This is a genomic window from Streptomyces incanus (assembly GCF_042656345.1).
Lineage (GTDB): Bacteria > Actinomycetota > Actinomycetes > Streptomycetales > Streptomycetaceae > Streptomyces > Streptomyces incanus.
Map to the genome: position 1 here is coordinate 1 of NZ_JBHSPC010000067.1, position 56,131 is coordinate 56,131.

A 56,131-nucleotide genomic window follows, 5' to 3' on the forward strand; every position below is an offset into this window, starting at 1 on the left:
CACGGCCCTCACCACCGTGGCCGGCCGACTGGGCATCCCCGTCGACGACGAGTTGACGGCCTGAATGAGGCGGTGACAACGGCGGGAACGTCGCGGACTCCTCGAGTCCGCTCTGCGGTCCGGTGCGTGACCGGTACTTCCCGTGGCCTGGGTCTGGACCTGGTCAGGCGGCTGCTGGAACGTGGTGACAGGGGCGCGGCGACGACGCGTTCGTCCGAGCGGCTGCTCACCGCGCCCGGGACGGCGCCGACACCTCGTGTCTTCTCCCGCTCACCGGCGACCTGCGTGACGAGGCGCAGGTGAAGCAGACCGTCCACAGGACCATCGAGCGTTTCGGCGGCCTGGACGTGGTCATGAACAACGCCGGCCACGACTTCCTGGCCGCGGTGGCGGAACCCGGCGACCGCGACGTCCGCGACATGCTCGACGACCATCTCAAGCTCCAGGGCAGCCATCCCGGCGACCCGGCCAAGGGCGCCGAAGCGATCGCCAACCGGGGCGTGACCGGCCAGGGCCCGCTGCGCCGAATCCTCGGCTCGGACTCCCACGCCTGCGCCACCCCCAAGGTCCAGGTTCGCCAGGCCGACCTGGACGCCACCGCGGACACCGCGCCCACCACCGACTTCCCGGCCACCGCCTGATCCCCACCACTCGCCCTTCCACCGCACCACCACGGAGAGGAACTGCCCCATGAGCAAGGTCTTGATCATCATGTCGGCTGCCGACGTCTGGGAGCGCACGGACGGCTCGGCGTACCCGACCGGCTATTGGGCCGAGGAGCCGGCTGCTCCGCACGAGAAGTTCGTCCGGAGCGGCTACACGGTCGACTTCGCCTCGCCGGGCGGAGTGCTGCAGCCACTCGACCAGCACAGCGCCGACCCAGAGATCGCCGGGGCGGACTGCGCCCGGCACGTGGAGTACGCGGAGAAGGTCCTGCGGGAGTTCGGCCCTCTGCTGAAGCTCGACGAGGTCGACGTCAACGACTACGTCGCGGTCGTCCTGCCTGGCGGCCACGGCCCTCGTCGACCTCTACCAGGACACCGGCCTCGGCCGTCTGCTGACCGCCGCGGACGCGTCCGGGAAGGTGATCGGAGCCGTCTGCCACAGCCCGGTCGCCCTGCTCAGCGCCGTGGACACGGAGGGCAAGTGGCTGTTTGCCGACCGGAGGATGACGGCCTTCACCGACGAGGAGGAACAACTTTTTGGAACGGCCGAAGGTGCTCCGCGGCTGCTCGCCGCCCGACTGCGGGAGAGGGGCGCTGACCACATCGGCGGGCCGGCCTACCAGCAGCACAACGTGCAGGACGGCAACCTGTTCACCGGGCAGAACCCGGCGTCCAGCGCCCACATGGCCGAGGACATGATCGCCGCCCTCGGCTGAACGCACACGCCCGGGGCACCATGCCCCGAGTAGTGCGTCGGTGTGCTGCCGTTCCCTGTCTCGCGCGAGCGTTCCGAGGACGGCAGCTCCCGCTTCTGGTCTCTTCTACGGCCCTCGTGATCCCGCGGAGGCCGGAAGACGGGCCGGCCCGCGCTGATCGAACCACGCCTGGCCGGCCTCCACGAGCATGAGGGAATCCTCTCGGCGTCACCAGAATTCTCTGACCAACATCAGAGGATGAATGCGGCGCAACCCGCCCGGCCACGCTAGGGCGAGGGCGTCACCGGTGACGCGCTGGGCACCGCGGTGGGCCGGGGCGTCGAGACGTCGGGGCCGTCGGTCCGGGCCTGTTCGCTGGGACGAGGGCTGATGGGTTGGGGTATTGCCGACGGAGCGGGCCCGGGCGGGGGGCTGCTCACGGGAGGCGGGGCGAGGGGGATGGTAGGGGACACGGGCTTGTCGGATACCGCCGGCTGGAGCGGCAGGACGACAAGGGCGACGAGGGCTGCGACGGCGCATGACACCCCGGCTCCGACCGCGGCGCGGACCAGCCGACGCCGCGCCGCGGCGCGGCGGATCTCCTCGTACCGGCCGGCGGGCGGGCCGAGGTAGTCGGAGGCTGGCCGCAGGATGACGGCGAGGGGGTCGTCGGGTTCGAAGTCCGGACCATCGTCAGAGTGTGTGATCAAGGCTTCTCCTCAGGTGGGCGCGGAGCAGTTCGCGGGCCGCGTGGAGGTCGGCCTTGATAGTTCCTTCCTTGCGCCCGGTCACCACGGAGACCTCCCGGATCGGCATGTCGGCGTAGTAGTGCAGCAGGATCGGGACGCGCAGTCGTTCCGGCAGCGACTGCACGAGCAAGCGTACGGACGGGTCGGCGGGTTCGCTGTGCGGACGGACGGCGGCTTCCGCGGTGACACGGTGTACCGCCCTGCGTTCGCGCTCCAGTTTGCGCCAGTGGTCCCGGACGAGGTTGGCCGCTGTGACGTAGAGGAAACCCCGCGGTTCCGTTACGGAGGTCCAGCGGGCCCACAGCCGGGTGAACGCCTCCGAGGCGATCTCGTGGGCGGTCTCGTCGTCGTCGACCAGCCGGCGGCACCAGCCGGCGAGACGCGGATAGAGGGCGGCGAACAGCTCGGACGCTGCCTTCTCGCGGGACCGTTTCAATGCTCTCCATGGTCGGGGTGACACCGGTGACGCGGTGCCACTCGCGGGGGAGGGTCCCGGGCCGGCCGGCGCACAGCCCACCGGCCCGGAACTCCCGTGGCGGATCAGGGACTCGCCGGGCTCAGCTCGGCGAAGACGATCACGTTGTCGCGGTACTCCTCACCGGTAAGCGGACCGCCGCACGTGATGAGCCGCAGTTCCGGACGGTCCACGTGCCCGTAGACCGCGTCCGTCGGGAAGTCCGTCTTGGCGACTGTCCGGATCGAGTCGACGACGAACACCGCCGCCGTGCCGTTCTCCAGGCGTGCCACGATCCGGTCGCCGCGGCGCAGCCGCGCGAGGTGGCGGAAGACACCGTCCCCGTGGACGCCGACCGTGACGTGTCCGAGGATCACCGACGGGCCGATCCGTCCGGGTGTCGGCGAGTGCCGGTACCAGCCCGCCACGTCGTCGGCCGTGAGCGGGGGAACCTGCACGGTGCGGTCCCGGGCCAACCCCAGTTGTATGACCGGGGTGTCGACCCCGATGGCCGGGATCTCCAGACCGACCGGGACCGAACGCCCGAGGACGTGCGTCGTCCTGCCGGAGGGCCGCGAAGACGGTGACGTGCTTTCCGGGTGTTCGGCCCTGGCCGGGCCGGTCCGGTCGCCGCTGCAGCCGACGAGCAACGAGGCTGTCGCCGCGGTGACGAACGCACGCCTGGAGAGCGACGTCATGCCGCGGTCGCCCGCCGGCGGCGTACGAGGAACACCGCCGCGCCCCCGGCGGCGAGCAGGGCGGTGGCACCCCCGCCGATCAGCTCGCCGTCGGCTCCGGACTGTGCCGACTGCGGTGCCACACCGGTGTCGGGCGCTCCGCTCGGTACGACGGAGACCTCGCCTGTGTTCCCCTCCTCGGCCGGAGCCGGCTCCGGGGTGGCGGTCGGCTCCGGGGACACGCTCGGGGTCGCTGTGGTGTCGGCGACGGGAGTCGACTCGTCGGCGAACGCGGGCACCGCGCTCGCCAACAGGGCGGTGCACGCGAGTGCCGCGGCGCTGAAAACAGTTCGGCGCATGGAACGCTCTCTTTCATCGGTTCGCCCGCACGTTGACCCGGCGGGCTCAGTCATGAATCGTGCGGAGAGACGAGGCGGCGGCAGCACGGGTTGCAAAGAGAAGGCAAAGCCCTGCTGGTGTGATGCGACCGCGCGGCGTCCGCCGGTGGGTTCTGCGGGTCCGGCAGACCTGAAGGCCTGTCCCCGTGCGAGCTCCATGCAGGTGCCCACTGTGCGGTGACGGTTTTCGGCCGTCGGATCGATAGCGTCGGATCCGCCGCGGTGCGCCTGCCGCGGACGTGTGGAAGGAGTTTTCGTGAGACTGGTTCGGCAGCTCGTCGCTGTGCTGGTGGTCAGCTCGATCAGCGGCCGGAGTGTCGTCGCGGTGGAAGGAAATCCCTGGCCGGCGCTCCTCCTCGCTGCCCTGACGGCCGCGCTGGTCTACAGGTGGGTGGTGCAGCGGACCGAGCACCGCCCGGTCACGGGGTTCGACCGGCAGGGAGCCGGGGCGGCGCCCGCCGCGAGCTGGAGGTCCTCCTCCTCGTCTCGGACGGCCTCTCCAACACCGAGATCGCCGCAGCTCTCCTGATAGGCCAGGGGACCGTCAAGACCTTCGTGTCACGCGTCCTCGCCGGACTCGGGCTTCGCGACCGTGTTCAGGTCGTCGTCTGCGCCTACCGTCGAGGGCTGGTGACCTGACGCGCCACTGCGCGAGACGGGCAACGGAGTCGCGGACCGCCGGGGCGCAGTGGGTAGCCGGGGCGCAGTGGGTAAGGGGGTGTGGGGGCCGTTGTCTTCCACACGCGAAGCCTCGCCGCCGAGAGGCCCGGGACCGCCCGGGCCCGATCACGGCCCCCGCAGGCACCGGTCACTCAACCGGTGCCGCTTCCGTCACGCCAACCGGTCTGTCGCAGTCATCGCCATGCCCCGCACAGGAGCGCCTGCGAAGCGGTAGTCGTTCTCCTTCAGTCCTGGGGCGCCAGCACACAGAACTCATGGCCGTCGGGATCGGCCATCACCGCCCGACCGGCCTCGCCCTGACCGATGCCGATGCCGATGCGCGTCGCCCCGAGGGAGACGAGACGGTCGACCTCTGCCTGCTGATCACCGTGGGCAGGTGGGGCAAGCTCGAAGTGCATCCGGTTCTTCCCGGTCTTCGGCATCAGCGGTGGACCACCCCAGGTGATCTTCGGGCCGCCTCGCGGCGAGCGGATCGCGGTCTCCTGGTCCTGGTCCCAGACCAACGGCCAGCCCAGGGCCCGGCTCCAGAAGTACCCGACCTCCTGCGATCCGTCGCACGCGAGTGCTCCGATGAATCCGCAGTCGGCGAGGAAGTTGTTGCCCGGCTCGATGACACAGAACTCGTTGCCTTCGGGGTCGGCGAGCACCACATGCCCCTCCTCGGGGCGTTGACCGATGTCGATGTGGCGGGCGCCGATTCCGAGCGCCCTCGCCACCACCTGCTGCTGGTCGTCGAGGGACGTGCTCGTCAGGTCGAAGTGCATCTGGTTCTGGCCCGACTTCTGTTCCCGGGTCAGGAGGAACCGGATCCGGAACCCGGTGTTGTCGTTCGGCAGGAGAGTGGGCACGCCGTGGGAGTCGTCGACCGCCTCCCGACCCAGGACGCCGGCCCAGAAGCGCGAGAGGCGGAGGGGATCGTGCGCATCGAAGCAGAGCGCGTGAAGCTGAGACGTCATTTCCCGCACATCCGATCCGCCGACTCGCCGCCCCACCCGCCGATCGCGTGGGGCAGCCCGCCGGCAACAGGGCCTCGTCCAAGCCGTGGAGGGGAGCCTGCCCATGGGGCGCCACCCGGTCAACTCGTTTTCGCTCACTCGCTGCCGTCGTCGCAGCCCTCCGGCACCCACCCGTCACACGCTCGGGAGGAGATCGCCGGTCGGGGCCAGTGCCACCTCGCCGACGACGGCCATGCCCCGGCCGGGAGGCCGAACGCCGGGGACCGTGGGTGAGGCGGGGGCGCTACGCGGCGGTGTCCGCGGACAGGAGTCGGGCGAGCCGGTTCGGCGGGCCGTGGCCGAGATGTGTGCCTGCGGGCACAGGGCACCGAATCCGCGGAAGCCACCTGCCCAGACGTGGAGTTCGGCCGGGCCGCCGGCGGCCCGGATGCGGGAGGCGCGGTCTTCTTCGACAGCACTGTGTGAGCGCCGGTTGAGCACTGGCTGGCCTCCCGCCCCACTCCCCCGCCGGTACGACGGACGGCCCGGTACCGCGAGCGCGGTACCGGGCCGTCCGGTGGGCGGAAGTGGCTCGTCAGCCCTGGCGGGCCTTGAAACGCGGATCCTTCTTGTTGATCACGAACGTCACGCCCCGCCGGCGCACCACCTGGGCACCCGGCTTGGCCTTCAACGAGCGCAAGGACTTGCGTACCTTCATCACGGTCTCCTTCCGCGGGGTCGAACGAGGGGGGTCGCCATGGCTCTCCCCCCTCGGGGCCTCCGCCGCGGGGCGACGGAGGCAGATGTCATCGTTCTTCGCGGAAGAGGACGTGCTCACCGGCGACCGGGTCGTACTTCCGCAGGACCAGCCGGTCGGGGTCGTTCAGACGGTTCTTGCGGGTCACGTAGGTGACTCCCGTACCTACTGTCGACTTCAGCTTGACGACCGGCCGCGCAGTGCTGCGTGCCATGAGGTGCTCCTTTCGCCACCGCCCGAGCTCATTGACTCGAACATGCCAGACATAATGGACAACGGCGTCGGCGGGCGCCGTATTCCGCATCCCACGTTCAGCGGGTCGGGACCCCGCCGCCCACTCCGCGCCCGGCACCTCGCCGGGCGGACCGAAGCCACGGGCAAGCGATCGTGGAGGGCGGTCGCCTACGCGGCGAAAGACTCTGCGGGGCTTCAGCCGGACGATCGTCCCTGCAGGCTGCGGGTGAGGCCCGGGGACACTGTCCCCTCCACGACCACGGTGCCGTCAACATGTGCCCCCTCACGTTTGTTCCCGGGCGCGCCGAGCTCAGAAGGCTCCATGACCGCGTGACGGGCGCGCACCCGCCCCGGTTCTGGGAACTGTTCCCGGGAAGGAGGCTCCCCGGCACGGCGAGGTCATTCGAACCCGTCCGCAACGCCGTGGAGAAGCAGTGGCGCCGAGGCGTGGCTGTCCCTGGTCGTCGAGGTGGACGGCCCGGCCCCGGGCGGAGCCCGGGGCCGGGCGGGCACAGTGCGAACGGCTGTGCCGGACGTGACCGGCTGCGCGCCCTCTCCTGCCGTCGTCGCCGAACAGGATCAGGTGGCGGGACGGGCAGTGTGGTCGGGGTGGTGCCGGGTACGGCGGGCCTCCTTCATCTCCGCCTCGTACAGGTGGTCGCGTCCCTCGGCCAGCTCCTGCCGGATCTCCTGCTCGATCTGCTGGAAGGGCCGGTAGTACGTGGCGTTGTACGCCTCGACGATCTGGAAGGTCCAGTGCCCCGGAATCACATTGCGGCCGAGGATCTCTCGCTCCACCCGGCCGGCCTGCTCTTCGTGGCCGGCTTCACGGAGCAGGCGCACCGCGTCGTCGAGGGCGAGGTCGGCGCTGCCGGTCAGCTGATGGAATGTGTAGAGCGCACCACGGGCCCGCTCGGCCGTCTCCAGCGCCTTCGACAGCCCGCCCAGGGCTTCGACCGTCGTGTCGGACACACCGTCCGGGCGCCGGTGCTCGGGGGCGGGGTGTTGCTGCGCATCGATGTTCATACAAAGACGGGTTCCCCGGGGAGGGCCGGGGAAGGCTGCGGCGTTTGGGGCAAGTCGTGTGCGGGACAGGTGTGAACAGGGGTGGGTCCTGGCAGCCGGACACATGGCCGCCGGCCCTGGGCACGTGCCGTGATGCCGGGAGGGGCGGGCCGGGCTGAACCGCTCCGTGAAAATTTCCCTTGATCGTGGACACCTGGAGCGCGCCCATCCACGCCACAGCGGAGCCGCAGCCGCACGTTGCCGTACCGTTCGGGTCCGTGCCAGGCCTGTCGGCGGTGCCGGGCCGACTCGTGGACCTGAAGAGCCGGTGGTTGTCGGGCACAGCGGACATGTCGCCGACCTGGCTGTGGGGGCCGGGCGCGCCTCAGGACCCGACCACGAGGCACTGACGGAGTTGCGCGGCGCTGCCGCACGGCCTCGGCCGCGTGGCCGTTCCGGCCGGCGTCCGGGCCAGGGCGGGAAGCCTCACGGTGGCCGAGACGGAACAGATCCGCATGCATACGTACTGGCCCCCATCGGATCCTTCAGCGAGTACCGGCACCGGCCACGCTCGCACCGATCGCTTCGGCTCACCGCGAACGCGCCGACGGCGGCGGGTAGCACCGCGGCGATCCGGGGCGCGGACTGCCGCTGGCGGCCCGCATCCTGACGGCTGTCGACACGCTCACCACGCTTACCGAGCCACGTGCACACCGGTCTGCGTATTCACTCGCGGATGCCGCGGAGTTGCTTGTCCGCGACGCCGATGAAGGCGGCGCGGGCAAGCGGGCGTGTGCTCCGGTCCTCGGGGCGGCAGGTATCGAGGCACCGCGGCAGCCGCCGCCGGACGGGCTGACGGACCGGGGGGTCCAGGTGCTCCGGCTTGCGGCGCGAGGGCCGGCGAACCGGCAGATCGGCATGGAACCGTCGCTCTCCCCGCGCACAGTGGACCATCATCCGGCTCACGTCTACGACAGGACGGGGCGGCGGACCCGGGCAGGCGTCGCGCTGTACGCGACGGGACACTCGTTGTTTCCCTGAAACGGCTCGTTTCCCGCCCCACGCCCCGCGATGGCGCCCGGTGTCATGACCGGGACCCACGTGCGGGCTGGTGGTGGACTCGCGCATCCGGCCGCCGGAGATCGGTGACGCCGAGGGGGGCGAACGCCCTCGACGGCGCGGTGAAGCGTATTCAACTCCTTGCTTGTGAAGCCCTGTCGGGCCAAGAGGGCAACCCTCCTCCCACCCCCGCCCGCCCGGAACCACTGTTCGGGTGGCGCGATCGCCTCAGCCTGTTCGCGTTTTCTTCGTTCCACCGCCCTGCGGTCGCGCCCTCGACGGAGGGATCAGCGGCTCCGCGATCTCATGGCCCGGCTTGCCGGATTCCGGCGGCGGCACCGTCATCCGCTCCCACCGGCTCGCCAAGAAGGTGATCACTTGCAAGAACTTCGCGGTTCGCCTGAACCAGCCACGCCGCGTACGCGTAGGGAGAGCGGGGAGACACCAACACCCGGAATCCGCAAGGCCCGAAGCACCCGGCACACAGCGACATCTTCAAGGAGTGCCCGATGAGCACCGCACACCTCAGCGACTGGCTGACCGCCCGCCGGCCCCTCGTACTGGGCCTGTTCCGTATGGTCCTGGGCATCCTGTTCACCAGCGAGGGCGCTGCTACGGTCTTCGGGGTGCTGGACCGGACGGCCAGCCCCATGGGTGACTGGCCGTTCTGGTACGCCGGGGTGATCGAGCTGGCATGCGGTGTCTTCGTCCTCCTTGGAGTCACGACGCGCAGCGCGGCCTTCATCAGCTCGGGCATCATGGCGTTCGCCTACTTCACCGAGCACCAGAAGGACGGCCTGTTCCCGCTGCAGAACGGCGGCCTCGCCCCTGCGCTCTTCTGCTGGGGATTCCTGCTCATCGTGTTCTTCGGACCGGGCGCCCTGTCCCTGTCGGGCCTTGTAGGCCGCGAGGAAACCGATGTCCGGCCGACTGCTCGCCCGGAGCCCGAGCAGCGGGTGGGCGAGTAGGCGGCGCCGGGACGGGGACGTCCGGCATGGGATCTCCGCGCCGCATCTGATCCGGCTGTCCCTCCAGCGCACCGACGACCGGATCGAGGCCGCTCCGCGGCATCCACGCGTGGTGGGTGCCGCACGCCACCCTGTCCGGGCGGAACCATCTCGCCGAGCTCCCTGCGGCGAGTTCCACCCGACGGCCCCCTCCCGCACGCACGGACGGCTGCAGTCGCTCGTCTCCACGAGGGGGGCGGCCCATGTGATCCGCGGCGATCCGCGCCACAGCGAGGCGGCGGAGTCGTGGCCCTGGGAACGCGCGTACCTGGTCATGCCTGATCAGTCCGGATGAGAAGTGATGTCACCGGGCCGCCGGGCCGGCCTGCCACCGGCCATGCTCACCGCCCCGGTGGTATCCGAGGCCCTTGGCGCTGGTCCCCGCTGTGCCGGCGGAGCCGGTCGGTGTGGCGGGCGACGTCATCGACACGCGCCGCGAGGCCGGGGTGGTCGGACGCCAGATGCGCGTGCGTCGCCGTCAGCGGGCCGACGAGGGTGGCAGCGTCGTTGTCGGCGAGGGCTGCGGTGAGTTCGGCGAGAGGGGTGCGGGCGGCGGCGGGGAGATCGGTGAGCGCGGTGATCTGGCCGGCGAGCCGGCGCAGGTCCGCGGCGTTGGCGCGGGCCCACGCGGTGACGGTGCGGTCGGCGGCGCGGCGGTCACGGGTGGCCCGTACCCGCTGCTCGCCCGTGGACCCCGGGTTTCCAGGGCGTACGCGCAGATAGCGGCGTTCGGCGGCCTGACGGCTGGAGACGCCCAGGGGATGGGCGAGGTCGGCCCAGCTGGCGCCCGCCTCCCGGGCCTCTTCGATCAGGCCCGGTTCCCACCCGGCGAGCTGATCGCGGACTTCGCGGAGCAGCAGGAGGGCGGCGAGTGCCTGCTCCGAGCCGGTCTGGACGGGCTCGGGGCGCACCCCGTCCTGCGATGTCCGGGCGGTGCGCAGGGCTTCGTGGATCGTGTTCAGCGCGGCGGCGGCGAGGAAGGACGTGGGGGTGAGACCGCGGGCGCGCGGGGTGGGCCGATCGTCACTGATCATGGAGTCTCCATCAGATTTTGTCGTCATCTCGGCGACACTCAACTTGTCATCACTTGGATGACATGCTACAACGAAGGCAGGTGAACCGCATTGGCAGCAAAGTGCCTGACCTGAACACTGGAGGTGTTTCACGATGTTGATGCGCACCGATCCGTTCCGTGAGCTCGATCGAATCACCCAGCAGCTCCTCAACACGACCGGCACCTGGTCGCGGCCGTCGGCGATGCCCATGGACGCCTACCGTGAGGGCGAGGAGTACGTGATCGCCCTCGACCTGCCCGGCGTCTCCACGGACGCGATCGAGATCGACGTCGAGCGGAACATGCTGACCGTCAAGGCCGAGCGGCGGCCCGTCACCAAGGCGGACGACGTACAGATGGAGCTCTCCGAGCGGCCTCTGGGGGTCTTCTCCCGCCAGGTCGTGCTGGCCGACACCCTGGACACCGAACGCATCGAGGCGGACTACGACGCGGGGGTACTGACCCTGCGTATCCCGATCGCCGAGCGCGCCAAGCCCCGCAAGATCGCCATCGGCGGCGGCTCCGTCCACAAGGAGATCAGCGGCTGATCCCCCTCCCAGCCGCGCGGAGACGGGGGAGACGGCCTGCCCTGCGGCCGCCCCCCGTGCTCCGTCTCCTCCGCTCGCCGCCCTGCGCGCAAGAACGCAACGATGGCCGTGCGACGGGAGGCGTTCCCGGGCCAGGTCAAGGAACTCGGCGCATACGCAGCCACCGGGAAAGCCGAAGCGGGCGGCCCGCACGGTGCCTGCGCACTGTGCTCGGCGTGGTCTCGGACACCGTGGGCGAAGAACTCACCCACCGGATCCTGCTCCAGCTCCCGGTGGGCTACGGCCTGCCGTTCGGCCGCCCCGGCGCGTACGGCCCAGAGACAGCGGCATTCCCTCCCCTGACCGAGCGATATCGGTGGTCGGCGGGAGCCCCCCACCACACACATCACCTCGCACGAGAAAGGCAACCGCGTCAGCGATGATTCCCCAGCAGGAAGCGTGCCGGCCCACCGTCAGCATGACCTTCGAGCAGATGCTGGAAAGAGTGCGGTACGAAGGCGCCTACCCCACCCGCGCACGGGCCGAGGAGGCCGTGCGCGCCGTGCTGGCCTCCCTCGGGCGGCAGCTGACGGGTGACGAGCGCGTGGAACTCGCGGTCAGGCTGCCGCACGAGGCCGCCGTCGTCCTCACCTCGGAGATACCCGCCACCGAACCCCTCACCGGCTGGGGCTTCGTCGAGGACCTCTCGTGCCGCACCGGCGGCACGACAGCCACCACCCGCTGGGACACCGGTACCGTCCTTCGCGTCGTGGCCCAGTTCGCCGGCGAGGAGCTCCTCGGCCGTATCCTCACCCAGCTCCCCACCGGCTACGCCCTGCTGTTCGGCCGCGCCGAACTCACCCGGGCGGCCTGACGCGGGGAAGGGGGCACAGCTGTGGAACGGGGCTGGGCCGCCCGCGGCTGAACGAGCGGACTGCGCTCCCCTGGCGCGTCCGGCGGCCCGAAGCGGAGAGCAGCGCTTCGCGCAACCGCGTTCCGTCGGACGCGTGTCGTACGCCGTCCTTGAGATGACCGGACCGATCAGGTCTTGCGGGTCATGACACCGTCCCCCGATACGGAGGCCGCCCTCGGCGGCCGGGCCGCACCACTGGCAGCGGGTCCAACGATGCCGTGGACGACGAGACAGGTTTCCGCCGGGTGCCGGACCGGCCGGCCGAGGTTGAGGATGTACTTGTACTGGTGGCCCGAGTCCTCACCACGTCAGTGTCAGCGGACCCCCGACCGGCAGCGTGTGCCATCCGACGGCCTCGGGCCGCCGTCGGCGGCCAAGGATGCCTAGGCCTTCGCCATCCTGGGGTTCCTCACCGCGCACGGGCCGACCGGTACGGTCCCCACGTGCGCCGGCGCCCGCCGCCCCGGGGTCGATCACGCCCGGCCGCCGGGGTCTGCGCCTGCCGGAACCCTCCGTCGTCACTCCCGTGCGCCTGCGTCTGGCACCGGTCTGACGTCCGTGGTCCGGGCGGCGGACGCCCGTGGAAGCGGGAGGCGGACGTCGGTGGGCCGGACGGCATCCGGACATCGCGGACCACGGTGACATGCTCCGCGTCGGCCGGGAGCATGTCACCGTGGTCCGCCGGGTCCGGTCCGGGTCTTGGCCGCGACCGTGTTCCTGCCGGCCTCAGCGATGCGGAACCGGTCCCGGATGGCGATGCGACAGGCCCTGTGGCAGTGTTCGCGCCGGTGCGCGGAGAGCGCCACGACAGAGGGCGCGACCGCGCCGGAGAACGACGAGGGAGACAGGATGATCTTCATCACCGCCAAGTTTCGGGTGCGCCCCGAGTATGCCGACGACTGGCCGAAGATCGCCGCGGACTTCACCTCGGCCACCCGAAACGAACCCGGCTGTCTGTGGTTCGACTGGTCCCGCAGCGTCGAGGACCCGACGGAGTACGTCCTGGTCGAGGCCTTCCGCGACGACGAGGCGGGGGCGGCCCATGTGCACTCCGAGCATTTCAGGGCCGCGCAGCGGACCCTGCCGCCCCACCTGGCCGAGACGCCCCGCATCGTGAACGCGACGGTTCCGCAGGACGACTGGTCGCTGCTGGGCGAGATGAGCGTTCCCGAGCAGAACTGACGCATCGTCTCGGGGCAGACCTCCGTCGAGGTTCCGCGATCGCCGGGGCGGGCCACCGGGGACGGCTCCGGTGCGGTGCCGCCCCCGGTTCCGGGTTGTTCAGCGGCCGCGCCGGCGGACCTTCAGATCCGTGACCACGGGACGGTGGTCCGACGCCTCCGTCGCCACCGCTTCGCCACCGCTTCGGCACCGGCCACGGTGATGTCCGCAGAGACGGCCACCAAGTCGACGCGCTTGACCGGGTCGACCGCCGGACAGGTCCCACCGCCGTCCGGGTCTGCGTTCCGCAGCCGTCGCCTCGGCGTTGAAGTCGCCGACCAGGATCTTCGGTCCGCGGTCGGCGGCCAGCACGTCGAGCATGTCCGCCACCTGGGCCTCACGGACCGACGGGTCGGCCCGGTGGTCCAGGTGCGTGCTGTGGACGTGCGCAGGTGCGCCCTTGACGTTGACCGTGACCTCGGCGAATCCGGGCATCGGGGCATGCACCGGGTCGGGTGTCCGGGTGGAGAGCCGGGTGATCTCGTGGTTCTCGGCATCGATCACCGGGTAACGGCTCAGGACGGCGACACACACGAGCTCGCCCAGCGGCTCGCCCCCGAGTCCCGTGTCGTCTACGGTCCGACAGTCCTGGCCCATGCCGCGGCTCTGCTGACCAGTTCGCCCGAGGGCCGTACGTCCTACCTCGACGAGGACCTGCGCAATGCCGACACGATCCTGGCGCAGGCCGGGAAACTGCTCGACCTCAACCGTCCCGTGGCGCTGGTCCTGCTGGGAGCCGTCATGTTCGTCGAGGACGACGAGGAAGCCCGTGGGATCGTGCGGCGTCTGCCGGCCGCCCTTCCGATGGGCAGTCACCTCGTGCTGTCGCACACCATCACCCGGCCGGACCTGCCCGACGTCGACGCGGCGGTGGCCTTCTGGAACGAGCACGGCACCCCGCGGCTGACCCAGCGGCCCCCCGGCATCGTCGCCGGTCTCTTCGAAGGGCTCCAGCTCCTCGGACCCGGTGTGGTCTCCTGCAACCGCTGGCACCCCGCCCCGGCCCCCGGCGGCGCACCCGCCGGGGAGGTCGCCATGTTCGGCGGCGCGGGGCGCAAGCAGTGACCCCGCGCATCCGGGGCGGCGACGCCGCTGCCGGAGTAGCCCGTCAGGCTGTCGGTGGCGCCGGAGGGGACAGCGGGGGCGGAGGGGACGTGAGGGCGGCGAGCAGGACGTCCGCGGGAAGGACCGGCACCGTACGGCCACCCGGGCCGGTGACCTTCGTCGCGGCGAGCAACGAGTTGAGCACCGCTTCCTCCACGCCGTCGAGAACCGCTTCGAACAGCGGCCCCAGATCGGCATCCGCCACGGGAGCACCCCCGCCCGGCCGCGTGCCGAAGGCCACGGCGTAGTCACCGCTGCCATGGCTGTAGGCCGCGCCCGTACGGGCCAGGGCGAAGACCGCACGCCGTGCGACACGGGTGAGCCGGCGCGCGTCCAGAGGGGCGTCGGTGGCCACCACGATCATGCAGGAGCCGGTCTCCGCGACCGGCGCCCCATCGTCGGTGTCACGGCCATCGGTGTCACGGCCCGTGGATCGCGGTGTGACGGTGCGGCCGAGCACCCGCAGTGTGCCGCCGAAGTTCGCCTGCACCAGGACGCCCGCGGTGAAGCACCGGCCTGCCAGATCCAGCGTGCGGGAAGCGGTCCCGATACCGGCCTTGAATCCCAGAGCGACCGTGCCGGTCCCCGCGCCGACACAGCCCTCGGCCACCGGCCCGCCCGATGCCCCGTCGAGGGCCGCCCTCACATGCTCCTCGTGGACGGGCCGGGTTCGGATGTCGGACAGGAAACCGTCGTTGCACTCCCCCACGACGGGGTTGAGGCTTTGCACCTCGTCGCAGCCGGGCCGTTCGAGCATCCAGCCGACGAGGGCGTCGGCGACGCGGAAGGCGGACAGGGTGGAGGTGAGCAGCACCGGTGTCTCCAGTGTGCCGAGTTCGGTGAGCTGGGTCGTGCCGATGAGCTTGCCGTAGCCGTTGCCGGTGAAGACGCCCGCGGGCAGCGGTGTGTGGGGGCCGACGGTGTCGGGCACGACGGCGGTGACTCCACTGTGCACGTCCGGGGGCCGTCGGACGGTGGTGTGGCCGACACGGACGCCCGGCACATCGGTGATCGCGTTGGAGGGGCCGGGAGCGGCCCCTCCGATGACGATGCCGAGGTCACGGGCGCGGCGCCGGGTGCCGGCGGCGGACTGCGGGCGAGCCGGTGGTTCCATACGGCCGCACGCTACCTGCCCACCCCGCCCGACGTCCGCCGGCTCATGGCCCTCCATGGGGACGGCTCACGGAGCCTCGGCGTTGGCGGTGGAGCGGTCCTCGCGGTCAGGGAACGGGCGAGCGGCAGTCTCGAGAGCATCGGCACACCCGCCACGACCAGGGTGACGCCCGGCAGTCGGGGCAGGAGCCACCGGCCCGATCGCCCGGACTCGGAGCAGATCGTGGTCCCGAGGATCAGGCTCACGCTCGCGTCGCCGAGGGTGAGGTCGGGCTGGGACGCGACCAGTGGGCCCGCCTGCATCGCGTTCTCCGGGAGGAACAGCGCCGACGCGCCGAACAGGGCGAAACCGCAGGTCTGCCAGGCCGTGAGGAACGCGGTGACACCGCCGTCGTCGAGTGTGCGCATCGACGCCTTCATCAGTGCCGCCGTCACCGCGTACGCGACAGCGGTGGCCGGCTCGAAGCAGGCTGCGCGGGTGCGGCCCCCGGGCCCGCGGAGCCCGGCGAGCACGAGGCAGACGATCGCGGTGGCGCAGACGGCACGTGCCCGGATCCAGCGATCCATCGGCGCGTGCGTGCGGTTTCCCGCGGGCGAGGCGGCGGTCAGGGCGACGGCGAGCCCTGCCACCACGGCGAAGGCGGCCGCCCAGCCGGTACGGGACAGCCGCCCCGCAACAGCGCCGTGGCGATGACCAGAGCGAGCGGCAGCTCCAGCACGAACAAGGGCTGAACGATCGTCAACGGTCCCGTCGCAAGCGACACGGCCTGGCAGACCGTCGCGGTGATCATGGTGATGATGCCGGCGAGCCAGACGGGCTGCCGCAGCAGGTCGAGCATTAGCCCGACCCTCAGTTCGTCGGACCGGGGCACGCCGAGGGCCGTCTTGCGCTGGAGGACGGTGGCGAGCGCGTTGCTGAACGCGGCGCCCAGGGCGAACAGGACCGGCAGCAGCATGTCCACGGCGCGGGTCTTCCGGGATGACGAAACGGCCCACCCCAGGCCCTGCCATGATGCCCCGCGTTCCCCCTCCCACGCGAACACGCAGGGTGCGTGTCGCAGCCCGTACGGTGGCGGCCGCATGCTCGGCAGCCGGGCCGGGGCACGACGGGTACCGAGGCAGGACGGGTACCGGGGCAGGGCGGGGGCGGATGTCACCGCGGTCCCCGCGCTCCCGTCCCCGACGGTACCGGCCGCCGGAGGAGGTAGACGGCCGCGGTCACGACCAGGACGGCCATGCACACGATGAACATCAGTCCCGCGTCCTTCAGGCCGACCGGACCCGTCAGTACGCCCACTCCGATCACCGGCACCGAGATGCCCGCGTAGGCCACCACGAACAGCATGGAGATCACCCCCGCCCGCTCGCCCGCCGGAGACACCTCGGCCAGCGCGGACAGCGCCCCGCGGAACGACAGCCCCTGGCCGGCACCGCCGACAATCGCGCTCAGCACCACCAGTGCGAGCAGGTCCCAGTGCAGCGCGCCGGCGAGCAGCGCCAGCCCGGCGAGAAGGCCTGCGCAGCCCCATGGCAGTGATCGTGTCGCCCCGACCCGGCCGACAGCCAGTTGCCCGGCGGTCGAGGCGAAGAAGGCCAGCGCGACGACCAGACCGCTCAGGGCGCGGTTGTGCACGTTCAGGTACTGCGCGAGGAACGCCGGGCTGACCGAGGTGAACACCCCGAACAGTGCGAAGCCCACGAACGAGGCGATCGCCGCCGGCCCGAACACCGCCCGCACCTGCGGGGGCAGGCCGGGCCGTCGTGGCCGTACGGTGCTCAGCGAGCGTCTCTCCCGTACGGTCTCCGGAAGCCGCAGCAGGACAACGGCCGAGCCGGCCACCAGGGCCAGGTGCACGGCGAACGGCAGGTACAGCGGCCCGGCCGCGTACTGGGACAGGACTCCCGCGAGCAACGGTCCGCATCCCAGCCCGCCCATGTTGGCGGCGGTCGCGACGAAGGTGGCGCGAGGGGCGCCACCGGGCGGTGCCAGCTCCATCACGAACGCCGTCGCGGCCCCGGTGAACAGCCCGGCGGACACTCCCGACAGCAGCCGTCCCGCGTACAGCCATCCCAGGTCGGCGGCGCTGAGGAAGCAGATGGCGCTCAGGGCCGCGAACCCGAGGCCGCACAGCAGCACCGGGCGCCTGCCCACCGCGTCCGAGACGTTCCCCGCCAGCAACAGGACACCGATGACACCGAAGGCGTACACGGCGTACACGACGGTGACCGTCAGCTCGGAGAACTCGAACTTCTCCTGGTAGAGACCGTAGAGAGGGGTCGGCAGCGTGGTACCGACCATGCACACGGCGAACACCGCACCGCTGAGCACACACGCGCGCCACCCGGGGCGATCACCGGCCATGCCGCCGACGGTAACCCCGTATGCGCCGCGGTCCCGTACGGCACGCCAACCGGCCGGGAGAACCCGGAAGCGCCGGGCGCCGTCCTCGGCCGTGTCATGGGGAGAGCCACCCGGTACCCATGGGTGCGGATACTCATGTGCCGGAGCGCGTCGGCACGCGAAGCTGACGAGCAGGGATTCCCGTGTCGAAAGGCCGACCATGCTCAGCCGTGCTGCCGCTGCCCTGCTGCCCTTCTTCGGGCGCCTCACCGTCACCCGCGAGGCGGACGGACCGTACCCCGTGGGCAGTGTTTTCGTCGCCAACCATGACTCGACGGCCGACCCCGCGGTCGTACTGGCCGCCCTGCGGTCCGTGGACGTGGCACCGGCGGTCCTGGTGACGGCGGGTCTCTGGCGCGTGCCGGTGCTGGGCCGGGCGTTGTCGAAGGAGGGGCACGTTCCCGTCCACCGGGGATCGGCACGGGCGGCGGAGGCACTTGCGGCCGCGGCGGAAGTGCTCGGGGCGGGGCGTCATGTGCTCATCTACGCCGAAGGGGGTCTCCCCCTGCGCCAGGACGCGAGGTGTGCCGCGCCCCTGCCCTTCCGCACCGGTCTCGCACGGCTGGTGGCCGCGACGCGTGCGCCCGTGGTCCCCGTCGGCCAGGCGGGGGCCCGGCGCCTCTGCTCGGGAACGGCCGCGAAGCAACTGGCCAGTGTGTTCACAGCCCCGGTGCGCCGCCCCCGGTTCCACGTGCACATCGGCAGTCCGGTGCGTCTTCCGGCGGAGACGGCGCGAGGTACGTCGATCGCGCACGGTGCGGTCAGTGCCGCCTGGCGGCGAGCGGCCCACTCCGTCGGTGAGCCGGCCCGCACGCCCGGGAACCCTTGAGAGGGGCGGGAAGGGCGGTCCCCCTGGCGCCCGGGTCACCCGGCGGCGGCCAGGCGACGCCGGAGCTCCTCCTCCGAGACGTCCTCCCTGTGGGTCAGAAAGACCCACAGGTGTCCTGAAGGGTCCTTGCCGCGGCGGACCCATCGGCACCGTTCCGCAGGTGTGCGGGCGGTGTTGATGTGCTCGCGGATCTCCTGATCGAGGGCGCCGTCGTGCTCCACGCCCCCGGGCCGCGGACCGGCCGGTCGAGGGGCGACGGTCGGTGCCGGGTGTCACGCTGGGACACCGCGGAACGGCACAGGAACAGCGAAGGGAATCGTCGTGATCACCACTGAGTTAGCCCCCGGCTCCCCCCTGCTGGCTCGACCTCGGCACTCCTGACGTCCGCGCCGCGGCGGCCTTCTGCCGCGCGGTGCTCGGCTGGGACTTCGAGTCCATGGGAGCCGAGGGCGACGTGGAGGGCGGGATGTTCCGGAAGGACGGCAGGATCGTCGCCGGGCTCGGCACACTCACCGAGGAGGGGGCACGCTCCGCCTGGATGATCTACTACAGCGTCGACGACGCGGACGCCACGACCCGGGCCGTGGAGAGCGGGGGCGGCACGGTGCGGGTGGCGCCGACGGACCTCGACGAGTGGGGCCGCATGGCGCAGTACAGCGATCCGCTGGGGGGGCCGGTTCGCCGTGTGGCAGCCGGGAACCAGCAAGGGCGTCGAGCTGGTGGACCAGCCGGGTTCCCTGTGCTGGACCGAGCTGCACACGAGCGACGCGACGGCCGCGAAGGAGTTCTACGGCGGTGTCCTCGGTCGGCGGTTCAGCGACATGGAAATGCCGGGCGGCGGGGGCACGTACCACCTCATCACTCCCGCCGGCCTCCCCCGAGGAGCGGATGCACGGCGGCCTCATGGAACTCGGCAAGGAGGACCTCGCGCCGGCCGGCGGGCACCCGTACTGGCACCCGGTCTTCGCCGTCGCCGACTGTGACGCCGCGGTCGCCGCGGCCACCGGCAACGGGCGCAGCGTGCAGATGGGGCCCGAGGACGCGGAAGGAGTCGGCCGGCTCGCCGTCTGCCTCGACCCGTGGAACGCGGACTTCGTGGTACTCACTCCGCCCGCGTCCTGAGACCCGGCACTCGGCGGGCTCGGCCCGGTCCCGCCGGCCGCCGCGAGCGATCCCCGGACACACCGCCGACCCGCCCCGGCACCGGCACCAACACGGCCACCGGGCCCCGCAGCCACCGCCGCGCGGGCGGGGCCCGGCGGTCGCCGGGCCCCGTGGTCGGTGTGGTGGCGTGGGTGTTCAGGCCGTCGCGGACGCCTTGTCCAGGCGCGTCTTCGCCGCGGCCTCGGCTTCCGCCGCCAGCCGCATCTTGCGGGTCGCGGGGCCGAACAGGGCCAGCACGATGGCGCCGACGGTCCAGGTCCCGGCGATGAAGAAGAAGACCGCCTGGTAGCCGGCCCCGTTGTAGATTCCGGCGATCATGAGCGGGCCGACCGCGTTCGACAGCCGCCCCAGGCCGTAGGAGAGGCTGGTACCGAGCGAGCGGCCCTTGGTGTCGTAGAGCTCGGGCGAGTACGCGTAGGCCAGAGCGGTGTAGCCGCGCTCGAAGAGGTTCACCAGGAACCCGAAGACGACGATGAGCAGCGGGGTGAAGGTCAGTCCGTAGAGCAGGCCGGACGCCGCGATGATCAGGCCGAAGACGACCAGGCACCATTTGCGTTCGAACCGGTCGGTGACCATCGCGGCGAGGTAGGAGCCGAGCGGCGCGCCGATCGTGGTCAGGGCGACGTAGAAGATCGAGTCCTCCACGCTGACGCCCTCGGCGGCCAGCAGGGTGGGTGCCCAGCTGGAGTAGCCGAAGAAGCCGATGGTCTGGGTGATCCAGAGCGCCGACAGCAGGATCGTGGGGTAGAGGAACTTCTTGTCCTTGAGCATGCGCAGGCCGGTCCGGGTGGCCGGGGCCTGGGGCTGCATGGGCTGGGCGTCAGGCAGCGGGCCGTGCTCGGCTTCGGCGTCCGCCTCGATGCGGGCCAGGATGGCTTCGGCCTCCTCGTGGCGGCCGCGGGACTCGAGCCACTGCGGGGACTCCACGATCTTCCGCAGGAAGAACAGGAACAGGACGCCCAGGGAGCCCCACAGGTAGACCAGGCGCCAGGACCAGTCGGACATCGGCACGACGAAGGAGGCGATGAGGTTGGTGACGGGGGTGCCGCAGATGCCGACGACGATGGCGTACGCCTGGAACTTGCCGCGCTTGGCGCGGGGGTAGAGCTCGCTGATGTAGACGACGGCGACCACGGTCATCGCGGAGAGTCCCGCCGAGGTCAGTACGCGGAAGACGCCGAGGGACCAGATGTCCCAGGCGAAGACGCACGCGAACGACCACAGGGCGAACCACACGGTGGTCAGGGTGAGCGTCTTTTTGCGGCCCAGCCGGTCGGCCAGTCCGCCGGCCACGATCGAGCCGATGAACATGCCCACGAAGGACAGCGAGGTCACGTAGGCGATGGCGTTGACGTCGGAGCCCCACTGCTCGCGCACGACCGGGGCCGTGATGGCGAAGGTGTTGATGTCCGCGAACTCGAAGAAGTAGGCGAACGCCACGGCGACGAGGGTGACTCTGTGGAACTTCGAGATGGGCAGCCGGTCGAGCCGGTTGGCCGTGTTGGTGGTGGGGAGGTGCTGCACTGCCCGCTCCAGGGATGGGGACGCGGCGCCGTCGCCGTGTCGGAGGTCGTGAAATCCCAAACAGGACAGTCGAGACGTCAGTCAGTCGGAGGGTCAGACCCACCCGCAGCGTCACCACAAACATCATCACTGTCAGTCGACGTAGGTGAGGCCGAGCCCTGCCAGCGGTTCACGCATGGCGTACATGTCGAGGCCCAGCTCACCGGCGCGGAACCGCTGCCGTTTGCCTTCCTCGGCCGCCTCGCGTCGTTCGGCGGCCTCGGCGACCTCGGCGGCCTTGGCGGCGGGGACGACGACGACGCCGTCGGCGTCCGCGACGATCACGTCGCCCGGGTTGACGAGTGCGTTGGCGACGACCACGGGCACGTTCACCGAGCCGAGCGTGGCCTTGACGGTGCCCTTGGCGTTGACGGCGCGGGAGAAGACGGGGAAGTCCATCTGCCGCAGTTCGTCGACGTCACGGCAGCCGCCGTCGATGACCAGGCCCCTGGCTCCGCGGGCGCGCAGGGACGTGGCGAGCAGTTCTCCGAAGAACCCGTCCTCGCTCTCGGTGGTGCAGCCGGCGACGACGACGTCGCCGTCCCGCACCTGCTCGGCGGCCACGTGCAGCATCCAGTTGTCGCCGGGCTGGAGCAGCACGGTGACGGCGGTGCCGCACATCCTCGCGCCCTCGTAGACGGGCCGGAGGTAGGGGCGCATCAGGCCGAGGCGGCCCATGGCCTCGTGGACGGTGGCCACCCCGAAGCGCGACAGGGCGTCGACGGCCGCGCGGTCGGCGCGGGGGACGGTGCGGTGGACGACTCCGAGTTCATGCATGGGGCGGCTCCTTGCGTGGTGCATGAAGGGCGTGAGGGACGTGACGGCGTGGCTGATGGCGCGCGGCGTCGGGGGTCAGCGGCCCTGGGCGGTCAGGCGGGCGTCCAGACGCGGGTAGACACGCCGGGCGTTGAGTTCCTGGACGGCGGCCAGGTCCTGGGGGGAGAGTCCGGCGTTCTCGACGTAGCGGCGGGTGTCGTCGAAGTGGTGGCCGGTGCGCGGGTCGACGCCGCGTACGGCGCCGACCATCTCGGAGGCGAACAGGACGTTGCCGGCCGGGATCACGTCCAGCAGCAGATCGATGCCGGGCTGGTGGTAGACGCAGGTGTCGAAGAAGACGTTCCGCAGCAGTGACTCCTCCGGCTCCGGCTTGCCCAGCGCCTGCGCCAGACCGCGGAAGCGGCCCCAGTGGTACGGCACCGCACCGCCGCCGTGCGGGATGACCAGGCGCAGCCCGGGGAAGTCCGCGAACAGGTCCCCTTCCAGCAGCTGCATGAACGCGGTGGTGTCGGCGTTGAGGTAGTGCGCCCCGGTGGTGTGGAAGGCGGGGTTGCAGCTGGTGGAGACGTGCACCATGGCGGGTACGTCCAGCTCGGTGAGCTTCTCCCACACCGGGTACCAGGACCGGTCGGTCAGCGGCGGAGCGGTCCAGTGGCCGCCGGAGGGGTCGGGGTTGACGTTGACGGTGACGGCGCCCAGTTCCAGCACGGCGCGTTCCAGCTCGGGGATGACGGTGGCCGGGTCCGCTCCGGGGGACTGGGGCAGCATCGCGCCGGGGACGAAGCGCTCCGGGTACAGCCCGGCGACACGGTGGCACAGGTCGTTGCAGATCCGGGCCCAGGCCGAGGACGTCGCGAAGTCCCCTATGTGGTGGGCCATGAAGGAGGCACGCGGGGAGAAGACGGTGACGTCGATGCCGCGTTCGTCCATGAGCCGCAGCTGGTTGGCTTCGACGGACTCGCGGATCTGTTCGTCGCTGATCACCGGGCCGGACGGATCGGGTGTCCGCACCGGGTCCGAGAGCGCTGCGATCTGGGCGTCCCGCCACTCCCCCAGGGGTGCCGGGGCGGTCGTGTAGTGGCCGTGAATGTCGATGATCATGCGGTGACTTCCTGGAGGGTGGGGGCGGGGTCCCAGACCGAGCGCGGCACGAGCAGGTCGCCGGCCATGAGCAGGCGGGCCGTGCGCAGCAGCGCGGAGCGCACGACCCGCTGGGGGTCGTCCGGGTCGAGACCGAGGGTGACGGTGAACTCGCCGGAAGGATGTTCGACGGTAACAATGACGTCCGTACCGGACGTCGTGGTGGTGATGTCGGCGGCGACGCTGCCCTCGATCACGCAGGCGGTGGCGACCGTGACCGCGGCCAGCACACCGATCGACTGGTGGCACACCCGTGGGATGAGACTGCGGGTGGACAGGGTGCCGTCCCGGCTCGGCGGTGCGACGAGCGTCATCTTCGGATAGTTCTTGTCCGTGACGTCGCCCAGTCCCATGGCCCGGCCGCACACCAGCCGCAGGGCCTCCACCCGGGCCTTGAGCTCCTCGTCGGCGTCGATCTCCACCGGTGTCTCGTAGCCGGTGGCGCCCAGGCGCCCGGCTGCCACGACGGCGAGGGGCTGGCCGTTGTCGATGAGGGTGACGTCGACCGGGCCGAGTCCGGGGACGTCGACGGTGTCGCGCGCGTTCCCTGTGGGCAGCAGGGAGCCGGCGACGGAGCCCGCGGTGTCCAGGAAGCCGATCTCGACGGGAGCGGCGGTGCCGGGGACCCCGTCGATCCGGGCCGGGCCCGCGTAGGCGACGTGCCGCCCCCCGGCCGGGTCCGCCGGGGTGGGGACGGTGATCTCGGCGACCATGCCGGTGTTGCGGGTGAGCACGCGGGCCGTGGTGCGGTCGGCGGTGGGGACGACCATGCCGGTCTCTATGGCGAACGGCAGTACGGCGGCGAGCATGTTGCCGCAGTTGGCCGTGGTGTCCACGGTGTCGGCACCGGGCTGCACCTGCGCGAACGTCCACTCCACGTCCACGCCAAGTGCCGTTCCGGGGCGTACGAGGCCCGCCTTGCTCGTCAGCGGGTGCGCGCCGCCGATACCGTCGATCTGGCGCGGGTCGGGCGATCCCAGCGCGGCCAGCAGCACGGCGTCCCGGATCCGGGTGTCCTCGGGCAGGGCCCGTGCGTCGAAGAACGGTCCGCGCGAGGTGCCGCCCCGCATGAACAGGCACGGAATCGCGGTCTGGGAGCCGCGAGGACGGGCCCGGCTGATCCGGTCGGCGGTGACGCCCGGCATGGTGCCTCCTCCGTTTCCGGTCGGTGTGGTGTGCCAGGAAAACTAAACCACCAACAAGATTGTTGACAATAGCTTCGACCAAATAATCCTCAAGTCTGTCGTGGATCTTGTCGAGGGCTGAGGGGCGCCGGGCGGCCGGCGGCGCGGGCCGGATGCGGACACGGGGCGGAGGGACGGGCACGGCCGGCCACACCGATACGTGGCAGAGGGCATGGGCATATCCTGTGCCCGGAGACTGGTCCCCGGGGCCGCCGACGTCGGTGTACGGCGCCGGTCAGCCGGGCGGCCGGCTTCCCACGCCCCGACGCCCGGCACGCGCGCTGCGCCCCTGCCGTGGCAAGGTCAGTGCCACCAGTGGAACATCGGCTCGCCGACCGTCCCGGGACACCAGTGGCGTACCTGCTCCGGTTCTGCTTCAGCGAGTTCGCAAGTGTGCGCCGAAGCCAACGGCATCGTCGGCTCTTCGGCGTCCGGCGCCCGGAAGCCGGCCGGCCCGAACGCATCCGCCCATGCCGGCGGGGACGGGAAATCGGTCACGGGCGCACCGGCCCGCGGGGGGGGGGCCGTGAAGGCGACGACCGGGAGTACCGCGTGGCACAGAACGGTGCAGGCCCCGTACGGGGTGGTGATCCGCGCGGTGTGGAAGTTCGGCGTGGCCCCGGCCGAGGTCACGCCGCCGACCCGGCCGCGAATCGATCGAGCCGCGGCGTGACAGGCGGTCCTGAAGACCACGAGGTCGGCTTTTGGCAGTGGGGCATCTCCCCGTCCCCGGAACCCGGTGGCCCCTCGCGCGACCCGGATCAACGCGCCACTCCGTTCTCGTACGCTCCCGTCCGTCCGGCCGCGGTTCACCACGGGTGAGGGGCGTCTCGTCACACCTTAGTACCCCGGCAGGCAGCGTTTGCCCGTCGCGGAGCGACGTCCGGTGCGTGTGCTCTCGGCGTGCCGGCCCGGAAGTCCTCGTACCGGATGTACTTGGGCTTTCGGCCGGTGCGGCGAAGGGGGTACCTCCCTGCTCGAGCGAAGCCGAGAGCTTGGGGGCGCGTGCCGGGCGTCGCGACGGGGCGAACGTCGCCTGTTGGGAGGCTGGTCGGCGGTGATGCCCCGGCTCTCGAGGACGCCCGCCGGTTCGGGGGGCGGGAACTCCGGGCCCAGGACGCGGCGGAGGCTCGGGACAAGGCTGAGGTCGTCGAGGGAGGTGATGTCGAACCGGTCGTCCTCGCCGTCCCAGACCGGTGCGCACTCCTGGTAGACCTGGTTGCCGCCGTCATGCACAGTTCCTCGACGCCGGCCAGGAGTTCGTCGCCGGTCTCCAGCGACTCGAAGTACGCGCGTGCCTCGGGCACCACCTTGTACGCCAGGTCGTGCTCCTGGGCTTACTCCCAGGGGTCGTTGCCGAGGCCCTTCTCCCTCAGAAGGTCGGCCAGACCGAACTGCGGGGTCAGCTTCTCGTCGATGCGCATGAGCTGCTCGATGACGACGAACTTGAAGTCCTGAACCGGAGCATGGACGCGACCCTGATTCGCCGTGCGGGCGGTTCTCCCCGCCCCGGTGCGGGACCCGCGAGGGTGCCGCACCGGGCCGCCCTCGGGTCAGGCGCCGGGGAGGACGCCGCTGCGGACCACCTCGGCGTACCAGCGGGCGCTGGCTTTCGGGATGCGGGTGCCGGTGGGGTAGTCCACGTAGACGGCGCCGAAGCGCTTGCTGTAGCCGTGGGCCCACTCGAAGTTGTCCAGCAGGGACCAGAGGAAGTAACCGCGTACGTCCGCGCCGTCCACGATGGCCCGGTGGACGGCGGCCAGGTGGCCGCGCACGTAGGCGATCCGGGCGGGGTCGTTGACCTGGCCGGATGGGTCGGCGTAGTCGTCGAACGCCGCGCCGTTCTCGGTGATGTACAGCGGCAGTCGCGGGAAGTCGGCGGCCAGGCGGCGCAGCAGGTCGTACAGGCCGGTGGGGTCGACGGCCCAGCCCATGGCGGTGGTCTCGCCGGGCGGCTGGTGGAAGGCGACCTTGTCGGCGCCCGGCCAGGGGCTGTGGGCGCTCCTGCCGTGTCCGTCGGAGGTGTGGGTGCCGCTGCCGTCGGTCGTGGAGACGACGGTGGGGGTGTAGTAGTTCACGCCGAGGAAGTCCAGCGGCTGGTGGATCTGCCGCAGGTCGCCGTCGCGCACGAAGGACCAGTCGGTCAGTTCCGCGGTGTCCTTGAGCAGGTCCTCCGGGTAGGCGCCCTGGAGCATCGGGCCGGTGAAGACCCGGTTGGCGAGGGCGTCGATGCGGCGGACCGCGTCGGTGTCGGCGTCGTCGGCGGTGAGCGGGCGGACCTGGTGGATGTTGAGGGTGACCGAGCACCGGGCGTCGGCGGGGAGGCGGTCGCGCAGCGCCTGGACCGCCAGGCCGTGGCCCAGGTTGAGGTGGTGGGCGGCGCGCAGGGCGGCGACCGGCTCGGTGCGGCCGGGGGCGTGCACGCCGGAACCGTAGCCGAGGAAGGCACTGCACCAGGGCTCGTTCAGGGTGGTCCAGGTCTTCACCCGGTCGCCCAGGGCGTCCGCGGCGAGGGCCGCGTACTCGGCGAACCGCTCGGCCGTGGCGCGCTCTGGCCAGCCTCCGGCATCCTCCAACTCCTGTGGCAGGTCCCAGTGGTAGAGGGTGGCGACGGGCTGGATGCCCTTGTCCAGCAGGTCGTCGACGAGACGCCGGTAGAAGTCCAGACCCTTCTGGACCGCGGGGCCGTGGCCGGTGGGCTGGATCCGGGGCCAGGCGAGGGAGAAGCGGTAGGCGCCCAGGCCGAGTTCGGCCATGAGGGCGACGTCCTCGCGCCAGCGGTGGTAGTGGTCGGTGGCGGTGTCACCGGTGTCGCCGTTGCGGACCCGGCCGGGAGTGCGGGCGTAGGTGTCCCAGATGGACGGTGTGCGGCCGTCCTCGGCGGCGGCCCCCTCGATCTGATAGGAGGCGGTCGCGGAGCCCCAGAGGAAACCCTTGGGGAAGGTGAGGGCAGCGTCCGGGGAGGATGCGGTCTGCTGTGCTGCGGTGACCACGTAGGTCCTTTCGGGGTGGTGGGGGTGGTTGGGGGTGGTGGTCCACGGGCGCGCGAGGCCGGGCCGGAGGACCCGGCGGCCGGGCCGGGCGCGGCGGGTCAGCCCTTGACGGCGCCGGCCATGATGCCGCTGACGATCTGGCGGCCGAAGACGATGAACATCAGCAGCAGCGGCAGGGTGCCGAGCAGCGCGCCCGCCATGATCAGCGACTGGTCGCGGACGTAGCCCGCGCTGAGCTGGGTGAGGGCGACGGGTACGGTCGGGTTGGTCATGTCGAGCACCACGAACGGCCAGAAGAAGTCGTTCCACGCGTGCACGAACGTGATCATGAACAGGACCGCCATCGCGGGCCGTGCGACGGGCAGCACGATGCTCCAGAAGATCCGCAGTGAGTGCGCCCCGTCCACGCGTCCGGCCTCGACGAGCTCGTCCGGCAGCGCCTCCGACAGATACTGCCGCATGAAGAAGACGCCGACCGCGCTCACCAGGGTGGGAAAGATGACGGCGGGCAGCTGCTGCGACCAGCCCAGTTCCGACATCATCATGAACAGCGGTACGACGCCGAGCTGCGGTGGCACCAGCATGGTGCCGATCACCAGCATGAGCAGGGCGTTGCGTCCCTTGAACCGCAGTTTGGCGAAGGCGAAGCCCGCCAGGGTCGCGAACATCACCGTGGACAGAGCGATCACTCCGGCCACGATCAAGCTGTTGATCATGGCCTTGCCCATGGCCGCCTCGTCCCAGGCGCGGGCGAGGTTGCTGAACAGGTTCGGACCGGGCAGGAACGGCGGCGGCGTCTGGCTGACCCGGGTGTTGTCGGTGGAGGCCGCCACCATCGTCCAGTACAGCGGGAAGATCGACAGCACCGCCATGACGGCGAGCAGGACGTAGGCGAGCGGGCCCGCGTGGTGCTGGCGCCCGGCGCGCGGGCGCATCAGCCGGCGGCCGCCGCTGCGGCCCGGCTTCTCGGCGGGGGTCTTGGCCGGGGTGTCCGTCCGGGCCGGGAGACTGTGGGTGGTCATGGCGACTCCAGGTCAGGACGTACGGGAGCGCAGGCGCTTGATCAGGCGCTGTGCCACGAAGACGAGGGCGAGCAGCAGGAACATCGCCCACGCGACGGTGGCCGACCGGCCCATCTGGTAGTTCTTCCAGCCCTCCTCGTACAGCAGCAGGCCCAGCGTCTGGTACTGGTTGTCCGCGCCGCCGGTGACGCCGTTGGGCCCCTGGCCGAAGATCAGCGGTTCGCCGAACAGCTGGGTGGCGCCGATCGTGGAGAGCACGATGGTGAAGACGATGGTGGAGCGGATGCCGGGGACGGTGACCTGGGTGAACTGCTTCCACCGGGAGGCGCCGTCGATGGCGGCGGCCTCGTACCGTTCGGCGGGGATCGCCTGCATGGCGGCCAGGTAGAGCAGCGCGTTGTAGCCGGTCCAGCGCCAGATGACGATGGTGGAAATCGCCGCCTGGGCAGGCCACTTGTCGGCCTCCCAGTTCACCGGGTCGACGCCTATCCCGCCGAGCGCCCAGTTGATCATGCCGAAGTCACGCTCGAAGATCATGGTGAACACGAGCGCGGCGGCGGCGACCGAGGTGGCGTAGGGGACCAGCGAGGCGACGCGGAAGAACAGCGAAGCGCGCATCCGGTAGTTGAGCAGGTGCGCCAGCCCAAGTGCCATCAGCAGCTGCGGCACCGTGGAGATGACACCGATGGTGAGGGTGTTCGCCAGAGCGTTCCAGAACCGTGAGTCGTTCCAGAGCGCGACGTAGTTGTCGAACGCCACCCACTCCATGACGTCGAGGGTGGCCAGTTCCACCCGGTGCAGCGAGATCCACGACGTGTAGACGAGGGGGTAGAAACTGAAGGCGGCGAAGACGACGAAGAACGGCGCGACGAACGCGTACGGGGCGCCTCTGACGTCCAGCCGGTGCAGCAGCGTGCCGCGCCGCCGGACGGTGCCCTGGCCGTCCTTCTCCGGCGGCGGGCCCGAGGGCTCCCCGCCGGCCAGGGCCTTGGTGGTGGAGGTGGCCACCCGACTTTTCCTTCCTGGGAGCGGATGTGTGAGCCGCCCCGGGCCCGGCGGCAGGTCACGGACGGGCCCGGGCGGCCGCTGGGGGCGACGGGTCAGCCGACGGCCTTCTCGATGCGCTCCGCGGTGGTCTTCCACGCCTCGTCACGCGGGGTGCCCTGCTGCTCGATCAGAACCAGGCCCTGGGAGAAGGTGTCCTTGATCGTGCCGTCCTTACGGCCGAGGACCTGCTTGTCCGGGATCTCCTGGGCGGCGGCCCCGAAGATCTGGCCGATCGGCGCGTCGTTGAAGTACTCCGACTTCGCGTTCTTCACCTGGTCGCTCTCCAGCGCCTCTTCCGAGGACGGGATGTTGCCGATCTCGTTGAAGATGTAAGCCTGCTGCTTTGGCGCGGTCAGCCAGGCGACGAGCTTCTTGGCCTCCTCCTTCACCGGGCTCTGCTCGACCACGCCGAGGAAGGACCCGCCCCAGTTCGCACCCTTGGGGGCCTTGGCGACGTCCCACTTGCCCTTGTTCGCGTCACCGGCCTTCTCGCTGATGTGGCTGAGCATCCACGCGGGGCACACGGCGGTGGCGAACGTGCCGTTGGCCAGGCCCGGGTCCCAGCCCGGCTGGAACTGGCGGAGCTTGGCCGTCAGGCCGTCGTCCGCGGCGTCGGCGGCCAGGTTCCACGCCTCCTTGACGACCGGGTTCTTGTCGTAGATCAGCTCGCCCTTGTCGTCGTAGTACTGCTCGGGGTAGCCGTAGACCATGGCGTTGAACAGGCCGCTGGCCGCGTCCATGTAGGACACGTCGTCGCCCTTGAAGCCCTTCTTGAAGGTGCGACCGACCTCGACGTACTTCTGCCAGTCGCCCTCCCACAGCTTGGCGACCTCCTCGCGGTCGGTGGGCAGACCGGCCTGCTCGAAGTAGTCCTTGCGGTAACAGACCGCCATCGGGCCGATGTCGGTGCCCAGGCCCAGCACCTTGCCGTCCTCGGTGCTGATCTGGGAGTCCTTCCACGGCAGGAAGTGGTCGGTGCCGGGCACGTCGGAGAAGTCCGCGAACTTGTCCGACTGGGTCTCGGTGATCTCCTTGGCCCGCCCGACCTCGATGCCCTGGATGTCCTTCAGGCCCTTGCCGGCCGCGAGCCTGGTCTGCAGCGCGGTGTAGTACGTTTGCTCGTCGCCGGCGATCTCGGCCTTGATCTCGACGTCCGGGTTCTCCTTCTCGTACTGCTCGAGAAGCCCTGTCTCCTTGATGCCCATCACCCCGTACATGCCCATGGTGATGACGACCTTGCCGTCCTTCTTGCCGCCGCCAGTGACCGAATCGTCACTGCTGCTGCAGCCGACGACGAGCGTCAGCGCGCCGACGACCGCGGCCGCCGCCACCGCCTTCGTACGCATCGAACCGGGACTGCCCATGGATCTCCTCCTGGCGACGGCGCTGACGCATCGGAGTGACGATTTCTGCGATGGCCACAGCGACTCTGGCAATGGGATGGGAACGTGCCCAATTTGGGGTGGGCACGTTCCCATCAATGGATCGAAGACTCCTGGCAGCACAGCCGGTCTGTCAATGACTTGAACACAACTCGTAGTCAGGGGAAGGAGTTCGGCGCCGGGACTCCGGGCCCTGGCACACTCGCTTCGAGCCGCCGTCTGCAAGAATTGCCGCTGGTCACCTCCGCGGCCGGTATGGCCGCGGCCGCTGAGGGGGAGCACATGGCCGGGAATCGCCGTCCCACGATCAAAACCGTCGCCGCCCGTGCCGGCGTGGGCCGGACCACGGTGTCCCGCGTCGTCAACGGCTCGGATCTGGTCAGTGCCGACGCGCGGTCCAGGGTCCTGGCGGCGATCAAGGAACTGAACTACGTTCCCAACTCGGTCGCCCGCGGACTGGTCACCAACCGGACCGATGCCGTGGCGCTGGTGATCCCGGAGTCGGAGAGCCGGCTCGGCTCGGAACCGTTCTTCGCCGCGCTGATCCGGGGCGTCAGCGGCGCCCTCGCCGAGAGCCGGACCCAGCTGCAGCTCATGCTGGTCCGCGACCAGGCCGAGCGGGACCAACTGACCGAGTCGGTAGCGACGCGCCGTGTGGACGGGGTCCTTCTGGTCTCGGTCCATGCCGAGGACCGGCTGCCGGGCATGCTGGAGGAGATGGGGCTGCCCACCGTGCTGGCCGGCCGCCGCGACGCGGGCGAACGGCTGAGCTATGTCACCTCCGACAACGCCGGAGGCGCCGCCGAGGCGGTCCGGCACCTGCTGCGCGGGGGCAGGACCAGGATCGCCACGATCACCGGACCGCTGGACATGGATGTCGGCCGCAGCCGGCTCGCCGGCTGGCGTGACGCACACCAGGAGGCGGGAGTGCCCGCGAGCGAACTTCTGGCCGAGACGGGTGACTTCACCGAGGAAGGTGGCGCCCGCGCGATGCGTTCGCTTCTTGAACGCGCCCCGGACCTGGACGCCGTGTTCGCCGCCTCGGACCTGATGGCGGTCGGTGCACTGGCCGAACTGCGCCGCCACAAGCGGCAGGTGCCGGGTGATGTCGCCGTCGTGGGGTTCGAGGACTCCGTCCTCGCCCGCCACACGAATCCGCCATTGACGACGGTGCGCCAGCCGGTGGAGGAGCTGGGCCGCACGATGGCCCGTATCCTCACCGACATCACCCGGCACGGCGCGCCCCGCCAGCAGTTGACGCTGCCGACGGAGCTGGTGGTGCGCGAGTCGACCTGACCGGTGTTCTCAGCCCATCGGCCCGCTGTCCGCCGGACAGCGGGCGCTAAGGCGGGTGAAGGCGGTCGGCGTCGGCCGGACCGGAAGGAAATCCTTGATCAGTTCGGCGCACTCGCGCGGGCTCGCCGTACTGGTGTCGCATTCGATGTCGTAGTCGCCGTGCTGGTGGACCAGGTCGTACTGGAGCGCCGCGAGGCCCGGGGGACGGTCACCACGGGCCTTCTCGCGGCGGGTCAGTTCGTCGGGTGAGCAGTGGACGCCGACGAACAGCACGTCCTCGGGGCGCAGCACGGCCAGGCAGTCGGCCAGCCGCCAGGGCTCGCTGAGTACATGGTCGACGACGACATCGTTGCCCACCTCGGCCATGGCAGCGATCGACCGGTGGAAACCCATCCTCGTCCGGCGCAGAGCGGTGTCGAGGTCCTCCGGTGCGAGGGGCCGCTTCGTGCGCATCGCGTTGAAGCCGTCCACCGCCAGGTGGGAGAAGACACCGTCGTCCAGGATGCCGAGCAGTTCACGGGCGATGCTCGACTTCCCTGAACTGGACGTGCCGTTGAGGAAGATGATCCGACCGGCTGCCATACGGACATGATCACATGGCTGCCCCCGGTACCGGCCGTCCCTCCGGGCGCCGGGCCCGGGTGGGGCCGGACCCAGGAGGACGGCCGGTTGGAGTCAGATGGTGTTCAGGGCCCATTTCTGGTTGGCGGCGCCGGTGCAGGTCCAGATCTGGGCGGGGGTGCCGTCCGCGGAGTTGTTGCCGGTGATGTCGAGGCACTTGTCCGCGCCGGTGTTGACCACATCGTGAGTGGTGGGGTCGTACGACCATTGCTGGGCCGTGCTGCCGTTGCACCCGTAGAGCTGCACCCGGGCGCCGTCGGCCCTCGAGGCACCGCTCACGTCCAGGCACTTGCCGAGCGCCCGCACGCTGCCGTCGGCGCTCACGGTCCAGCGCTGGGCCGCCGTGCCGTTGCAGGTGTGCAGCCGCACCGCGGTCCCGTCGGCCGTGGCTCCGCCGGCGACGTCCAGGCACTTGCCCGCGAGACCGGTGAGGGTGCCGGTGCTGCCGCCCGGGTTGCCCGACGGGGTGCCGGACCAGGCGAAGGTGGCAGTGGTGCGGGCGGGAAGGCTGTAGGTGAAGGACTGCCCTCCCCAGTCGACGCGGACCGAACGGGAGGAGGAGCCTCCGTTGTGGGCGATCAGGGCCTTGGAGCCGTCGGGGTTGCGCCAGGCGACGTTGGACACCGTGGTGCCGGCGGTGGAGGCGATCCGGTGGGCGCCGGGCCTGACGAACTTGGTCAGGTGGCCGGTGGTGTAGTACTCGACCGTGTAGTCGACCTGTCCTGCACGGGGGCCGCCCTCCTGCACGGTGATCAGCCCGGTGCAGGTACCGCAGCCGCCGTTGTGCGGCCCCATGTCCTGGTTGAGGGCGAGGCTCCATTTGACCAGGCTGCTGCTCCAGTTGCGGGCGTAGCCCACGATGTCGGCCAGGTCCTCGTTGTGCTGGTTGCCGATCCAGGTGCCGCCGGAGTGCTCGGTGCTGAACTGGCGGACGTTCGGGTACTGGCCGTGCACCTGGCTGCCCACCGCGGGGTCACCGGCGTAGCCGTGCCAGGCGATGCCGCCGAAGAGAGGGTCGTTGCGCACCCCGGCGTCCGCGAGAACGGGCGCGCCGAAGTTCGCGTAGTCGCCGTAGTTCCAGTCGTGGACGAGGACCTTGGTGTCGATCCCGGCGGCGCGGAAGGCCGGGTAGACGTGGTTCTTGGTGAACTCGACCAGACCGGACGGGTTCCAGCTCATTCCGGGGTAGTTCATGGCCGTGGGGTCGCCGGCCTGGCAGCAGTTCGGCTCGTTCTGGACGGACAGGTAGTCGATGTCCACGCCGGCGGCCCGGTAGCTCTGGACGTACTTGACCAGGTACTGGGCGTACAGGGGGTAGTACTCCCACTTGAGCCAGCCCATCCGGTCCATGCGGCCGTTGTCCTTCATCCAGCCGGGCGCGCTCCAGGGCACGCCCTTGACCCGCAGTGCCGGGTTGAGCTGCCGGGCCTGTGCGGTGAGGAGCCGGATGTTCGTGTCGTAGCCGTTGGTGCCGAAGTCGGACAGGTCGCAGCAGGTGTCGTCGAGCGAGACATGGCCCGGCCGGGACAGGTCGGAGGCGCCGATCGGGTTGCGGACGAAGGACAGCCCGATGCCGTCCGTGGGTGAGAACAGTTTGCGCATCACGGCGTCGCGGGTCGCCGCGCTGACGGCGCCGCCGCGCAGCAGATGGGCGGTGGTGTCGGTGATGGAGGCGCCGCCACCCTCGAACTGCTGGTACGTCGTCGTCTCGTCGACGGTGATCTTCTGGTCGGCGCCGCCTCCTGCGGGGCCGAAGTTCACCGGTGTCTGGGGGGCCAGGCCACGGGTGACGTTGCGGCCGCCCGCGTCGGACGTCGTGGTGAGCCACACGTCGACGCGCTCCCCCGCGGCCACCGCCTGCTGCATCGCGCCGGGAGCGAGTGTCAGGGCGAGGGCGAGGGTGAGGACGGCGGCCAGCATCGCGGGGAGCCGGCGGGAGGGGGGTGTGCCGCGGAGCGGGACGCGTCTGCGCGGAGGAGTCATGGGCGTGACCTCTCGGTGGGGGGTGTCCTCACCTTCAGGACCTTCGGGCTGTTCGGAACCTTCAGGGGTTGAAGGCGGGCGGGGCAGGACTGTCAGGGGCGACAGCGTCGGGGGCCGCTCGCGAGGACGTGATGAGGTACGGGGTGAGAACTACGGGTTGTGCCATACCAACCAACCGGCCGCTTATCTCAAGGCATGATTGAACTCTTGAGACATGTCCCCGTCAATACAAAGGTCTACGGAATCCAGTACGTCGTGCGGAGCCCTCGACCCCGCGCCATCACTTCTTGGCCGCGGCTGCTTCTCCGTCCAGGTGCCGGAGTTCAGGGGCAGCAGGACGCGGAAGCGCCGGGATCAAGGCCGGCCGAGGCGCCTGGGAGCGGGGGACGATTACGTGAGCCGCATGGGAGAACGGACCGGCGCGACGCCGGAAATGCCCTGACCCGGGTGTGCGATTCCGCGTGATCCCGGCTCCGGTCAGGCGGACTTCACGCGGACTCCCGCGCAACCCGCGGGAGTGGGGCGGCCCTTGCCTCGCTCGCACGGTCCCGAACTTTGAACTCTCCGATGACAAAGTATGGACATGTCAAGCGGAAGTCCTCTAGCTTGACGGCTCAAGTGCAGCGCCACCGCAGCAGACCGGAGCGAAATCCGGCACGGTCCGGTCCCCTACTCGTGGAGGACCAATGCGCCACCGTCTGTTTCCACGCGCCCGAAGACACCTCACCCCCCTGTTGTTCGCGGGAGCCCTGACCGCGGGACTGTGCTCCGCTCCGTCGGCCGCCGCCGCTCCCGCGGCCATTCCGCCCCAGGAGCCCGGGGTCACGCTGCGCGTGTTCGACGTGCAGACGCCGCTGAGCAAGCTGTGCACCCTGAAACCGGGGCAGACTCCCAACCACGACAAGCTGATGCCGACGGTCGACTGGTCCACGGAGGCCGACTTCGGCGGACTGTCCGACCACTTCGTCGCCGAGGCGTCGGGTTATCTGAACGCTCCGAGCGACGGCTCGTACGTGTTCCGGCTGACCAGTGACGACGGCTCACGGCTGGCGGTCGACGGCGACACGGTGATCGATCACGACGGGCTCCACGGTGCCGAGCCGAAGGACGGCACGGTCCATCTCACCGCCGGGGCGCACCCGTTGCGCATCGACCACTTCGAGCGCGACGGCGGGCAGCGGCTCCAGCTGGCCTGGAAGCCGCCGGGCGAGAGCGACTTCACGGTCGTACCGCGCGAGGCGCTGAGCACCGATGCCGGGGTCGTCCGGGTCACGGCGCCGGGCCGCAAGGAGTGCGAGGCGAGCGGCGACTCTCCCGGCGACGGTCTTCCGCTCACCGGCGTACGTCCCGACCTGGCCCTTACCGATCTGCGCCCGGACGGCTTCAAGCCGCAGGTCTCCGGCATGGACTGGCTGCCCGACGGGCGTCTGGCGATCAGCACGTGGGGCGGCACCGACAACGTTGCCGGGGAGGTGTACCTGCTCGGCAACGTCACCGGCACCACCAGCCGCGACAAGGTCACCGTCACCAAGGTGGCGAGCGGGCTGCGCGAGCCCATGGGGATCAAGTACGTCGACGGGGCGCTGTACGTCTCGCAGAAGCACGAGCTGACACGGCTCGTCGACCGGGACGGCGACGAGGTGACCGACGAGTACCGGACGGTCGCGACCTGGCCGTACGGAGGGAACTTTCACGAGTTCGCCTTCGGCCTGCTCTACCGCGACGGCCACTTCTACGTGAACCTCTCCGTCGCCATCGACCTCGGCGGCGCGACCACCGTGCCGCAGCCGGCGCCGGGCCGCGGGGCCACGTACAAGGTCAGCAAGCGGACGGGGAAGATCAGCCCAGTGGCAGGAGGACTGCGGACGCCCAACGGCATCGGCTGGGGACCCGACGGCAGCATCTTCGCCACCGACAACCAGGGCGGATGGCTTCCTTCGTCGAAGCTCGTGCAGATCAAGCAGGACCGCTTCTTCAACCACTACACCGAGCCCGCCGGCCCCTTCGACGACTCCCCCGTCACCGAGCCGGTGCTGTGGCTGCCGCAGAACGAGATCGCCAACTCGCCTTCCACTCCCCTGTATGTGAAGAAGGGCACCTTCGCCGGCCAGATGCTGCTGGGTGACGTCACCTACGGCGGCCTGCAGCGCGCCTACCTGGAGAAGGTGAAGGGCCAGTACCAGGGGGCCGTCTTCCGCTACACCCAGGGGCTCGAAGCAGGCGTCGACCGCGTCACCCAGGGGCCCGACGGCGCGATCTACGTCGGCGGGCTGGGGGCCGACGGCAACTGGGGCCAGGAGGGCAAGCTCAAGTTCGGTCTGCAGAAGCTGACGCCGAACGGCGGGAACACGTTCGACGTCCGGACCATGCGCGCCGTGCCCGGTGGCTTCGACCTGACGTACACCCAGCCGGTGTCCGAGGCCACCGCCGGACAGCTGGCCGCCCGCTACCGTGCCGAGCAGTGGCGCTACACGCCGACCGCGGACTACGGCGGCCCGAAGATCGCCGAGGAGCAGCTGTCGGTGCGCTCTGCGACGCTCTCGAAGGACCGGCGTACCGTCAAGCTCCGGCTGGAGGGCCTGAAGCCGGGCCGTGTGGTGCACCTCCGCTCTCCGCGTCCCTTCACGTCGGACTCCGGTGAGCAGTTGTGGAGCACCGAGGCCTGGTACACCCTCAACCGGGTCCCCGGCGAGCAGCCACCTCCCGCGACCCGGTACGAGGCGGAGGAGGCACGCCTGACGGGCACGGCCGGCGTGAACACCGACCACGTCGGCTATTCCGGCAGCGGCTTCGTGGACCGTTACGCCACCGAGGGCAAGGCCGGTACGACGTTCGACGTGACGGTCCCGAAATCGGGCGCCTACGACGTGGGGCTGCGCTACTCCAACGGGCCGAACCCGTTCCGGGGCACCAAGTCCCTGTCCCTGTACGTCAACGGGAAGAAGCTGCGGCAGACACAGCTCGCCCCGACCGACGACTGGGACTCCTGGTCGACGCGGACCGAACGGCTGACGCTGCGTGCCGGGAGCAATACCGTCTCCTACCGGTTCGACGCGGGCGACACCGGCCATGTCAATCTCGACCTGCTCAGCGTCCGTCCGCACGGAGCCCAGGTGCCGCTCTTCGACGGCACGGCCGCCTCCCAGGCCCAGTGGCAGCACACGGACGGTCGGGATCTGCGATGGCCGCTCAGTGACGAGAAATCGATGGAGGTGTGCTGCGGCGACATCCGCACCAAGGACGCGTACCAGGACTTCGGACTGCACCTGGAGTTCCGGGTACCGCTGCTTCCCCCCGATGTCACCGGGCAGGATCGCGGGAACAGTGGCGTCTTCCTCCAGGACCGTTACGAGCTCCAGATCCTCGACTCCTACGGTGACACCTCGCTCGACACCGACGAGGCGGGGGCGTTCTATCTGAAGCGTGCTCCCGACACCAACGCGGCGACGGCACCCGAAACCTGGCAGACCTACGACATCGACTTCCGTGCGGCCCGTTTCGACGACAGTGGCCGCAAGACCGCCGATGCCCGGGTCACGGTGGTGTGGAACGGGCAGAAGGTCCACGACGACATCGCCCTCGACGGACCGACCGCGTCGGGCCGGTCCGAGACTCCTGCCGCGGGAGCGATCCGGCTGCAGGACCACGGGAACAAGGTGAGGTTCCGCAACATCCGGATCACTCCGCTGACGTGATCCCCGTCGTGCCGGGCGGCCCTCGCGGCCGCCCGGCACATTTTTACGTGGCCGCGAAGGATCCGAGGGACGCCTCACCGACGGTTCAGACGCGCGCGTCGGACGCCAGCGCCGTGAACGCCGACCAGGCACGGCGGGAAACGGCCAGCGCCTGACGCCGGGTGTCCTTCGAGTCCCGGACATGAACGGCTTCGGGGCGCATGGCGACCTCGACGCAGTTGTCGCCCGAGCTGCCGCTGTAGCTGCTCTTGACCCAGGCCGGTTCGGTAGTGGTCATAGCGCTCCTTGCATCTGTTCCAGCAAGCTTGCCGTGGCTTCGTGATCGAGGGCCTGCGAGCGCAGCTTGCCATAGCGTTGGAGCATTGCGCTGACGTCTTTGGGCGGTGTGATCAGGTTGCTTGACTGCTGGCCCTCGGAGTAGCCCACCCACTCGTGTTTAGGCGTCTCCGCGAGATACATCAGACCGTCGACACCTGCGTGATCGTACATCCGCAGGGGCATCACCTGAATCTCGATGTTCCTTCGCCCACCCTGTTCGAGCAAGTGCCCCAAGAGCACGCGGGTGACCTCCGGTCCGCCCATGTTCCTTTCAAGTAAAGCCTGTTCGATGATGAAACTGAAGGCTGTGTTCGGCCTCTCGGTGAGCAACTGCTGCCGTTCCAGTCGAGCGGACACCTGGCGTTCGATCTGGTCGTCGGACAGCGGCGGTAGCCGTCGCGCGAAGATCGCCCGAATGTAAGCTTCCGGCTGCAACAACCCCGGAATCGCCCGGCACTCGTACGCGTACAGCGAGATCGCTTCCTCCTCGATGCCCGCCCACTGTCGAAACCACGTCGCCAACCCCACCTTGCGCGTCAGGCTTCTCGCGGCTGCTCCCAGTACCCGTCCCGCGCCCGCGCCCAGCACCTCGTCCGACCGGTCCAGCAGGTCCCTCGGCGGGAACCGCTTGCCCTGCTCGATCTTGGCGATGTAGGCGGTCGAGTACCTCACCAGCGGGGCGAACTGCTCCTGTGTCCGCAGTGCCTTCAGGACCGCGCCGAAGGTCCTGAAGGCTGTCCGACAGTTCCGGTTCGCAGCCCCCGTCGGCCCCGCCTTCCCGCCTTGCGGCACTCCCGCCCGCCCCACCGCCGTTGTCCGTCGCCATCGCAGCCGCCTTCCCCTGTGCCGCCGGGCCCGCCCGCGTCGCCCTGCTCCCGAGCACGCGCCCGAACGCGTTCCGTACCGTGTGCCGTACGCGCTGCGCCACGCCCGGCCGACCTATGCTCACGTACAGCGACGGGCCCAGTCCAGCGGGTGAACCAGTACAGCGCGGTCTGTATCGGCGCCGGACCTGCCGACGAACCCTCCGCTCCCCGCAGGCTGACCCCATGTCAGCCCTTTCCTCCCGGACCACCGGCCCGGTACGTACGTTCACGCAGCGCTTCTCCGCCACGCGGCGTGGGGCCCGGCTCGCCCGGCTGCTCGCCGCGCATCAGCTCACCGAGCGGGGTCACCCACACGGCGCGGCTGCGTACGACACCATCGTCCTCGTCGTCGCCGAACTCGCCGCGAACGCCCTTCTTCACGGCTGCGTGCCCGGACGGAATTTCTCCCTGTCCCTCGCCTGCGACGATGTGCGGGGCGTCATCCGTATCGAGGTGTCCGACACCCGCCCCGGCCCTCGGGCCCCCACGGTGGCCGCGGCAGAGGAGGAACACGGCCGTGGCCTGCCCCTCGTCGACGCGCTCGCCACACGCCGGGGCGTGACGGGCCGTATCGGCCCCGGCAAGACCGTCTGGGCCGAGTGCGCGACCGTCGCGGACGAGCCCCGGTCCACGAGGGTGCCGCCGGAGAGGGACGCCGCCTCGGCGTCACCGCGAGGATGCCCGTGACACGCTCCTGCTCCTCACCTTGTCAGTGTCCCGAATACGGATGTATAACGTTGTAAAACTCGAGCCCAGCGGCTCGGCGCCCGGCTCACGGTGGCGGCGCCCGCATCTGCACCGGTCCCCGGTTCGGGCCGCTCACGAAGGGATTGCCGTGCGGGTCAGCCTCAAGGACGTCGCCGCGCACGCGGGGGTCTCCATCAAGACCGTCTCCAATGTGGTGAACAACTACCAGCACGTCACCCCCGCCATGCGCGAGCGCGTCCAGAGATCCATCGACGCTCTGGGCTACCGGCCCAACCTGACCGCCCGCCACCTGCGCAAAGGGCGTACGGGCATCATCGCGCTCGCCCTGCCCGAACTGGGCAACCCCTACTTCGCCGAACTCGCCGCCGCCGTCATCGACACCGCGGCCGAGCACGACTACACCGTGCTGCTCGACCACACCGGGGGCCGGCGCGAGCAGGAGATCCTGGTCAGCCAGGGGTTCCGGGCCAGGGTCATCGACGGACTCATCCTCAGCCCGATCGAGCTGGAGGCCAAGGACTTCCGGGACCGCGAGGAGCCCGTGCCGCTGGTCCTGCTCGGCGAACGGGAGTACGACCTGCCGTACGACCACATCGCCATCGACAATGTCGCCGCCGCGCGCGCCGCCGTCCGGCACCTGGTCTCGCTGGGCCGCCGGAGGGTGGCGTTCATCGGAGCGCGCCGGGGCCGCAGTCAGCCCGCCCAACTGCGCGTGCAGGGCTGGCGCGAGGAGCTCACCGCCGCCGGACTCCCGGCCGACGGGAGCCTGGTCGCCGCCACCGACGGTTGGGGACACGCGGACGGAGCTGCGGCGATGGCCCACATCCTGGACGCCGGGGAGCGCCCCGACGCGGTGTTCGCCTACAACGACCCGATGGCCATCGGGGCGATGCGGGTCCTCCACGAGCGTGGCCTGCGGGTCCCCGAGGACATCGCGGTCGTCGGATTCGACGACGTGCTCGAAGGGCGCTTCAGCGCGGTGACGTTGACCTCCGTGTCACCGGACAAGGCCGCCATCGGCCGTCTCGCCGTGGAGTCGGTGCTCGCCCGGCTCCACGACGCGGCTCCGGAGCCACGCCGCATCTGGGCGGACTACCGGCTGGTCGAACGGGAGAGCACGCTGGGCCGGCCCTCGGGCACCGGCGGCGCGGGCGCCTGATCCCCGGCCCACCCGTCCCTCCCTTCCCCGCGTTCCTCCCATCCCGCCTTGTGCGCAAGGGGTTTACAGCATCCTTCCAACGATGTAAAAACCTGATGGCGGCGCACCGGACGCCGCTTCGCACACAGGGAGCACCACCAGTTCCGCGCGCCTACAGCTCCCCAGTTCCCTTTCAGCGTCACCCGGATCGGGGTCACCATGCAGCGCACCACTCACCGCTCTCAGCTCCTCGCCCGTCCCGTGATCGTGGCCATGGCCGCCACGGTGGCCCTCACCGCCACCTCCTGCGCGAAGTCGGAGGACGACGCGTCGGCCGGCAAGAAGTCCCCGTCCGCCGCGGCTGACGCGGGCCAGAAGGTCGCCTCGCCGAAGCCGGGCGGCAAGACCTGCACCATCGACGCGTACGGCGGCGAGAAGCTGGACCTCAAGGGCGCGACCGTCGGCTTCTCCCAGTCGGAGAAGGAGGCCAACCCGTTCCGCATCGCCGAGACGCAGTCCATCAAGGACGAGGCGGCGAAGCGGGGCGTCAAACTGCTGACGGCCAACGCCCAGTCGCAGTTCTCCAAGCAGATCAGCGACGTCCAGGACCTGCTCGCCAAGGGCGCCGACCTGCTGGTCATCGCGCCGCTCAACTCCGACGGCTGGGACCCGGTGCTGCAGGCCGCCGCCGCCAAGAAGGTCCCGATCATCACGATCGACCGCAAGATCAACGCCACGGCCTGCGAGGACTACGTCTCCTTCATCGCCTCGGACTTCGTCGAGCAGGGCCGGCGGGCCGCCGACCGGATGATCGAGGCCACGGGCGGCAAGGGCGAGGTCGCGATCCTGCTGGGCGCGGCCGGGAACAACGTCACCACCGAACGCACCAAGGGCTTCAAGGACCGTGTGGCCGAGAAGGCCCCCGACCTGAAGGTCGTCTTCGAGCAGACCGGCGACTTCGCCAGGGAGAAGGGCCAGCAGGTCACCGAGCAGCTCATCCAGTCCAAGCCCGGCATCAAGGGCATCTACGCGGAGAACGACGAGATGGGCCTGGGCGCGGTGGCCGCGCTCAAGGGCGCGGGCAAGAAGGCCGGCGACGTCGAGATCGTCACGGTCGACGGCACGCGCAACGCCGTGCAGGGCATCGTGGACGGCTGGATCACCGGTGTGATCGAGTCCAACCCACGGTTCGGCCCGCTGGCGTTCGAGACGCTGGACACCTTCACACAGGGCAAGGAAGTGGCCCAGGACATCATCATCGAGGACGGCGCGTACACCACCGGGAACGCCGAGCAGGACCTCGGCAGGGCCTACTGATCCCCCCGCGGGGCCCGGCCTGCCCGGCGGGCCCCGCCACCGCGTCACCCCTCACTTCCTGACCCACTTCCTGGAGGCACAGGTGGCTCCCCCCGCCGAAGTCCTCGCCGTCCGCGGACTGAGCAAGACCTTCCCCGGCGTCCGGGCCCTGGACGACGTGGACCTGACCCTGCACCCGGGCGAGGTCCACGCCCTGATCGGCGAGAACGGCGCCGGCAAGTCGACCCTCATCAAGCTGCTCACCGGGGTCCACCGGCCCGACGCCGGTGACATCGTTTTCCAGGGCCGCGACGTCTCGTTCGCCACACCGCTGGAGGCCCAGAAGGCCGGGATCTCGACCATCTACCAAGAGGTCAACCTCATCCCGCTGCTGAGCGTGGCCCGCAACCTCTTCCTCGGCCGCGAGCCGCGCACCCGCTTCGGCCTGCTGGACTTCGCCCGCATGCACAGGGAGGCCGAGGAGACGCTGCGCGCCTACGGGGTCCGGGTGGACGTCCGCCTGCCGCTGCGTGCCCTCGGGGTGGGCGCCCAGCAGATGGTCGCCCTGGCCCGCGCGGTGGCCACCGCGGCACGCGTGGTCATCATGGACGAACCGACCTCCTCCCTCGAACCGCGGGAGGTCGAGACACTGTTCTCGGTGATCCGGCGGCTGCGCGACGACGGCATCGCGGTCGTCTACGTCAGTCACCGTCTGGACGAGCTGTACGCCGTGTGCGACACGGTCACCGTGCTGCGCGACGGGCGCCGGGTCCATCACGGCCGGCTCGCCGACCTCGACCGTCTCTCCCTGGTGTCGACCATGCTGGGCCGGGAGCTGGGCGAGGTCCGCGAGGAGGGCCTGACCAAGTTCACCGGCGACCACCACACCGCCGGTACCCAGCCCGTGCTGGAGGCACGGGATCTGACGGTCCCGCACCGGCTGCGGGGCGTGTCCGTGACGATCCGGCCCGGCGAGGTGGTGGGGCTCGGCGGGCTGCTCGGGTCCGGGCGGACCGAGACGGCCAAGGCCATCTCCGGTGCGCTGGCGACGAGTTCGGGCCGGGTCGTGGTGGCCGGTGTGCCGCTGCGCGGCGGGTCCACGCCCGCCGCCATCCGGGCCGGGGTCAGTCTGCTGCCCGAGGACCGCAAGAGCGAGGGCATCGTGCCCGGTCTCTCGGTCCGCGAGAACATCGCGCTGGCCGTGCTGCCCCGGCTGTCCCGCTTCGGTCTGGTCTCCGAAGCACGCGTCGACGGTGTCGTCGACACGTTCATCGAGCGGTTGCGCATCAAGGCGTCCTCGCCGCACCAGAAGGTCGGTGAACTGTCCGGCGGCAACCAGCAGAAGGTGCTGCTCGCCCGCTGGCTGGCGATGAACCCCAAGGTGCTGCTGCTGGACGAGCCCACCCGGGGCATCGACGTCGGGGCCAAGGCCGAGGTGCAGAAGCTCGTGGACGAACTGGCCGAGGACGGCCTGGCCGTCCTGCTCATCTCCTCCGATCTGGAGGAACTGATCGAAGGGTCCGACCGCGTGGTCGTACTGAAGGACGGTGCGGTCGTCGGCGAGCTGGCCGGCGACGAGGTCACCGAGGACACACTCATGCGGACCATCGCCGGGCATGCCCCGGCCGGACACACGGCCGGGCGTACGGCCCGGGTCACAGCCGCGGAGGAGGCCGGCGATGGCTGAAGCCGCTCTCCGCACCGCGCCGTTGGACCGGGCCCGCGTCCTGCAGTGGCTGCAGACCTACGGCGTCCACGCCGGCGTGGCGCTGCTCCTGGTCGTCAACATCGTCATCACCCCGCACTTCCTGTCCGCGGAGAACTTCCGCACCCAGGCCGTGCAGGTCGCCCCCGTCATCATCGTCGCGATCGGGATGGCCCTGGTCATCGGCACCGAGGGCATCGACCTGTCGGTCGGTGCGGTGATGGCCCTCGCGGCGTCCGTGACGGCCCTCTACCTCGGCTACGGTCTGCTGCCGGCGCTGCTGGTGGTGGCGGTGTTCGCCGCCGCGATCGGGCTGGCCAACGGGGCGCTGGTCGCCCTTGTCGGGGTGCAGCCGATCGTGGCCACCCTGGCACTCATGGTCGGCGGCCGGGGCCTCGCGCTGGTGCTGCTGCCGCAGCTGGAGGATCTGCGCAACCCGAATCTCGCCTCCCTGGGGTCCGGCGACGTGCTGGGCATCCCGTACCTGATCCTCGTCGCCGCCGCCCTGGCGCTGCTGGCGGCGTTCGTGGTGCGCCGCACCACGTTCGGACGCCAGCTCCTCGCCATCGGCGACAGCCGGCCCGCGGCGCAGCTGGCCGGTCTGCCGGTGCGGCGTGTGCTGATCATCGTGTATGTGCTGTGCGCGCTGCTCGCGGCCGTGGCGGGCGTCCTGGCCACCGCGCGGCTCCAGGCCAGCGACCCGACCTCGCTGGGCAATCTGATGGAGCTGTCCGCCATCACCGCCGTCGTGGTCGGCGGGACCCCGCTGACCGGCGGCCGGGTCAACATCGCCGGCACCGTGGCGGGAGCCGTCCTCATCCAGCTGCTCACCGCCACCCTCATCAAGCACGATCTGCCGCCTTCGTGGACCCAGATCGCGCAGGCCATTGTGATCGTGTGCGCGGTCTACGCGGCACGGGGACGGGGGAAGCGATGACCGCCACGAAGACGGACGTGCCCGTGACCGCCGCGGGCGGCGAACCGCCGAAGGACACCGGGCCCGAGGGCTCCGCGCGCAAGGAGCGGCTGAGCGCCCTGGTCCAGCAGCACGGGGCGCTGGCCGTGCTGGTGATCGTCTCCCTGGTGGCGTCGTTCGGCTTCGACTCCTTCGCCACCGGGGACAACGTCGGCAACATGGCGACGAGTTCGGCGTTCCTGGCGATCGTCGCGCTCGGGATGACCTTCGTCATCATCACCGGGGGCATCGACCTGTCGGTCGGTTCCCTGTTCGCCCTGGGCGGTGTTCTGGCGGCCTGGGGATCGCGGCACGGGACGCCGGTGGCGCTGCTGCTGCCCCTGGTGGTGTGCGGCGGGATCGGCGTCGTCAACGGACTGCTGGTGGCCCGTTCCCGGCTGGCGCCGTTCATCGTCACGCTGGCGGCGATGCTCGGGGCGCGCGGCCTGATGCTGGCCCTCACCGACGAGGGCGCCGAGACGTATCTGATCGGCAAGGGCTCCTTCCTCGCCGAACTCGGCCAGGGCACCGCCTTCGGCGTCGGCAACCCGGTGTGGATCACCCTGGCGCTGTTCGTCGCGGGTGCCGTCGTGCTGCGCCGAACCCGCTTCGGGCAGCATGTGTACGCGGTCGGCGGCAACGAGGACGCGGCGGCCCTGATGGGCGCTCCGGTGGCCCGTACGAAGATCCTCGTCTACACGCTGTCCGGGCTGCTGGCCGGGCTGGCGGGCGCGCTCAACGCGGCGTGGCTCGCCTCTGGGGTGACCATCCTCGGCAACGGGATGGAGCTGGAGGCCATCTCCGCCGTCGTGATCGGCGGCACCCTGCTCACCGGCGGCCTCGGTTTCGTCAGCGGCTCCCTGGTCGGGGTCCTGCTGCTCAAAGTGATCCAGAACGTCATCAACCAGATCGGCTCCCTGGACTCCTCCTACCAGCAGGTCGTCAGCGGCGCCTTCCTGGCCGTCGTGGTCGTCGCCCAGACCTGGCTGGGCCGCAGACGCCGGCTGCTGTGAAGCTCCGGACGCGGCGGCCCTCCCTCCCCGGACCGGCTGCCGCGTCCGGCTTTCGGTGCGGCCGGCCACCTGAAGGGTCGTCCCCGGCCTCCCCGACCGTTCCTGCTGCTCCTTCGAGTCGCAAAACCGTCCCATCGAGTATCTGCGCCTCTACGACGCCCGGTTGTGGCCTGCCACCCCGGGCGGTACGCGTACCTGGGACAACCCCGCTCTGTCCGCGGAGGACACCACCGGACCGTGGTGGCGCCCTGGGCACCGTGAGCGGTGTTCGGCACCCGGGGTGACGGGCGGCGGCGGTCCCGGGGCCGGCGGCCCCTGCGTGTCCCGGGCCGGCGCTCCCCCGACGGACGGAAGGTGCGGGTGCCGACGGCACCCGCACCTTCCCGCTCCTGCCGGCACTGCCGGCAGGCACGGGGGACCGTGCCTGCCGGCCGCCCGCCTACGGCTTCTCCCGGTCGTGCAGGGCGCTCACCTCCCCGGCGGTGAGTGCCCTGTCGTACGCGTGGACCTCGTCCACCGCGCCGTCCCAGAAATCGGTGTCGCCGCCGTTCCACTGGGCGCGGCCCACGGCGAGCGGACCCGAGCCGACGTAGGCGGGGCCGGCGGCGGAGGTCGCCGCCAGGGTGCCGTCGACGTAGAGGTCGATCTCGTCGCGGGCATCGTCACGGACACCGACGAGGTGGTACCAGCGGCCCGTGTCCGGCTTCGTCTCCAGCCGGGCGCGCTTCCCGCCGGGGGTACTGAAGGCGAAGGCGCCCTGCCCGTACTGCAGGTAGAAGGGGCTGGCCTGGCGCCGCCCGTCCTGACTGATCGCGGTGGCGTAGTTGCCGGGGAGCGAGTCGAGCCTGACCCAGCCGGCGACGGAGTAGCTGCCGGTGGTGTCGAGCACGGGGCCGGCCGTCTCGGCGTGCCCGCCCTGCCCGTCGAACTCGAGCGCGCTGCCGCGGACACCGGGGGTCCAGCCGGCGCCCTCGGTGAGCGTCAGGGGCTTGCCGTTGGGTCCGCCGTCCTTCGCGGTGGTGCCGGTGCCCTCGTCGAGGGTCCAGCGGCCGCCGCCCTTCAACTGCTCCCGCTCGCCCGCGGCGGCGCCGGCCGCGATGACCTTGCGGTTGACCTCACGCACCCGGACCGGGTCGACCTTGATCTCCCGGCGGTCGTAGGTGTAGAGGCCGTTGAGCTCGTTCTCCAGGTCGGTGATCTGCGTGTACACCGAACCGGAGAGTTCGGCGGCGGCCTGGTCGAGGTAGAACCGCTCGGTGTTCTCCACGTACTTGCGGGTCAGCGCCTCCTTGTCGGCGACCCCGCTGTAGATCACCGTCGGCGTGCCCGGCCACATGTGGCCCGGGGTGCGCAGGGTGAAGCCGCCGTGCTCACCGTCCATGGCCGCCCGGTGATCGGGGAACGGCGGGTCGTCGTTGTTGTAGTCGTGGTGGTCGATGATGTCGCCCTTGCCCGAGTCGCCCTTGGAGTTGCAGCAGTTGACACCGCTGTGGGCGTTGACGACGCGGGAGGGGTCGGCGGCCTTCACCGACTCGGCGATGCGACCGCTCTCCTCGCGGTTCCACTCGCCCCAGCCTTCGTTGAAGACGATCCAGCCGATGACCGAGGGCGAGTTGTGGTGCTGGCGCATCATCTCGCGGCCCTGGTCGACGAAGGCCTTCTGTCCGGTCCCGTTGGTGATGTTCCCGGAGACGAAGTCCTGCCAGACCAGCAGGCCGAGCTTGTCGGCGTGGTAGAACCAGCGCGCCGGCTCCACCTTGATGTGCTTGCGGACGGCGTTGAAGCCGAGCTTCTTGTGTGCCTCGAGGTCGAAGGCCAGCGCCTTGTCGCTGGGGGCGGTGTAGAGGCCGTCGGGCCAGAAGCCCTGGTCGAGGGTGGCGAGGGAGAAGACGGGCTTTCCGTTGAGCACCAGCTTCTGGTAGCCGCCGACCTCCTCGATCCCGATCTCGCGCATACCGAAGTAGCTGCCGACCCTGTCGGCCGACCTGCCGTCGGTCAGTCTGACGTCGAGGTCGTAGAGGTAGGGGTCGTCGGGGCTCCACAGGTGCTGTTTCGTCACGGGGAGTTGGAGCCGGCGGTTGGCAGGTCCGCTGATCTTGCCGACGACCTTCCCGCGGACGTCGCGGGCGACGGCCTCCACGCGCGCCTTCGAGGAGGCGCCCTCGGACTCGACGGTCACCGCCAGGCTGCTGGTGTCGATATCGGGCGTGGTGACGACGTTGTCAATGGCCGTGTCGGCGACGGGCTCCATCCAGACCGTCTGCCAGATCCCGGACGACTGGGTGTAGAAGATGCCGCTGGGACGGGTGTGCTGCTTGCCCGTCGGCTGGTCGGCGCCGCCGGTGTCGGTGACCGCGACCACGACCTCCTGCGCTCCCCTGCCCTTGAGTGCGTCGGTGATGTCGGCGCTGAACGCGGTGTAGCCACCGGTGTGTTCGGCGACCTTCTTGCCGTTGACCCAGACGCGGGCCTGGTAGTCCACGGCGCCGAAGTGGAGCTTCAGCCGCTTGCCCTCGCCGACCTTCCAGTTGTTCGGCACCTCGACGAGCTTGCGGTAGAACATGTGGTCCTCGTGCCGCTCGAGCCCGGACAGCTGGGACTCGACGGGGAACGGCACGGTGATCTTCTCGTCCAGGTTCCTGCCGAAGACCGGCTGCTCGCCCGCCTTCGCACCGCTGAACTGCCAGGTCCCGTTGAGGTTCTTCCACTGGGACCGCACCTGCTGCGGACGGGGGTGCTCCGGCAGCGGGTTCTTCCTGTCCAGCTTGTCGCTCCACTCCGTGGTGAGACGGTGGCTGGAGGCGTTCGTCGCGTAGCGGACGATCCGGGGCACGGTCTTGCCGCCGGCCGTCAGGCCGCCCTCGCCGTCGTAGGTGAACCGGACCTGCTGGTTCTTCTGGATCGGCTTCGCGAGGGTGACGAGGAGGGAGGTGCGGTCGCCGGGAGCGGCCTTCACCGACTTGACCGGCATGGCGGTCGTGTCGGCCTCGATCCTCAGATGCTCTGCGACCTCGTCGAGGTCGCCGACCCGGTCCTCGAAGCGTGCGCGTAGCCGCTTCCCGTCCTCGGCGACCGACAGGTCCACCGGAAAGACCGCGAAGCCTGCGGGCGGGGTGAACGCCGACTCGGGGACGAGCTGCTTGGGCGTCGTCGGGCTCGACCAGCGCAGGAACATGTTCGACCCGCCGAGGTCCTGGAACATCTCCAGCCGGAAGGTGTGCTGTTCACCGGCGGCCAGCCTGATCGGCTCGCTGGTCTGCTCCCTGTCCCAGTCCGGCTCCCAGTGGTCGATGACCGGCTTGTCGTCGATGAAGAGGCGGAATCCGTTGTCGCCGATGGCGTAGAACGTGTAGTCGCCGGTCGTCGGGGCCTCGATCTGCCCCGTCCAGCGAGCGGTCGTGTGCTCCGTCTTCCCGGTCAGTTCCTCGAATGTGCTCGTCAGGCCGGAGAAGTTGATCTGCGGCTCCAGGAGGGTGCCGCCGAGCTCGGCGAAGTCCCTGGCTCCCGGCGCCGACATGCTGAAGTACTCGCCCTTCAGGCCGTGCGGCTCGACGGCGGCATCGGCTGCCGCACCGGCGGTACGCGCGGACGTGCTGCCGCTCGCGGATTCCGCGGCCGCCGCGGCGGGAACCGCGGCACTCGTGGGCAGGACCAGGGCCGCGGCGGTCAGCAGAGCCCACCACCGGGCTCTCGGGCGGGTGTGTTGTCTTGTCATCGAACCTTTCCTCGCGCAGGGGGCTTGGAGACAGGACGAAACGGACTGCATCAGGTGAACGGCCCGGCCGGTTGGGGGTGTTCACCGGCGGCCGACGCGGGCCCGCCGGTACGGTACGGCACCGGCGCTGCGATGGCCGGAGAACCTTTCAACGTTGGAAATTCACTGTGCAGCGGAATGACAACACGTCGCCGAACGGCTGTCCAGACCTCGCGCACAGTCGGCCGGCCGTCAGGAACCGGCGCCGCCGGGGCGGGCCGACGGTCTTCGCGGGCGTGTGAGGGGGCATGCGACGGGGGATGTTCCAGGCGGGCTGCTGCTGTCGCACCGGCCCGGACGGGGGCGGGGTGCCGCGGCGGGCCACGGGCGCCTGCGGCCCGCCGCCGCGGCGCAGTCCTCAGGGGATGCGGGCGACTCCGACGTACAACGGGATCTGCTCACCTCGGCTGTGCTGCTTCCCGGACTCCGGGTGCCGGCGCTCCGCGAGTTCTATGCCGGGGTCGATCAGCTCGAGTCCCGCGAAGAACCTGGCGAACTCGTCGCGTGACCGGACCTGGGCGGAGGTCCCTCCCTTGCGGTAGACCTCGACGACACGCTCCCAGGTCTCGGCGTCGAAGTCTCCTGTCGCACGGGAGAGAACCAGATAGCTGCCGGAGGCGAGGGACTTGAGCAGTTCGGACACGATCCGGTAGGGGTCGTCCTCCTCTGCCACCAGGTGCAGCAGGGCCACCAAGGACAGGGTGACCGGCTGCTCGAAGTCGAGGGTCTCCCTCGCCGCCGCGAGGATCTTCCCCGGCTCCCTCGCGTCGGCCTGGATGTAGGCGGTGCTGCCCTGCGGTGTGCTGTGCAGGAGCGCCTCGGAATGCCTGAGGACGATCGGGTCGTTGTCCGCGTACACCACGCGGGCCTCGGGTGTGATTTTCTGGACGATCTGGTGGAGATTGGGTTCGGTGGGTATTCCGGTGCCTATGTCGAGGAACTGACGGACTCCCCGCTCCGCGAGCAGCCGGGCGGCCCGGTGCATGAAGTCGCGATGATCCGCGCCATTTCCTTCACGTCGGGGAAGAAGGAGATCACCTTCTCAGCGGCTTCCCAGTCGACGGGATAGTTGCCCTTTCCGTCGAGGAATTAGTCGTACATGCGGGCCGACTGGGGTTTGCCGGTGTCGATGTCGTCCGCGTTGAATCCCGTGTCTGTCACTTCAGTCCTCCGCTACGGCATCGGCGTGGTGATTCATTTCATTCAACTGGTACCGACCAGTACACTTCAATGCGCTTCTGCACGGACGCGCCCGGCGTGTTCCAGACAGGTCTCAGGCGACGAGGAAGTCCACCGCTCCCGACTTGGCCGCCCTGACCAGTTCGGCGATCGCGGCGGTGGTGCAGATGAGGGCGGGGCCATCGGGGTCCGTCGACTGCCTCAGCGCCACCCTCCCACCGCCGAGTTTCTTCACCTCGACACAGTTTCCGTTATTGCTGCCGCTCCACGGTTTGCGCCACCCCTCGGTTCCCAGATCACCTGCGGCGTTCATCACGTGCTTCATCATTCCCACTCCTTGCGGACGTCCGAAAGGAATTCCCTGGTGCGCCCCTTGGACATGGCTTGGGCGCTCATCCGGTCGAGCACCTCACGGTGCAGCGTGACTTCCCTCCGATCCTCGCTGTACTGGGCGCCGCTGAGATTGTCCGTGCCGACGATGTCCGGGAAATCCGGCATCGGAAGACGGAAGAGAGTGAAGGGCCCGAATGCGCCAGGGTGCAGTCCTGCGGTGAAGGGCAGCACCTGAAGTGTGACGTTCGACAGGTCCGTCACCTCGATCAGACGGTCGATCTGCGCCTTCATGACCTCGGGCCCGCCGGCCGGTCGCCGCAGGACGGTCTCGTCCATGACGATCCACAGCCGGGGCGTGACCGGGTCCCGGCGGGTGAGCAGCGCCTGACGCTCCATCCGCAGTGCCACGCGCCGGGTCAGCTCCTCCGGCGCCGGGTGGGGGCGGTTCAGCCTCAGGACGTCGCGGGCGTAGTCCTCGGTCTGGAGAAGTCCCGGGACGACGTGGGGTTCATAGCCCCGTATGTGAGTGGCCGAGTTCTCCAGACTGACGTGCGCCGCGAACCAGTTCGGCAGGGCATCACGGTAACTCCTCCACCAGCCGGGCTGGTTGGCCTGGTCGGTCAGGGCAAGGAACTCCCGGGCCTCGTCCTCCGGTACGCCGTAGATCTCCAACAGCGCCTTGATCGTGGCCCACTTCAGAGTGACCTTGGCCTGCTCCATTCTGGTGACCGTGGTGTGGGCCTGGCGCAGCCTGGCACCGACATCCTGCGCCGAGAGGCCCTTGGTCCGCCGCAATTCCTGGAGCCGTCTTCCCAGCGCCATCTGAAGGACGGTCGGGGCCGACCGCGGTGCGCTCACGTCGCATGCCTCCTCGAACGACCGGCCGCCGAGCAGTCTGCCACGGGCTTCGCCTCGCGGACAGCTGCACAGCAAAGTTGTGCACTGTGCAAAGTGATGGGTTGTCAGAGTCCTGGCGGGGCAATCATAGTGACGGGATGACCAGGTTTCTCCGGACCGCACGCCAGGCGCCGGCTACGCATGGCCACGTGGACGCCTGTCATGACCGCTCCCACAGCGCGCGGCATCCGGTGCTCCCCCACGTTAGGAATCGTTCGTGGCCTTAACCGACGCCACCCCCACGGCCGGTGGCACCCCTCCCCCCGACCTCGGCGCCGCCGCCTGCCGGGCCGCCTACTTCCTGCCCTCCGACCACAGAACCGTCGGGAGGGCCCGTCACCTCGTGGCGGAGCAGCTCGGCGTCTGGGGTGTCGTCCCGGACGACTGCGACACAGCGGCCCTCGTGGTGAGCGAGCTCCTCACCAACGCCGTCCTCCACACGAGCAGCCGGAGAATCGCCTGCACTCTGGGAGCCACGCCGGACCTGGTGCTGATCCAGGTCACGGACGACGGCAGCGGTCCGTCCGTGCCCCGGACGCGACGGGCCGGTTCCCGGGACGAGGTCGGACGCGGACTGCTGCTGGTCAAGGCCGTGTCGGAGCACTGGGGGGTGGGGGTCCCCGAGCACGGGGACGGCCGGACCGTGTGGGCGATGCTGCGCACGACCAGGTCCTGAGCCCGCAACCGCTCCGGAATGAGGGTACGGAACCACGTTCCGTACAGCAGGTCCGGCAGCGGAGGGAGCGACGCGGTGAGCGACACCGACAGCAGCGGCAGCGGCAGCGGCAGCGGCAGCGGCAGCAACGAGGCGGGACACGCGGGCCGGCCCAAGCGGACGGACTCCCGGCGCAACGAGAAGACGCTGCTCGACGCGGCGGCCACCGTCTTCGTCACCTCGGGCGTGGATGCGCCGGTGCGCGAGATCGCGGCCGAGGCCGGTGTCGGGGTGGGCACGATCCACCGCCACTTCCCGACCCGGGCGGATCTCATCATCGCCGTCTACCGACACCAGGTCGAGGCCTGCGCGGTGGGCGGTCAGCGGCTGTCGGCCTCCCTCGCCGCCTGCTCCAGCCGGCGTCGGTGGGCCTCCCACCAGGCAGCGTCACCGGACGGCAGGCCGCTCGCTCCCTTCCCCCAGCCAACGGCCCCGTCGATGAGCTCCCGCACGATGTCCGCCTGGCCGGCGTGCCGGTGGGTGTCGGCGATCACGCGCACCAGGAGGTGGTGCAGCGTGGTCTCCCTCCGCTCCTGAGGCCACCATGGGACGTGGCCGACGGTGTCGAGCGGAAGTGCCGCGAACGTGCTGTCCGCGTGCTCCCAGGCCCGGTGGTAGAGCGCGACGATCTCCTCGCGCGACTCGTCCGCGGTGGCCCACATGTCCGCGTTGGGTTCGCCGTCCTGCGTGTACCACCAGGACGGCGGATCCTGCCGGAAGAACGGCCGGCCGAACACATCGCCGAAGTAGCCCAGTTCCACTCCGGCGGCGTGCTTGACCAGCCCCAGCAGGTTGGTTCCGGTAGGCGTCAGCGGGCGGCGGACGTCGTACTCCGAGAGCCCTTCGAGTTTCCACACGAGGGCTTGTCTGGCGTCCTGCAGATAGCGGGTCAGGTCCGCTTTCGGGTTCGGTTCCGTCATGTCCCGCAGTCTCGCACCAGGCACTGACATTGATGCTGATACTCAGGTTCCGGTGGTCGTGACTCGGGCACTGACTGACGCCCTACTGGGCTGTCTTCCGGCTGTTCTGTCCGGCCGCCGGGACCTGTTCTCATGGCTCCGGCCCGGCGGAACATGACCTGATAGCGCCTCTGTGTGTCAAGCGGCCTGAGCGAGGTGGTTCCGTAGATCTCGTTTCATGATCCGGTAGACCACGTTGGACAGCCGTCGTTTGAGGGCCCTGCGGGCTTCCGAAGGGGTCTTCCCCTCACTGATCTTGCGGAGGCAGTAGTCCTGTCCGCGCCCGCCGTCGCGGATCCGGCAGACGGCGATGGTGTGCAGCACCGAGTTCAGCGCGCGGGTGTCGGCCGGCGGCGGCACGCTCTCAGTGAGCCGGCCCGAGGGCGGCAAGGAACACTACGGGCCCGTGCCGACCAACACCCTGGACGCTACGGCTGCAGACCGAGCATCTGGGCCCTATTGAACAAGTCAGGAGCCTGGCCAGAAGCCCCCTCAATGTCCTGTCTGCGCCACCCGGCCGGTGCCCACCTCCGGTTGGGAAGGCATCATCAGCATGACATCAGAGGTTGGAGCGGACACCGCGGACCAGGACGTGTTCGGCGGGGTCGACTCCCATGCCGACACCATTACCGAGCCGACGTCGGCCCGTGCCCAGTTCTGTGGCGTCCTTGGGCTCCGGTGCCTGATGGCGCTCGGGTCAACACCGATTCGCCCGCTCCCGCCCGCTTTCGATAGGCGTCGCTTCCTCAGCGGGCAGGCCGAGGAGGCAACGGGGGAAGGGCAGCGCTGTCGAGCTGCCTAGATCCGGGTGAGGAACGCCCGGACCGCGGCGGCGAACGCGTCGGGGGCTGTGGTGTAGATGAGATGGTCGGCGTCCAGCTCGGCCGACACGGTGCCTGCGCGGCGCTCGACCATGGCACGGACCTGCTCGGGCGGGATGACTCCCTTGGTGCCGTGGGCCAGCAGGGCCGGGCAGGCAGTGGCCGTCCAGTCGTCCCAGTGGTCACCGTGGACCTGCTCCTCGGACTGGTACATCTCCTGGGGGTGGAAGGGCAGCCGCCAGGTGCCGTCCGCGTTCTCCCGTAGCCGGTCGGAGAAGTACGGCGCGGCCGGGCCCAGGCCTGCGACCAGCGCGTCGCGGGTGGACGCCTGGTAGGGCAGGTTCAGCAGGAAGCCGAGGGGGTTCGCCCCGTCCAGGCCCAGGGCGGCGGGACCCTCGGCGTTGACGAGCGCGCTGACGCGCTCGGGGCGGTGGGCGGCGAACTGGTAGGCGTTGATGGCGCCGAGGGAGTGGCCGAGCAGCACGACACGGTCCAACTCCAGGTGGTCCAAGAGGGCTTGGAGGTCGGCGAGGTATCCCTCCCGCGAGTAGTCGGTGGCACGGTCGGACTCCCCCTGGCCGCGCTGGTCCGGGGCGATCAGCCGCCACTCGGGGCTCAACGCCCGGGCGAGGTGGGCGAACGTGACGCCCTCGGACAGGTGACCGTGCAGCGCGACCAGCGGCCGGCCGGTCCCGCCGAAGTCGAGGTACGACAGCCGACGGCCGTCAATGACGAGTTCGGCGCGGGTGGCGGTGTCGTTCGCGGTGATGCCACTCATGGCAGATCCCCCATCTCGGTTGCGAGGAAAAGGACCGTAGCGAAGATTTGGGCGTACGCACAAGACGGGCGTCTCATTCGCTCGCCTAAGACGATCGTCTTGCGCGAACGAATCGCCACCGAATAGCCTCCGACCATGGGAAATCGTGAAGACCTGCTCGCCGGGGCCCGCCGCTGCCTGGAGGAGAAAGGGTGGGCACGCACCACCGTCCGCGACATCACGGCCGCCTCCGGCGGGGTCAGCATGGCTGCCATCGGCTACCACTTCGGCTCCCGCGAGGCGCTGCTCAACGCCGCACTCATCGACGCCATCGACGAATGGGGCACCTACACCGGCCGCACCCTGGCAGCC

The 56,131-nt window shown here is 70.3% G+C and carries 50 protein-coding genes and 8 pseudogenes (1 of these 58 cut by a window edge); 23 read left to right on the forward strand and 35 right to left on the reverse strand.

Going from position 1 to position 56,131, the window contains the following annotated elements:
* Positions 1-126 precede the first annotated feature (126 nt).
* From ACFP2V_RS21330 to ACFP2V_RS21340, 3 genes are all read left to right on the forward strand, one after another.
* On the forward strand, positions 127-303 hold the full coding sequence (locus ACFP2V_RS21330) for a hypothetical protein (RefSeq protein WP_381214724.1): 177 nt from the start codon (positions 127-129) through the stop codon (positions 301-303).
* The gene (locus ACFP2V_RS21335; RefSeq protein WP_381214726.1) at positions 300-641 is read left to right on the forward strand and encodes a Rossmann-fold NAD(P)-binding domain-containing protein; all 342 of its coding nucleotides are present in this window, start codon (positions 300-302) and stop codon (positions 639-641) included. The genes ACFP2V_RS21330 and ACFP2V_RS21335 overlap by 4 nt, the downstream gene beginning before the upstream one ends.
* A 443-nt stretch (positions 642-1,084) precedes the next feature.
* Positions 1,085-1,381 (forward strand): type 1 glutamine amidotransferase family protein, encoded by a 297-nt coding sequence (locus ACFP2V_RS21340; RefSeq protein ID WP_381214729.1) that lies wholly within the window; start codon positions 1,085-1,087, stop codon positions 1,379-1,381.
* Between the two features lie 266 nt (positions 1,382-1,647).
* Here ACFP2V_RS21340 and ACFP2V_RS21345 read toward each other — a convergent pair whose 3' ends face one another.
* The 4 genes from ACFP2V_RS21345 to ACFP2V_RS21360 form a co-directional block, all read right to left on the reverse strand.
* The gene (locus ACFP2V_RS21345; RefSeq protein ID WP_381214732.1) at positions 1,648-2,070 is read right to left on the reverse strand and encodes a hypothetical protein; all 423 of its coding nucleotides are present in this window, start codon (positions 2,068-2,070) and stop codon (positions 1,648-1,650) included.
* Positions 2,054-2,545: an RNA polymerase sigma factor gene (locus ACFP2V_RS21350; protein ID WP_381214735.1), complete on the reverse strand. Its 492-nt coding sequence runs from the start codon at positions 2,543-2,545 to the stop codon at positions 2,054-2,056. Before ACFP2V_RS21350 ends, ACFP2V_RS21345 begins: the two co-directional genes overlap by 17 nt.
* Before the next feature lie 104 nt (positions 2,546-2,649).
* On the reverse strand, positions 2,650-3,261 hold the full coding sequence (locus ACFP2V_RS21355; protein WP_381214738.1) for a class F sortase: 612 nt from the start codon (positions 3,259-3,261) through the stop codon (positions 2,650-2,652).
* Complete coding sequence (locus ACFP2V_RS21360) at positions 3,258-3,599, reverse strand: sortase-dependent protein (protein WP_381214741.1); 342 nt, start codon at positions 3,597-3,599, stop codon at positions 3,258-3,260. Before ACFP2V_RS21360 ends, ACFP2V_RS21355 begins: the two co-directional genes overlap by 4 nt.
* Positions 3,600-4,097: 498 nt before the next feature.
* Here ACFP2V_RS21360 and ACFP2V_RS21365 point away from each other — a divergent pair.
* Positions 4,098-4,277: pseudogene (locus ACFP2V_RS21365) on the forward strand (LuxR C-terminal-related transcriptional regulator); the annotation flags it as partial.
* A gap of 266 nt (positions 4,278-4,543) precedes the next feature.
* Here ACFP2V_RS21365 and ACFP2V_RS21370 read toward each other — a convergent pair.
* From ACFP2V_RS21370 to ACFP2V_RS21390, 5 genes and pseudogenes are all read right to left on the reverse strand, one after another.
* A complete protein-coding gene (locus tag ACFP2V_RS21370; protein ID WP_381214744.1) occupies positions 4,544-5,275 on the reverse strand; it encodes a VOC family protein in 732 nt (243 codons plus the stop codon).
* A gap of 174 nt (positions 5,276-5,449) precedes the next feature.
* Positions 5,450-5,725: pseudogene (locus ACFP2V_RS21375) on the reverse strand (hypothetical protein); the annotation flags it as partial.
* A gap of 124 nt (positions 5,726-5,849) precedes the next feature.
* Positions 5,850-5,972, reverse strand: coding sequence for a type B 50S ribosomal protein L36 (gene ykgO / locus ACFP2V_RS21380; protein ID WP_006130958.1), 123 nt, complete (start codon positions 5,970-5,972; stop codon positions 5,850-5,852).
* Between the two features lie 88 nt (positions 5,973-6,060).
* The gene (gene rpmG, locus ACFP2V_RS21385) at positions 6,061-6,225 is read right to left on the reverse strand and encodes a 50S ribosomal protein L33 (protein ID WP_055597989.1); all 165 of its coding nucleotides are present in this window, start codon (positions 6,223-6,225) and stop codon (positions 6,061-6,063) included.
* Between the two features lie 599 nt (positions 6,226-6,824).
* Positions 6,825-7,271, reverse strand: a complete 447-nt coding sequence (locus tag ACFP2V_RS21390) for a hypothetical protein (RefSeq protein ID WP_381214749.1) — start codon at positions 7,269-7,271, stop codon at positions 6,825-6,827.
* A gap of 726 nt (positions 7,272-7,997) precedes the next feature.
* Between ACFP2V_RS21390 and ACFP2V_RS21395 the strand changes: the two genes are divergently transcribed.
* A complete protein-coding gene (locus tag ACFP2V_RS21395; RefSeq protein WP_381214752.1) occupies positions 7,998-8,291 on the forward strand; it encodes a helix-turn-helix domain-containing protein in 294 nt (97 codons plus the stop codon).
* A 527-nt stretch (positions 8,292-8,818) separates the two neighbouring features.
* Complete coding sequence (locus ACFP2V_RS21400; RefSeq protein ID WP_381214755.1) at positions 8,819-9,277, forward strand: DoxX family protein; 459 nt, start codon at positions 8,819-8,821, stop codon at positions 9,275-9,277.
* A gap of 380 nt (positions 9,278-9,657) precedes the next feature.
* On the opposite strand, the gene ACFP2V_RS21405 is transcribed toward ACFP2V_RS21400, so the two are convergent.
* On the reverse strand, positions 9,658-10,350 hold the full coding sequence (locus ACFP2V_RS21405; protein ID WP_381214758.1) for a type III effector protein: 693 nt from the start codon (positions 10,348-10,350) through the stop codon (positions 9,658-9,660).
* A 133-nt stretch (positions 10,351-10,483) separates the two neighbouring features.
* Here ACFP2V_RS21405 and ACFP2V_RS21410 point away from each other — a divergent pair, with 133 nt between their 5' ends.
* The 3 genes from ACFP2V_RS21410 (at position 10,484) to ACFP2V_RS21420 (ending at position 12,992) form a co-directional block, all read left to right on the forward strand.
* On the forward strand, positions 10,484-10,918 hold the full coding sequence (locus tag ACFP2V_RS21410; protein WP_381214762.1) for an Hsp20/alpha crystallin family protein: 435 nt from the start codon (positions 10,484-10,486) through the stop codon (positions 10,916-10,918).
* A gap of 418 nt (positions 10,919-11,336) precedes the next feature.
* Complete coding sequence (locus ACFP2V_RS21415; protein ID WP_381214765.1) at positions 11,337-11,771, forward strand: DUF2267 domain-containing protein; 435 nt, start codon at positions 11,337-11,339, stop codon at positions 11,769-11,771.
* A gap of 888 nt (positions 11,772-12,659) precedes the next feature.
* Complete coding sequence (locus ACFP2V_RS21420; protein WP_381214768.1) at positions 12,660-12,992, forward strand: putative quinol monooxygenase; 333 nt, start codon at positions 12,660-12,662, stop codon at positions 12,990-12,992.
* Positions 12,993-13,091: 99 nt separating this feature from the next.
* Here ACFP2V_RS21420 and ACFP2V_RS21425 read toward each other — a convergent pair whose 3' ends face one another.
* Positions 13,092-13,535 carry an endonuclease/exonuclease/phosphatase family protein gene (locus tag ACFP2V_RS21425; protein WP_381214771.1) on the reverse strand — a complete coding sequence of 148 codons (444 nt, stop codon included), beginning with the start codon at positions 13,533-13,535 and terminating at the stop codon, positions 13,092-13,094.
* A 21-nt stretch (positions 13,536-13,556) separates the two neighbouring features.
* Here ACFP2V_RS21425 and ACFP2V_RS21430 point away from each other — a divergent pair.
* A pseudogene (locus ACFP2V_RS21430) lies at positions 13,557-14,096 on the forward strand (SAM-dependent methyltransferase); the annotation flags it as partial.
* A gap of 43 nt (positions 14,097-14,139) precedes the next feature.
* Here ACFP2V_RS21430 and ACFP2V_RS21435 read toward each other — a convergent pair.
* The 3 genes and pseudogenes from ACFP2V_RS21435 to ACFP2V_RS21445 form a co-directional block, all read right to left on the reverse strand.
* Positions 14,140-15,249, reverse strand: a complete 1,110-nt coding sequence (locus tag ACFP2V_RS21435) for a P1 family peptidase (RefSeq protein ID WP_381214774.1) — start codon at positions 15,247-15,249, stop codon at positions 14,140-14,142.
* A gap of 11 nt (positions 15,250-15,260) precedes the next feature.
* Positions 15,261-16,204: pseudogene (locus tag ACFP2V_RS21440) on the reverse strand (DMT family transporter).
* A gap of 197 nt (positions 16,205-16,401) precedes the next feature.
* Positions 16,402-17,610: an MFS transporter gene (locus ACFP2V_RS21445; RefSeq protein ID WP_381214778.1), complete on the reverse strand. Its 1,209-nt coding sequence runs from the start codon at positions 17,608-17,610 to the stop codon at positions 16,402-16,404.
* 199 nt (positions 17,611-17,809) lie between these two features.
* On the opposite strand from ACFP2V_RS21445, the gene ACFP2V_RS21450 reads away from it, so the two are divergent.
* Entirely contained in the window at positions 17,810-18,478 is a 669-nt protein-coding gene (locus tag ACFP2V_RS21450; RefSeq protein ID WP_381214780.1) for a lysophospholipid acyltransferase family protein, read from the forward strand.
* 321 nt (positions 18,479-18,799) lie between these two features.
* A pseudogene (locus tag ACFP2V_RS21455) lies at positions 18,800-19,600 on the forward strand (VOC family protein).
* A 177-nt stretch (positions 19,601-19,777) separates the two neighbouring features.
* On the opposite strand, the gene ACFP2V_RS21460 reads toward ACFP2V_RS21455, so the two are convergent.
* The 10 genes from ACFP2V_RS21460 to ACFP2V_RS21505 all read right to left on the reverse strand — a co-directional run bounded on the left by ACFP2V_RS21460 (position 19,778) and on the right by ACFP2V_RS21505 (position 30,732).
* On the reverse strand, positions 19,778-21,166 hold the full coding sequence (locus tag ACFP2V_RS21460) for an MFS transporter (RefSeq protein WP_381214782.1): 1,389 nt from the start codon (positions 21,164-21,166) through the stop codon (positions 19,778-19,780).
* 132 nt (positions 21,167-21,298) lie between these two features.
* Entirely contained in the window at positions 21,299-21,982 is a 684-nt protein-coding gene (gene ligK, locus ACFP2V_RS21465) for a 4-carboxy-4-hydroxy-2-oxoadipate aldolase/oxaloacetate decarboxylase (protein WP_381214785.1), read from the reverse strand.
* Positions 21,983-22,057: 75 nt separating this feature from the next.
* On the reverse strand, positions 22,058-23,083 hold the full coding sequence (locus ACFP2V_RS21470; RefSeq protein WP_381214788.1) for an amidohydrolase family protein: 1,026 nt from the start codon (positions 23,081-23,083) through the stop codon (positions 22,058-22,060).
* Positions 23,080-24,267, reverse strand: a complete 1,188-nt coding sequence (locus tag ACFP2V_RS21475; protein WP_381214790.1) for a 4-oxalomesaconate tautomerase — start codon at positions 24,265-24,267, stop codon at positions 23,080-23,082. Before ACFP2V_RS21475 ends, ACFP2V_RS21470 begins: the two co-directional genes overlap by 4 nt.
* Positions 24,268-25,146: 879 nt before the next feature.
* Positions 25,147-25,542, reverse strand: a complete 396-nt coding sequence (locus tag ACFP2V_RS21480) for a DUF6892 domain-containing protein (protein ID WP_465269208.1) — start codon at positions 25,540-25,542, stop codon at positions 25,147-25,149.
* A gap of 101 nt (positions 25,543-25,643) precedes the next feature.
* Entirely contained in the window at positions 25,644-25,844 is a 201-nt protein-coding gene (locus tag ACFP2V_RS21485; RefSeq protein WP_381214793.1) for a hypothetical protein, read from the reverse strand.
* 15 nt (positions 25,845-25,859) lie between these two features.
* Positions 25,860-27,299, reverse strand: a complete 1,440-nt coding sequence (locus tag ACFP2V_RS21490; RefSeq protein WP_381214796.1) for a GH1 family beta-glucosidase — start codon at positions 27,297-27,299, stop codon at positions 25,860-25,862.
* 98 nt (positions 27,300-27,397) lie between these two features.
* Positions 27,398-28,321, reverse strand: coding sequence for a carbohydrate ABC transporter permease (locus tag ACFP2V_RS21495; protein ID WP_381214799.1), 924 nt, complete (start codon positions 28,319-28,321; stop codon positions 27,398-27,400).
* 12 nt (positions 28,322-28,333) lie between these two features.
* On the reverse strand, positions 28,334-29,329 hold the full coding sequence (locus tag ACFP2V_RS21500; RefSeq protein ID WP_381214803.1) for a carbohydrate ABC transporter permease: 996 nt from the start codon (positions 29,327-29,329) through the stop codon (positions 28,334-28,336).
* Between the two features lie 92 nt (positions 29,330-29,421).
* The gene (locus ACFP2V_RS21505; protein WP_381214807.1) at positions 29,422-30,732 is read right to left on the reverse strand and encodes an ABC transporter substrate-binding protein; all 1,311 of its coding nucleotides are present in this window, start codon (positions 30,730-30,732) and stop codon (positions 29,422-29,424) included.
* Between the two features lie 300 nt (positions 30,733-31,032).
* On the opposite strand from ACFP2V_RS21505, the gene ACFP2V_RS21510 reads away from it, so the two are divergent.
* Positions 31,033-32,046 (forward strand): LacI family DNA-binding transcriptional regulator, encoded by a 1,014-nt coding sequence (locus ACFP2V_RS21510; RefSeq protein ID WP_381214810.1) that lies wholly within the window; start codon positions 31,033-31,035, stop codon positions 32,044-32,046.
* Between the two features lie 9 nt (positions 32,047-32,055).
* Here the strand turns inward: ACFP2V_RS21510 and ACFP2V_RS21515 are convergent, their stop codons facing one another.
* Together ACFP2V_RS21515 and ACFP2V_RS21520 are read right to left on the reverse strand one after the other, a co-directional pair.
* The gene (locus ACFP2V_RS21515) at positions 32,056-32,628 is read right to left on the reverse strand and encodes a chloramphenicol phosphotransferase CPT family protein (protein ID WP_381214813.1); all 573 of its coding nucleotides are present in this window, start codon (positions 32,626-32,628) and stop codon (positions 32,056-32,058) included.
* Between the two features lie 93 nt (positions 32,629-32,721).
* Positions 32,722-34,650: a ricin-type beta-trefoil lectin domain protein gene (locus ACFP2V_RS21520; protein ID WP_381214816.1), complete on the reverse strand. Its 1,929-nt coding sequence runs from the start codon at positions 34,648-34,650 to the stop codon at positions 32,722-32,724.
* A 686-nt stretch (positions 34,651-35,336) separates the two neighbouring features.
* On the opposite strand from ACFP2V_RS21520, the gene ACFP2V_RS21525 reads away from it, so the two are divergent.
* A complete protein-coding gene (locus tag ACFP2V_RS21525; RefSeq protein ID WP_381214820.1) occupies positions 35,337-38,345 on the forward strand; it encodes a 3-keto-alpha-glucoside-1,2-lyase-like domain-containing protein in 3,009 nt (1,002 codons plus the stop codon).
* A gap of 85 nt (positions 38,346-38,430) precedes the next feature.
* Here the strand turns inward: ACFP2V_RS21525 and ACFP2V_RS21530 are convergent, their stop codons facing one another.
* Complete coding sequence (locus ACFP2V_RS21530; protein ID WP_381214823.1) at positions 38,431-38,622, reverse strand: DUF397 domain-containing protein; 192 nt, start codon at positions 38,620-38,622, stop codon at positions 38,431-38,433.
* Positions 38,619-39,489: pseudogene (locus tag ACFP2V_RS21535) on the reverse strand (helix-turn-helix domain-containing protein). Before ACFP2V_RS21535 ends, ACFP2V_RS21530 begins: the two are co-directional and overlap by 4 nt.
* 223 nt (positions 39,490-39,712) lie before the next feature.
* Between ACFP2V_RS21535 and ACFP2V_RS21540 the strand changes: the two are divergent.
* From ACFP2V_RS21540 to ACFP2V_RS21565, 6 genes are all read left to right on the forward strand, one after another.
* On the forward strand, positions 39,713-40,216 hold the full coding sequence (locus ACFP2V_RS21540; protein ID WP_381214826.1) for an ATP-binding protein: 504 nt from the start codon (positions 39,713-39,715) through the stop codon (positions 40,214-40,216).
* 148 nt (positions 40,217-40,364) lie between these two features.
* On the forward strand, positions 40,365-41,396 hold the full coding sequence (locus ACFP2V_RS21545; RefSeq protein WP_381214829.1) for a LacI family DNA-binding transcriptional regulator: 1,032 nt from the start codon (positions 40,365-40,367) through the stop codon (positions 41,394-41,396).
* A gap of 198 nt (positions 41,397-41,594) precedes the next feature.
* Positions 41,595-42,692, forward strand: coding sequence for an ABC transporter substrate-binding protein (locus ACFP2V_RS21550; RefSeq protein ID WP_381214832.1), 1,098 nt, complete (start codon positions 41,595-41,597; stop codon positions 42,690-42,692).
* An 82-nt stretch (positions 42,693-42,774) separates the two neighbouring features.
* Positions 42,775-44,358 carry a sugar ABC transporter ATP-binding protein gene (locus tag ACFP2V_RS21555; RefSeq protein ID WP_381214835.1) on the forward strand — a complete coding sequence of 528 codons (1,584 nt, stop codon included), beginning with the start codon at positions 42,775-42,777 and terminating at the stop codon, positions 44,356-44,358.
* Positions 44,351-45,313 (forward strand): ABC transporter permease, encoded by a 963-nt coding sequence (locus ACFP2V_RS21560; RefSeq protein ID WP_381214838.1) that lies wholly within the window; start codon positions 44,351-44,353, stop codon positions 45,311-45,313. The genes ACFP2V_RS21555 and ACFP2V_RS21560 overlap by 8 nt, the downstream gene beginning before the upstream one ends.
* Positions 45,310-46,344, forward strand: coding sequence for an ABC transporter permease (locus ACFP2V_RS21565; RefSeq protein ID WP_381214841.1), 1,035 nt, complete (start codon positions 45,310-45,312; stop codon positions 46,342-46,344). The genes ACFP2V_RS21560 and ACFP2V_RS21565 overlap by 4 nt, the downstream gene beginning before the upstream one ends.
* A 439-nt stretch (positions 46,345-46,783) precedes the next feature.
* Here ACFP2V_RS21565 and ACFP2V_RS21570 read toward each other — a convergent pair whose 3' ends face one another.
* From ACFP2V_RS21570 to ACFP2V_RS21585, 4 genes and pseudogenes are all read right to left on the reverse strand, one after another.
* Positions 46,784-50,059 (reverse strand): LamG-like jellyroll fold domain-containing protein, encoded by a 3,276-nt coding sequence (locus ACFP2V_RS21570; RefSeq protein ID WP_381214843.1) that lies wholly within the window; start codon positions 50,057-50,059, stop codon positions 46,784-46,786.
* 397 nt (positions 50,060-50,456) lie between these two features.
* Positions 50,457-51,259: pseudogene (locus ACFP2V_RS21575) on the reverse strand (SAM-dependent methyltransferase).
* A 112-nt stretch (positions 51,260-51,371) separates the two neighbouring features.
* Positions 51,372-51,602: a DUF397 domain-containing protein gene (locus ACFP2V_RS21580; RefSeq protein WP_381214917.1), complete on the reverse strand. Its 231-nt coding sequence runs from the start codon at positions 51,600-51,602 to the stop codon at positions 51,372-51,374.
* Positions 51,602-52,468: a helix-turn-helix domain-containing protein gene (locus ACFP2V_RS21585; RefSeq protein WP_381214846.1), complete on the reverse strand. Its 867-nt coding sequence runs from the start codon at positions 52,466-52,468 to the stop codon at positions 51,602-51,604. Before ACFP2V_RS21585 ends, ACFP2V_RS21580 begins: the two co-directional genes overlap by 1 nt.
* Before the next feature lie 256 nt (positions 52,469-52,724).
* Between ACFP2V_RS21585 and ACFP2V_RS21590 the strand changes: the two genes are divergently transcribed.
* Together ACFP2V_RS21590 and ACFP2V_RS21595 are read left to right on the forward strand one after the other, a co-directional pair.
* Complete coding sequence (locus ACFP2V_RS21590; RefSeq protein WP_381214850.1) at positions 52,725-53,183, forward strand: ATP-binding protein; 459 nt, start codon at positions 52,725-52,727, stop codon at positions 53,181-53,183.
* Positions 53,184-53,258: 75 nt separating this feature from the next.
* Positions 53,259-53,561: pseudogene (locus ACFP2V_RS21595) on the forward strand (TetR/AcrR family transcriptional regulator); the annotation flags it as partial.
* On the opposite strand, the gene ACFP2V_RS21600 reads toward ACFP2V_RS21595, so the two are convergent.
* The 3 genes from ACFP2V_RS21600 to ACFP2V_RS21610 all read right to left on the reverse strand — a co-directional run bounded on the left by ACFP2V_RS21600 (position 53,543) and on the right by ACFP2V_RS21610 (position 55,780).
* Positions 53,543-54,142, reverse strand: a complete 600-nt coding sequence (locus ACFP2V_RS21600; protein ID WP_381214853.1) for a DinB family protein — start codon at positions 54,140-54,142, stop codon at positions 53,543-53,545. The pseudogene ACFP2V_RS21595 and the gene ACFP2V_RS21600 overlap by 19 nt on opposite strands.
* Before the next feature lie 177 nt (positions 54,143-54,319).
* Positions 54,320-54,541, reverse strand: a complete 222-nt coding sequence (locus ACFP2V_RS21605) for a hypothetical protein (RefSeq protein WP_381214856.1) — start codon at positions 54,539-54,541, stop codon at positions 54,320-54,322.
* 438 nt (positions 54,542-54,979) lie between these two features.
* A complete protein-coding gene (locus ACFP2V_RS21610; RefSeq protein ID WP_381214859.1) occupies positions 54,980-55,780 on the reverse strand; it encodes an alpha/beta fold hydrolase in 801 nt (266 codons plus the stop codon).
* A 135-nt stretch (positions 55,781-55,915) separates the two neighbouring features.
* On the opposite strand from ACFP2V_RS21610, the gene ACFP2V_RS21615 reads away from it, so the two are divergent.
* Positions 55,916-56,131, forward strand: the 5' portion of a protein-coding gene (locus tag ACFP2V_RS21615; protein ID WP_381214862.1) for a TetR/AcrR family transcriptional regulator. 378 nt of this gene lie beyond the right edge of the window; only the first 216 of its 594 coding nucleotides appear in the window; the start codon lies at positions 55,916-55,918; its stop codon lies beyond the right edge, outside the window.

Excerpts from the sequence above, each read along its gene's own strand:
- ACFP2V_RS21355 (WP_381214738.1), bottom strand. The coding sequence starts at position 3,261 with ATGACGTCGCTCTCCAGGCGTGCGTTCGTCACCGCGGCGACAGCCTCG.
- ACFP2V_RS21360 (WP_381214741.1), bottom strand. The coding sequence starts at position 3,599 with ATGCGCCGAACTGTTTTCAGCGCCGCGGCACTCGCGTGCACCGCCCTG.
- ACFP2V_RS21370 (WP_381214744.1), bottom strand. The coding sequence starts at position 5,275 with ATGACGTCTCAGCTTCACGCGCTCTGCTTCGATGCGCACGATCCCCTC.
- ykgO (WP_006130958.1), bottom strand. The coding sequence starts at position 5,972 with ATGAAGGTACGCAAGTCCTTGCGCTCGTTGAAGGCCAAGCCGGGTGCC.
- rpmG (WP_055597989.1), bottom strand. The coding sequence starts at position 6,225 with ATGGCACGCAGCACTGCGCGGCCGGTCGTCAAGCTGAAGTCGACAGTA.
- ACFP2V_RS21390 (WP_381214749.1), bottom strand. The coding sequence starts at position 7,271 with ATGAACATCGATGCGCAGCAACACCCCGCCCCCGAGCACCGGCGCCCG.
- ACFP2V_RS21400 (WP_381214755.1), top strand. The coding sequence starts at position 8,819 with ATGAGCACCGCACACCTCAGCGACTGGCTGACCGCCCGCCGGCCCCTC.
- ACFP2V_RS21405 (WP_381214758.1), bottom strand. The coding sequence starts at position 10,350 with ATGATCAGTGACGATCGGCCCACCCCGCGCGCCCGCGGTCTCACCCCC.
- ACFP2V_RS21410 (WP_381214762.1), top strand. The coding sequence starts at position 10,484 with ATGTTGATGCGCACCGATCCGTTCCGTGAGCTCGATCGAATCACCCAG.
- ACFP2V_RS21415 (WP_381214765.1), top strand. The coding sequence starts at position 11,337 with ATGATTCCCCAGCAGGAAGCGTGCCGGCCCACCGTCAGCATGACCTTC.
- ACFP2V_RS21420 (WP_381214768.1), top strand. The coding sequence starts at position 12,660 with ATGATCTTCATCACCGCCAAGTTTCGGGTGCGCCCCGAGTATGCCGAC.
- ACFP2V_RS21435 (WP_381214774.1), bottom strand. The coding sequence starts at position 15,249 with ATGGAACCACCGGCTCGCCCGCAGTCCGCCGCCGGCACCCGGCGCCGC.
- ACFP2V_RS21445 (WP_381214778.1), bottom strand. The coding sequence starts at position 17,610 with ATGGCCGGTGATCGCCCCGGGTGGCGCGCGTGTGTGCTCAGCGGTGCG.
- ACFP2V_RS21450 (WP_381214780.1), top strand. The coding sequence starts at position 17,810 with ATGCTCAGCCGTGCTGCCGCTGCCCTGCTGCCCTTCTTCGGGCGCCTC.
- ligK (WP_381214785.1), bottom strand. The coding sequence starts at position 21,982 with ATGCATGAACTCGGAGTCGTCCACCGCACCGTCCCCCGCGCCGACCGC.
- ACFP2V_RS21470 (WP_381214788.1), bottom strand. The coding sequence starts at position 23,083 with ATGATCATCGACATTCACGGCCACTACACGACCGCCCCGGCACCCCTG.
- ACFP2V_RS21475 (WP_381214790.1), bottom strand. The coding sequence starts at position 24,267 with ATGCCGGGCGTCACCGCCGACCGGATCAGCCGGGCCCGTCCTCGCGGC.
- ACFP2V_RS21495 (WP_381214799.1), bottom strand. The coding sequence starts at position 28,321 with ATGACCACCCACAGTCTCCCGGCCCGGACGGACACCCCGGCCAAGACC.
- ACFP2V_RS21505 (WP_381214807.1), bottom strand. The coding sequence starts at position 30,732 with ATGGGCAGTCCCGGTTCGATGCGTACGAAGGCGGTGGCGGCGGCCGCG.
- ACFP2V_RS21510 (WP_381214810.1), top strand. The coding sequence starts at position 31,033 with ATGGCCGGGAATCGCCGTCCCACGATCAAAACCGTCGCCGCCCGTGCC.
- ACFP2V_RS21515 (WP_381214813.1), bottom strand. The coding sequence starts at position 32,628 with ATGGCAGCCGGTCGGATCATCTTCCTCAACGGCACGTCCAGTTCAGGG.
- ACFP2V_RS21520 (WP_381214816.1), bottom strand. The coding sequence starts at position 34,650 with ATGACTCCTCCGCGCAGACGCGTCCCGCTCCGCGGCACACCCCCCTCC.
- ACFP2V_RS21525 (WP_381214820.1), top strand. The coding sequence starts at position 35,337 with ATGCGCCACCGTCTGTTTCCACGCGCCCGAAGACACCTCACCCCCCTG.
- ACFP2V_RS21530 (WP_381214823.1), bottom strand. The coding sequence starts at position 38,622 with ATGACCACTACCGAACCGGCCTGGGTCAAGAGCAGCTACAGCGGCAGC.
- ACFP2V_RS21540 (WP_381214826.1), top strand. The coding sequence starts at position 39,713 with ATGTCAGCCCTTTCCTCCCGGACCACCGGCCCGGTACGTACGTTCACG.
- ACFP2V_RS21550 (WP_381214832.1), top strand. The coding sequence starts at position 41,595 with ATGCAGCGCACCACTCACCGCTCTCAGCTCCTCGCCCGTCCCGTGATC.
- ACFP2V_RS21560 (WP_381214838.1), top strand. The coding sequence starts at position 44,351 with ATGGCTGAAGCCGCTCTCCGCACCGCGCCGTTGGACCGGGCCCGCGTC.
- ACFP2V_RS21565 (WP_381214841.1), top strand. The coding sequence starts at position 45,310 with ATGACCGCCACGAAGACGGACGTGCCCGTGACCGCCGCGGGCGGCGAA.
- ACFP2V_RS21570 (WP_381214843.1), bottom strand. The coding sequence starts at position 50,059 with ATGACAAGACAACACACCCGCCCGAGAGCCCGGTGGTGGGCTCTGCTG.
- ACFP2V_RS21580 (WP_381214917.1), bottom strand. The coding sequence starts at position 51,602 with ATGAAGCACGTGATGAACGCCGCAGGTGATCTGGGAACCGAGGGGTGG.
- ACFP2V_RS21600 (WP_381214853.1), bottom strand. The coding sequence starts at position 54,142 with ATGACGGAACCGAACCCGAAAGCGGACCTGACCCGCTATCTGCAGGAC.
- ACFP2V_RS21610 (WP_381214859.1), bottom strand. The coding sequence starts at position 55,780 with ATGAGTGGCATCACCGCGAACGACACCGCCACCCGCGCCGAACTCGTC.